Source organism: Flavobacterium muglaense (assembly GCF_014305155.1).
Lineage (GTDB): Bacteria > Bacteroidota > Bacteroidia > Flavobacteriales > Flavobacteriaceae > Flavobacterium > Flavobacterium muglaense.
This window is the reverse complement of sequence record NZ_JACRUK010000018.1, coordinates 1-57671: the sequence shown is the minus strand read 5'-3', so window position 1 is coordinate 57671 and position 57671 is coordinate 1. Positions and strand designations below refer to the sequence as shown.

Below are 57671 nucleotides of genomic sequence, written 5' to 3'. Positions count from 1 at the left end.
AAGCCGTTCTTCCTTTTTCGTCGGTATAATTGACATCAACTTCTTTATTTTGAATAAGAATTTCTGCAATTTTTCTTTTTCCGCTTTCACACGCAATAATAAATGACATGGACATAGTTATGCTGGTTTTGAATTTAGTAATAAAGTTACAATTTTATCTTTTAGATTATCTGTTAATGCAAGTTGTAAGGCTGTTTTATCGTCGTTGTTGGTTGCGTCGCTATCCAAGGAGGTAATTAATAAAAACTTAACTTTCTTGTACAGTTCTTTCGCCTTGTTTTGATCATGGTTTAAATTATAATTGCAAACAGTATGCAAAAGTGTGTTTCCCTCATTATCAGTTTGGTGCAGATCAATTTTGTCTGTTTGTATCGCCTTTTCAAAAAACGAAAAAGGAATTTGAGGCAACAAACTTATGGGAGTTCTCATTTCATAATAAAAACTAGCTTGGTAAAAATCGGCTGATTGTTCGAGTAGTAAGTCGAACAGATTTGTTTCATTTTCAGTACAATTCTTCAAGAAATTAAATAAAATAGTTTCATTGGAATTGGTTGTTTTTTCAAAATCTATTGATTCATATTCCGTTAGTTTTTTAGCTATATCATAACTTCTTTTATTGACAATACATTCGTAGTAAATACTTTGCCCGTCTTTATCTTGATGGTTTATTTGAGCACCATTATCTAATAAAGTAGTTAAACAGTTTACCTTATTGTTAGAAACGGCGATAAAAAGTGGTGTTTTTTTAAGAATGTTCTCAGCATTTACATCTACACCTTCATCAATAAAAAGTGAAATATATTCATTTAACAGTGTGGTATCTAGGCCGTGTTTAGCAAGGAATAAATGCAGGTAGCTATTCTCTGAATTGTCTTTGTAATTGGGATTACAACCCGCCGAAATCAATTTTTGTATAAAAAGGGGTTTTGCATTTTGTCCAACAGCAAGTTGGATTAAAGTTTCGTTTTTAACTACTTCATCAATATTCGCTATTTTAGACAATAAATTCTCCAAAAAGAAGAGCCCCTCTGGATCATCTTTTAGATCTTTGAATAAAACGGAAAAAAGCGAATTGGAATAAGTGTCATATTCATATAAATCAGTTGGAATTAATTGCTTATCGATCAAGATATCTAGTATTGAAAATTGACCGTTTTTAAGCAAAGAACTGTAAATGGGAGCTCTACTATATTGATTGATCGATTCAAACTCGGATGGATTTGAACTTAGTATATTTTTTACCTCTTCAAAATTTGAATTTCTAAAAGCCTGTTGTAAAATCGCACTCATTAATTTTGTATTTTAAAATAGTTTTGTAACTCTAAAAATAGTTAAAATATTGATATATAATTACTTTAGGTTCGGATTGAAATAAACATACCTACAGACTACCTCAGTTTTAATCAATTAACATAGAAAATGTCTAGTGAATTGCAAGTGATAAAAGGTGTGCTTACAATAAAAAGATTAAATGTAGGCATCATAATTCTCTGTTCATTCAATTCAAACTGAGGTAATGTTACTATTGTTTTATTCTGGTGTTTCTTCAGGGCTATCTAATTCTTCCTTTTTTTTGTTTTTGGAGAAGAGGTTTTTAAGTTTGTTTTTGAATGCACCGAAAAAACCTAAAATGGCCAGGAAGATGACTTTACCAAATTTAGCAATAATTGCAAAAACACCTACTTTAGTTAGAATCTTACCGGCAACTAAGCCTCCAATGGTCCAAGCTGCAACATTGTCAATTGAACTGTCAAATTCTTCATACTTATAACCCTTATTGAATTGGACTATATCAAGCACTTTGCTAATATCACGTTGCACTAGAGGCAGTTCAGACTCGGTTGCTATTGCGTTTAATACAATAACACCTTTTCTTCCTAGGATTCTTACATTGTAATTTAATGTATTGAGAGCATCTGTTCCAAATTTTATTTCTTTTGCCCAATGTAGAATTTTTCGGTCTTCGTCGTAAAAAGGCTTAGCAGCCCAGCCTACAATACTTATGGCTTGAAAGCCTTCTTTCTCACGACTAATGTTTTCTTCGTCGCTATCTTTTCGCATTTGAGTCAAGAGTTCATCATAATCAATGTCATCTGCATCATCATCTTTGACATACCCTATTTCGTCATATTGAATGTTAAAAACATAGCCTTTTTGATCTAAAACGCCTTGTTTTTCTGGAAGTAAAAGGCCTAAAGTCAGATTGTCAGATTTTGGGTTCCCCCATAATTCAACTAAAACTCTTTCTGCTTGTACTGGATCTAAGTATTTGAAACCATTGGGAACATTTATACTTCCAACTCCATTTGATAACGTAATAGTTCCGTGTTTGTATGTAAAGGTTTTTTCTATAGAATCTATTTGTTTTACATTTTCATTTTGAGCAAATAGCAATATTGAGAATAAACTTAGTAATACAGATAATTTGGTTTTGGTAAATTGTTGTTTCATTTTTGTCTTTTAGAGGTTTGTTGATTTTGACTTTAATTGGTTGTTGTAATTAGGATGGCACCAGATGTTTCTTTGGCTCCATATAGTACTGAACTGGTACTTTTGTCTACGAAGTTGATATCTTGAATTGTTTCTTTTTTTAGTGGTAATCTAATTGTATTCTCTTTTTTATCGTACGAATAAGGAACACCATCGATAACAATTATGGGTGAATTTACTATAGCACCACTATCGTAAGCCGCATTTACTTTATCAGTTAAATAGTATTGATCGTCATCATTATTATCTAATAGTATTGTTTTGTACCCAGTAGTTGTAATGATTAATACTCCCGCCTCTCCATAATTACTATAAATAGCAATTGCTTTTTGTTTATCAATTGCATTTATTTTTGCAATCGCCGGTTTACTAAGGTGCAGTTTTTGTTTTTCAAGATCTTGATAGCGAAACGGAATTCCATTTATGACAACAATTGGTTGATTTGTAATTTGACCAGTTTGAGCCAGTTTTACAATTGAATCTGCTAGAAAGAATTTATTTTTCCCGTGATCTAGCAGGTTGTATCGACTTTGTGCGTTTGCTAAATAAGACAAGAACAGCAATATAATAAGTGATTTTAGTTTCATATTGGAGCTATTATTTCAGTTAGATGTGTACGTTTATCTTATAATGTAGTAAGTGAAAACGGCTTCCAAATATATAATAATAATCTTATTAATGCATACTAGTAAAAATAATATACATAAACAGTTGCTTTTAATAAGTTCTAATTTTTCAGTTGTATATAATGTCTTTCAATGGTACCAATTATGAATCGTATTGTAGTTTGCGAGAAGGATGGCAGTGGAAATCCTTTTATTGAGGTCAGCATTTAATTTCATACCTTCAAAGTTTCGAAAAATATAGAAAAAATGAAAATTTTTAAAGGTCAAAATCTCATAGAGTTTTCTAAACGATTCAAAACCGACCAAGATTGTAGAGAATATCTTTCAGAAATCAAATGGTCAGAGCGATATGTTTGTAGAAAGTGCAGCCATACTAAGAGTCAAATACGTAAAGATTTTGCAAGAACTTGTAATATTTGTAGCGATACTGAATCAGCAATGGCGAATACTTTGTTCCATAAAGTAAAATTTGGTTTGAAAAAGGCGTTTTTTATTTGTTTTGAAATGTCAACCAGCACAAAAAGTCTTTCGGCTTCTCAAACAGCAGTTCGTTTTGGTGTTCACGAAAGAACCGCAAGGTTATTTATGCATAAAGTGCGTGAGGCGATGAAATCAAGTGGAGATTTTCCTATGACTGGAGTTGTTAATGTTGATGAATACGTTGTGGGTGGTTATGAAGAAGGCAAACCTGGAAGGAGTTATGATAGTACAAAGAAAAAAGCCGTATGTGCTGTAGAACTTACAGATGATGGGAAAGTGAAACGTTTTTATACCTTTCAAATTCCAGATTACTCTTCCAAATCTTTAAGAAAGATGTTTGAAAAGCATATAGGTAAAGATGCGAGAATCACGACTGACAAATGGAAAGGATACAATCCGATTGCTAAGGATTTTGATCTGACACAAATATTAAGTGACAAAGGCTCTAAATTTAAAGCATTACATATTATGATTCATCAGGTGAAGTCGTGGATAAGAACAACTTATTCTTGGGTTAGTGAGAGTAATATTAACAGGTATTTCGATGAGTTTTGTTACCGAATTAATCGTTCCCAAACTAAAGAAACCATTTTTAATAATTTAATCAAGAGGATGGTAAAATCAGATAATATTACTCATCAAAAAATAATATGTGCTTAAATGCTTACCTCAATCCTTTTATTTAAGCTGTCCCGAAGGGTAATGCTTAAATAAAAGATTGCAGTATAGGTACTATCTTAAAATCCTAATGATTTTCTTTTAATTTTTATATATTTGTTAAACTATAGAAAGCGTTTCATTTTCAATAATGATTTGTTTATCTGGTATAGCCTCGACTTGATTGGGGCTATTTTTTTTGTTTTTCTCGTCATTTATAAGATATGTTATATTTTCTTGCTGTTGATTGATTTTCTCTAAATAATTTGGATCATATTCCTCATTTTTTTCCAAATATGGTATATTAGGACCAATAGTTTTTTTTGTACAGCAACATAACTTTTCATTTTGATCCCATGTTTTTCAATGGTTCGATTGTATAAATCTATTGCTGGTTTTTCATTATGTTTAACAGCTACAAAGGCTGGCATAAATAATGCTCTTCTAATATGACTGTTGCCTTTTTTTGATATTTTTGTTTTTCCGGTACTGGTGCCAGACTCTCGTTCAACAACATCAAAACCTGCATAAGAGACTAATTGCTTATAATTTTTAAACAATTCAAAGCCATTTGTTTCTGCTAAAATTGTTGCTGCCGTAAGCATTCCAATTCCTTTTATTCTACAAATATTAGATACCTTTTGTTTTATTATTTCATCTGAATATATCAGATTCTTTATTAATTTCTCAAGTTCTTTGAGTTGCTTATCAAAGAGTTTAATGGTGTCTTGTTGTTGTTTTATCATCTTTTTACTTTTAAACATTGCATGTTCTAGAGCATGAAGCTGATTATTAAAAACTGTTTTTTGTTCTTGTAAATTTTGATACTGTCTTGTGTATTGTCGTAGTTCATAGAAAAACTTACCCATTGGTTGCCATAATTCCAAACATTGTTCGGCTCCCATTTTTGATAATCCTTTGGCATCAATACTATCATTTTTTGATTTTAATCCCAATGAAATTAAATAATGCTTTGCTTTATTTGGCAAAATAATGGAAGTGTTATATTTTCTTTCAGAAAAATACAAAGCACAATTTTCATGATAAACTCCAGTGGCTTCCATACATAGAACCAACGGAACTTCTTTCTCTTTATGGTTTTTCACAACCCATTCGTCCATGTCTTTAAATCCATTTAAAGTGTTTAAAAACGACTTGCTTGAAACAACAATTACTCTCTGATTACTATCAATTACTGACATACAAATGTCAATTTTTTTACTAGCAATGTCCAATCCTACTGAATACTTCAAATTCATAATTTTTTTGTTTTTACGATAACAAAATATTGCACATGCCTTTGCTCATTTTTTATACAACATCTAAATATTAATCTAGTGCTTAAGTACTTATTGAGGCTTATATGTAATAAAAACAAAGTTGATCTTCCTATACGTCAATATCATTAAAATGTATCTAGCCCGACAACGATTATGCAACTTTGTTTTGTTATCAAATAATATTTCAAAGTTAAGTATTTCATATATCTGTATTCAAAGCAAAGATATGAGCCTGACGCTACCGTAACGGAGTGGAGGTAGGGGCTCGCCCAAATAATTAAGAGTAATTAATATGTGAAAAACTAGCGTGCTTTTCAGGCGCTCATCCAATTAGAGGGAAATTTGTATTATATTTTCTAATCCCATTCTTTGGAGCTTCCGTTGTACGTTTTTTTTTTAAGGGTAGATACAAACCTGAAATAGTCTTAAAAAACAAAATCCGCCTTGTGGCGGATTAAGATTATTCTAATTCTTTCTTCAAGAATTTTGCGGTATAGCTTTTTTTGTTTTTTATGATTTCTTCGGGAGTACCTTTGGCGACTAATTGTCCACCGCCTTTACCACCTTCGGGACCAATATCTATAATATAATCGGCTAGTTTGATCACGTCCATATTGTGTTCAATAATTAAAATTGTATTTCCTTTATCTACTAGTTTATTAATTACGGTCATTAGTACTCTAATATCTTCAAAATGCAAACCTGTAGTGGGTTCGTCCAAGATGTAAAAAGTATTTCCAGTATCTTTTTTAGACAGTTCTCCAGCTAGTTTGATGCGTTGTGCCTCACCACCTGATAGCGTTGTGCTTTGCTGTCCTAGTGTAATGTATCCTAAACCTACATCCTGAATTGTTTTAACTTTTCTGTAGATTTTTGGAATCATTTCAAAAAATGGAACCGCTTCATCAACCGTCATATTCAAGACATCCGAGATCGATTTTCCTTTAAAACGAATTTCTAATGTTTCTCTATTAAAACGTTTTCCCTGGCAGGTTTCGCACTCCACATACACATCCGGTAAAAAGTTCATTTCGATCGTTCGCACACCAGACCCTTGACAAGTTTCGCAGCGTCCTCCTTTTACATTGAAGCTAAAACGACCGGCTTTGTAACCGCGAATCATACTTTCGGATGTTTTAGTGAATAAGGCTCTTATTTCGGTAAAAACCTCGGTATAAGTTGCGGGATTGGAACGTGGTGTTCTCCCAATCGGACTCTGGTCAATGTCTATTACTTTATCGATGTGTTCTAGTCCTTCAATTTTTTTATAGGGCTGCGGTTTTTTGACACCATTAAAATAATAAGCATTCAAAATAGGGTAGAGGGTCTCGTTGATTAAAGTAGATTTACCACTTCCTGAAACTCCTGTAACGCAAATCATTTTACCAAGAGGCAACTCAATAGAAACGTTTTTTAAGTTATTTCCGGTTGCGCCTGTTAGTTTTAAAAACTTTCCATTTCCTTCACGACGTTTTTTCGGAATCTCAAATTTCATTTTTCCGTTCAAATATTGTGCAGTAATGGTATCTGACTTCAAGGTTTCAGCTGGTGTACCAATACTGATGATCTCTCCTCCAAATTTTCCTGCTTTCGGGCCAATATCGATCACATAATCGGCTTGCTCAATCATGTCTTTATCGTGTTCTACCACAATAACTGAGTTTCCTATGTCGCGCAATTGCTCTAGTGAATGAATCAACTTTTCGTTGTCTCTTTGGTGTAAACCAATGCTTGGCTCATCTAAAATATAGAGTACGCCCACCAATTGCGATCCAATTTGAGTAGCAAGACGAATACGTTGCGCCTCTCCACCAGATAGGGATTTTGAACTTCGGCTTAAAGCCAAATAATCCAACCCTACATTCATTAAAAAATGCAGTCTATCTTTGATTTCCTTTACTACTTCAGTAGCAATTCGTTTTTGTTTATCCGATAAGTGATTGTGTAAATCATTAAACCAAATGGTCAAATCTGAAATGTCCATATCACACAATTCCGATATGTTTTTTTCATTGATTTTAAAGAATTGTGCCTCTTTTTTTAATCTAGAACCCTCACAAACGGGACAGTTAATCTCGTCCATGAATTCTTTGGCCCAACGTTTTATTGTTGTAGAACCACTCTCGTCGTATTGGTTTTTAATAAATTGAGAAATTCCCTCAAAGTCTATTTTGTAATCTCTCGCAACACCTAGGTTGGGGGAGTTGATTGTGAATTTTTCTTTTCCGCCATTCAAAATCATTTCCATTGCTTCCTCAGGAATTTTTTCGATTGGATCGGTGATTTTAAAGTCAAATTTCTCACCTATGATTTCCAATTGCTTGAAAATCCAAGACGATTTGTATTCGCCCAAAGGCGCAAAACCTCCTGCTTTTATAGACAGCTTAGGATTTGGAATTATCTTTTTTACGTTAATTTCGTTTACCGTACCCAGACCATTACAATGATCACAGGCTCCTTTTGGAGAGTTAAACGAAAATAAATTGGGTTCTGGATTTTGATAGGATATCCCTGAACTCGGGCACATTAAATTACGACTAAAATACCGTACTTCATTCGAATCCTGATCTAAAACCATCAAGACGTTTTCCCCATGATGCATGGCGGTATTGATACTTTCGGATAAGCGTTTTTGATTGTCGGTTGTTTCTTCAACTAGCATTCGGTCTACCACAATCTCAATATCATGAGTTTTATATCGATCCAATTTCATGCCCGATGTGATTTCGCGAACTTCACCATTTACCCTAACTTTCAAGAAACCTTGCTTCGCAATTTGCTGAAACAACTCACCATAATGTCCCTTTCTAGCCCTAATAACAGGAGCCAAAATATTGATGCGCTTATTTAGAAAGTCTTGCGTAATTAATTCCTTAATTTGCTCATCAGAGTAGCTCACCATTTTCTCCCCCGTATTGTAACTGTAAGCATCGGCACCACGAGCATAAAGCAAACGCAAGAAATCGTAAATCTCCGTAATTGTTCCCACAGTAGATCTTGGACTCTTACTTGTCGTTTTTTGTTCAATGGCAATTACCGGCGAAAGTCCGTCAATTTTGTCCACATCGGGACGTTCTAAGCCACCAAGAAACTGTCTGGCATAAGCCGAAAAAGTTTCTACATAACGCCGCTGCCCCTCGGCATAAATAGTGTCGAAAGCTAAGGATGATTTCCCAGAGCCCGAAAGCCCAGTGATAACAACCAGTTTCTCTCTAGGAATCGAAATATCTATATTTTTAAGGTTGTGAACACGTGCACCTTGAACTTCAATCGTATTGTCTTTGTCTAACATAATTTTGCAAAAAAGCAAAGTTACTCTTTTGGTTGATTCTTTCCATAGAACACTTTAGAAGTTTATGTTAAAATCAAGGATTTATAAATCATTTCAGCCTATTTCTAGAAGCAGAAACCAAACGTGTATCAATACAATTCCCTCCCGCTTTCCGTTTCAATCTTATAAGGCAAAACAATTGCCTTATAAGGATTTTTACTGCAATCGGGGCTGTTTATAACGATTTGTGCTTTTAATTATATTTGGCTGTTGCACATAAAAAAAACGCTAATTTGTAGATAGCGTCTTTTGTATAATTTGATATTTGTTCTGTAAAACTTTTGTTCAATGCTATATAAGGAATCTTTTTGTAAACAGGACTTGATAGTGTAACTAGTTGGGTTTTTTATGAGTAATGATTAAATATAGTATTAAGGATAAAACTACAAATGGTATTATGCGCATAATAGTTTCCATTTTTTGTGTATTTAAAGGTTTTGTTATCAAGTTGAAAAACAAATTTAAATACATAAAATATAATAAAAAATAGCGCAAAAGTAATTCGAGCATTCTAGGCTACAAAATGACTATTCTAGGTTGTAATTGGTTTTTCAGTTTGGATAATTAGTTTGATTTTGACTGTGGTTCCAGTTTCTGAGAAAATTATAACGATTGGATTTTCATTCGTAGGCTGCATAATTTGCAAGCGTTCTTTGGCAATAGACAATCCTTTTGAAACATGATTTTTAGTAGTTTCTTTTTTCCCGTTTCCATTGTCTGAAATAAGAATTTGTAAGCGCATGTTTGCTACTCTTGTGAATTCAATTGTAAATGCTGGTTGCACGGAATCTTCAGTAAATGCGTGTTTGAAAATATTTTCTACAAAAGGCTGCAACAACATAGTTGGGATCTCTGTAATCTCTTGAAGGATCGATTGATCAACAATAATTTGAGACTGTATTCGACCATCAAATCGCTTGTTTTCTATCGAAATATAAGTTTGTAAATACCGAATTTCATCTGCGATTGTTATGGTTTGATTCGAAGAGTTATCTAAGGTTTGGCGCATTAAACTAGCTACTTCGCTAATATAAATACTAGAATCAAGAACGTCTTTATTAAATACAAAACTCTGTATGCTGGTTAACGCATTAAATGTAAAATGAGGGTTCATCTGGCTCAATAAAGCTTCTAGTTTAGCTTTGGCAAGTTTGCGTTCGGTTGCGGCTTTTTGCTTCGCTTGTTTTTTTATTCTTGAAACGATAAGTAAAAAACATAGAACAAGACAAAGTCCTATTGCTGCATAAAACCAAGCCGTTTCCCAAAATGGTTTTTTAATAGTAATAGTTAGGATAGTGTAACAAGTCGTTTTACCCGAATGTAAGTCATATACTTCTATTTCTAATTGGTACGTATTGGCCGGTAAGTAAGACAAATAAACATAAGGTTTGTCAGTATATGGACTCCATCGGTCATCACTTTTTAAACGGTACCTGAATTTTAACTTGTTGGGGAAAGTATGTCCTTTAGGTACAAAATCAACAGCAATAGTATTCTGATTGTATTCACAATTTAATTCCTTTGAAGTATAGGTAAACCAATGGTAATTAGTGGACTTAATAGGTACGGAATTGATCGTAATATTTGTGATAGCAATGCTTGAAACCGTTTTTTTATTTGCAGTTAGTTTATCCAGATTGATGGAGAAATACCCTTTTTGGGTACCTAACCATAGTTGATTTTCAAAAATAGCCGAACTACTTATTGCAGCATCACTAAGGCCTTGCTCTTTGTCAAAGAATTGAAATTGCCCATTGCGATAAATAGTAATTCCCTGTTCAGTCCCAATAAAAATATAATCTTTGTACGATTCAAGAAAGGTAAGGGTGTTGCCTATTATTTGATCTTTATTAATGTTTTTTAGTACTTTAAAAGATTTTGAATCATCAATTATTGTAACGGCACCAAATTCTGAAGCAATTATGAGATTGCCTTTGTTGTTTTTAGTGATGAATTTTAGTTTTTCTTGACTCCAAATGTTATTATTCAAAAGGGATTGGAAGGTATTATTTTGATGTTTAAATAAACCTTGAAAAACGGACACTAAATAGGTTTTGTTTTGATTGTTTAAAATACCAACAACATTCAAAGGTGTACTTTTATCAAATTCCGAAAAGTGTTTGGCTTGTAAATGATAGACATTATCATAAATTCGAACACCTGCATAAGGAATGGTTTCTATAAATTGACCATCAGCAGTGAAACCAATCTTGTAGCTATGAATAGGAAGATAATTGATGATTGATCCGTTAAAATTCATTTCATAAACGCCTATATTACTTGTAATCCATAATGATTTTTCGTGTTTTACGATTTCATAAAATTCAATTTTAGAGGCGGGAGTACTATACTCTAGTTCAAAATAGCCATCGCTATGTGTTGGCAGTTTGTTTTTGGTAGTATTGATGTAGGCAAGTTCAGCTTTTTTAAAATCAGTATTCGTAATTGTTTTTACAACAAAATTGGAGCCATCCAAAATCGAAATTCCATCTTGATGCAAAATCACTTTTTGATGATTTAAAGTTTCAAAATCAACAATTTTTTTATTGTCAAATGGATTGTAAACGATGGTTTGATCTAATTGAACTTCATAAATTCCTTTGTCTTTTGAGCCTACATATAGGCAGTCTTTTTCAGGATTATAAGCCACATTCAAAATGCTTTGGGAATCAATCCCATACTCTCTTGAGACGTTAGTTATTTCATTGTTAGCAATAGTAAAAAGTCCGCCACTTAAGTCAAAAACGCCCCAGGCAGCAGCATGTTTTTTATTGTACTTATCTATTGCATAGTCCCAAACAGTGGTGCTCCCGAATGATTTTGTTGTGTTTTTATTTTCTATTAGGTCATTGATATCTAATTGCTCCATAGTAGCTTTGCCACCCACTAAAAGGGTGTTGTCAAACAATCCTAGACTAAAAGCATGATCTAGTTTTAATACTCTCTCTATTCGAGGAAGACTATTTTTGTAGACGATTTTAAAAACACCTTCATTGGAAGTCGAAAAATAAACTTCGTTTTTAGACATAACGAAATCAGTTACGATAAAAACCCCAAAATGAGGTAAGATTCCTTTTGGGACACTAATTTTATTGGTTTTTATATCGATGATAGCTACACCTAGATCGGTACCAACATACATTTTGTTTTTGTAGGCTAACAGTTTTCGTGCTTTAGTATTTGGTAGTCCATTAGAAGCATTGAAAACCGTATATCGTTTGCCATCATATTTGTAAATTCCGCCACCGTAACTGGCAAACCACATATTTCCTTCGCTGTCCTGACTTATATCCCAACAGCTGTTGTTGGTGATTTTTTTTGGTAATTCTAGAGTGGAAAATGTACCGTTTTCAAATTTACAGATTCCGTTTTCGGTACCAATCCAGACATCATAATTCTGATCTAAAAATAAGGATCGCACGGCATTATTAGGTAGCCCGTTAGCAGTTGTATAATTTTTTGCAGGTTTATATTGAGCAGTTATAATCAGGCTGCTCATTAGGAGTAGAGGAAGGAGAAATTTACTGATTAATTGCATCCATCAGTGTTGATTTATTGTACTCGGTAACAGTTATTAAGTAGCCATTAGAGAGTGTTATTTTTTTGTTTTTTGTGTGAAATGATTTGATGAATTTTTTGTTTACGATAGCGCTACTACTTACTTTTAGAAATAAACGATCTGTTAACAATTGATGCATTTCTTTTAATGATTTAGAAACAACAATAGTTTCATTAATGGTCTCAATTTTACATTTCCCATCACCATTTCCCGTCTCGCAGTAAATGATGTCTGTTGTTGTTATTACTTTAAAGCCGTCATTGCTAGATAGTATAATAGACGTATTGGAATTATTTAAGTTGTTTTTTAAAACCTCAAACCGTTCTTGACTATTGGCTAGCGCAATCTTATTTTCAAAACGATCTATAATCGATTTTATATTTAAGGGATTTATAGGTTTCATTAAATAATCTAAAGCACTACACTGAAGCGCATCAATATATTTATTAGCATGTCCAGTGACAAACACAATTTCAAATGGAACTTTGGTATAATGCTCGACTAATTCAAAACCATTTCGTTGAGGCATCTCAATATCCAAGAAAACTAAATCAGGCTTGTTTTTTTCGATAGAAATAATTGCTGCGTCTACAGAGTTGCACAAATCTGCGATGATGATTTTTTTATCACCATAAATTTTGCAAAAGCTGTGAATGAGCTCTCTTGATTTGGCGTCGTCATCAACGATAATTGCTTTTATAATCATAGGTTAAATAGGGGCTAAAAATGGCAAATAGAATGATGGGGTCAATCAATTTACTGTAAATGGTATTTTAAGTATTTAACAAAAATACAATTTTAATTATACCTTCCCGAATTAAAAAGACGCTATTACGTAAAAAAAACGCTAATTAGTTGATTAGCGTTTTCTTTTTCTACTGGCCATATAGTTTGCAACGGCTTCTTTTGTTGTTAGCCAGTTTCGGCCTTCTTTGTAAGCATCAATTTTACCTTGCCTAGCAAGTAAGCTGATGTATTCTTGCCCATAAGGCATATCTGGCTCTTGAACTAAATTAGAAATAGCAATATATTCAGCCTCGTTTCCTGGAAGTGCAGTTAAGTATATATTTAATGTACGCTCAATTGCTTGACACATCAACAAAGTAAGTTTTTGATAATTCCCACCATTAGCTTGATTTAATGCTTCGTAGTATTTTTTACGGTCATTTTTTAAGATAATCGCTGGCGGAAAACCAGCACGCATCAATAATAAATTCATAGCCAGTCTTACTGTACGTCCATTTCCATCAAAGAATGGGTGAATCCAGACGAGTTTATGGTGAAAAACAGTTGCAAGCTCGATATCATTAAGGTTTAGTGGATTGGTATTGATAAAGTCAATTAACTCATCTAATAAAATTGAAATTTTAGTAGCATTTGGTGGAACAAAATTAGCTCCTGAAATACGAACTCCTCCGTTACGTAAACGTCCTGCAAAATCCTCTTCAATAGAACGTAAAACCAATCCGTGCAAAGATAAAATATCGATACTACGCAGGACATATTCATCATTTATTATGGAGAATAGGTAGTCAATTGCTTTATCGTGATTGTGCGTTTCAAAATGTTCTCGCAATGATTTACCTTTGATCGTTATTCCTTCTTGAAGTACCATTTGCGTTTCTCTTAAACTCATTGTATTTCCTTCAATACTATTAGAATTATAGGTCCATTCTATTGATAAACTTTCTTTAATTTTATTCAAAGCTATTGCGGGCAAAGGTCTGCTGGTTTGCAGTTCTTGCTTTTTTTGGTACAATCGATCAAATGTTGTTTGAAACTCTTCTCTATAATTTACATCTATCTTCCACATAACCACAAAGATAGTATAAATATCGGATCATTCAATAAAACACCCTATCCGATAGTAATAAAAAATAATATCGAAGATGATTACTCGATCGTCATTGATTTTAATTTTGTTCGATACGCTTCTAGCGCTATAGATTTAGAAATAAAACCATGGTATTTTTCGTCTTTTATGACGGGTAAAAAAGCCATTTTTGAACGTTCAAATTTGTTCATTACAGTTTCCATACTATTAAAAGGGTAAATTACTTCGGCTGGAGTGGTCATGATGTCTTTTACTAAAGTATATTTCACTCGGTACGAATTAAATATTATTTCTCTAATATTATTAAAATGTACAATACCGAGTAAGTGTTTATCTTCATCTACTACCGCAAAAATTACTTGGTTCGAATGTGATATTAAATCGACTAGTTTTTCTAAATTTTCTTCAGGGGAGATAGTCAAATAATCGGTTTGAATAATGGAAGTCGTTTCTAGGGTTGACAGGACATTAGTATCTTTATTGCTTGTAAAAGCATGCCCTTTTTGTACTAAACTTTTTACATCCATTGAGTGTTTTTCAAATCGTTTAGAAATAGCAAAACTGATCGAAGCCACAATCATTAATGGAAGCATTAAACTGTAACCACCAGTAATCTCGGCTATCAAGAAAATGGCTGTCAATGGAGCATGGAACAAACCGCTTAAGATCCCTGCCATTCCTACAAGTGTAAAATTACTCACGGGCAAGCGCGTCAGTCCTGTTAGATTTATAAATTTCGAAAAGAAAAAGCCAATATAGGATCCTAAAAATAGTGCTGGCGCGAAGTTTCCTCCATTTCCTCCTGATCCCAATGTTATTCCCGTTGCAAAAACTTTTAACATCATAGTACAACCTACAAAAGCAAGTAGTATCCATGGGTTGTCTCTAAAACTTCTAAAAAGGGTATTTTCTAGTAATTTTCCGGGATCATTTTCGGATAATACTTTTATACTCTCATATCCTTCTCCAAATAAAGTAGGAAAAACAAAAATTAAAACGGCCAATATAGAAGCGCCAAACAAAGCTTTCTTGTACGGGTTTAGTTTTAGTTTGTGAAAAAAATGTTCTGTTCTTTGAAAATTTCGAGTGTAATAAATGGAAACAAAACCAGTGAAAATACCTAAGAGAATGTAAAAAGGGATCTTGTGATAATCAAAAACTTGTTGTTGTTTAAAATTCAATAAAATGGTCTCATCTAATACAATTTCGGATACTAAGGCTCCAGTGGCAGCGGCAATCATAATAGGCGTAAAAGCAGATATACTTACGTCTACCAATAAAAATTCGATTGCAAATAAAACTCCTGCGATAGGTGCGTTAAAGGCAGCTGCAATTCCAGCTGCTACTCCGCAACCAATAAGTAAGGTTCTGTCTTTGTAACTAAGTTTATATTTTTGGGCATAATTAGATCCAAATGCTGCACCTGTTACCACAATAGGACTCTCAAGTCCCGCCGAACCTCCTAAACCTACAGTTAAGGAACTCGTGAAGATCTGTGCATACATTTGCTTTTTGGGAATAATACTAGCTTTCTTGGCTACTCCGTATAAAATTTGAGATGTTCCTTTTTCAATAGAACCTCCCAATACTTTTTTGACAACAAAAACAGTTAATAATAGACCAGCAACAGGCAAGATACTATTAATAAAACTCAATTTTAAAATTACATTAATGTAGGTTGCAAATGAAAAAACCCAGTGGGCGAATGTCTTTAAAACAATTACTGCAAAGGCTGAAGTGATACCAACTAATACACTAGATAAGAAGATGAATTGCTTTTCTGTCAGTATAGATTGTGACCACGCAATTATGCTTTCTAATTTAGATTTAATTTTTTTGAACATTTATTTTTATTTGAAAACGCTAAATTACTATTATTTTAAGCATTAGTTAAATTTTTCAAAGCTTCTTTTTTACTCAATGTTTTTAAGTCTGAATGACTAACATATTCAATTACTGCCGCAACATTAGTTTTACCGTATTCTCTTAAAGACCAAAAAATAGCTTTTTTAATCATGAATTGGATGCTATCTTGATGTTCCACACATTTTTTCTGTTAGTTTAAATCAGTTTTTAATTTAGAAGAGGGTAGAAACTGAATAAGTCTTCTGGTGAGCTACATATTCAGGAATTAAAACCAAGTCTTTTTATGTGTAATTTCATTTAAAATCCAATTGCGGTATCATCGCCTCTAAAGTCGGCACCACCTTCTAGTTTTCCATTTGGTAGTACTAACACAGCGTCTACTTTTCCTATTACTGGTGTATTTTTTTCATTAATCAAATAGCCTTTTACTTTTAAGGTTTCTAATGTTTTAACATCAAATGCATTAGGTTCAAATGTGATTAAGTCAGGCAGCCATTGATGATGAAAACGAGCGGCATTTACTGCTTCTTGCATGCTTAAATCATATTCGTAAACATTTAAAATCGTTTGTAATACTGAAGTGATAATCGTTGATCCACCTGGCGATCCAACTGTCATGAATAATTTGCCGTTTTTTTCGACTATTGTTGGAGTCATAGAACTCAACATGCGTTTGCCTGGAGCAATACTGTTGGCTTCATTTCCTACTAACCCAAACATATTGGGGCTACCTGGTTTTGCGCTAAAGTCATCCATTTCATTATTTAACATAAAGCCCAATTCATCACAATAATATTTTGATCCAAAACCTGCATTTAAGGTAGTTGTAGCCGAAACTGAATTACCAAATTGATCTACAATAGAGTAGTGGGTAGTTTCCATACTTTCATTATAAGTCACCGCACCCTCTTTAACATCCGAGGATAAGGTGGCTTTGTCAATGTTAAAAGTACTCATTCTTCCTTTTAGGTAATTATCGTCCATTAGTGCTTTGAGCGGGATTTTTACAAAATCAGGATCTCCTAAAAAATAACTTCTGTCAGCGTAAGCTCTTCTTTCGGCTTCAACAATAATTTGGATTCCTTCGGCCGAGTTGTGACCCATTTTTTTCAAATCATACGGAGCTATCATTTTCATTATTTGCGCTAAGCAAATTCCTCCACTACTTGGCGGAGCCATAGAAATAATTTTTAAATCTTTGTATTTAAAGGTGATTGGGTTTCTCCATTTGGCTTCGTATTTAGCCAAATCTTCCATTGTGATAATTCCACCTTTACTTTGTAAATAAGCAACTAGCTTTGAAGCTGTTTCGCCTTTGTAAAATTCATCTTTTCCGTTTTTTGCAATTCTACGTAATGTATTGGCTAAAGTAGGATATTTAATCGTATCCTTTTCTTTATAAACCTTTGATAAAACCGAATTTACACCGTTAATTTTGATTAGTTCGGCGCGGTAATCGTTTAAACGTTCCTCTTGTTTATGGGTTACAATAACCCCTCTTTCGGCTAATTCGATTACGGGTTTTAAAATTTCCGACATTGGCAAAGAGCCTAGTTTTTTATGCACGGCAAATACACCTGCAATAGTTCCGGGAATCCCAATTGCCAAAGGCGTTTTGGTGCTTTTGCCAGGGATTACATTGCCGTTACTATCTAGAAACATGTCTTTTGTGGCTGCTAAAGGAGCTTTTTCACGATAATCCAAAGTTCCTGTTTCACCATTGGCTTTGCGATAAACCATAAAACCACCGCCACCAATATTTCCTGCATAGGGATAAGCCACAGCAAGTGCTAACTCAGTAGCAACCATCGCGTCAAAAGCATTGCCCCCCTTTTTCATTATATCTGATCCAATTTTTGAAGCTTCAGCTCTTGCTGATACAACCATCGCTTTATTGGCAATAAGTCCTGTAGGTTGAACAGTACTAGTTTGGGCTTTGCATCCACAACAAGCGACTATTAACAGTAGAATTAGTTTTTTCATTTCTGAGGTATTTATAATATTGATTTAATTGTAATTTTAGAAACCTGTAGCTTTATTATCTTCTCTTTTGTCAGCGCCTCCTTCTAGTTTTCCATCTGGCAAAATTAAAATAGCATCCACTTCGCCAATGATCTCTTTGTTGGTTTCGTTGACTTTATAGCCTTTAAGGATCAGTTTTTCTAGGAGTTTTTTATCAAAAGACTTAGGTTCGAAAGTGATTTCATCCGGTAACCATTGATGATGAAAGCGGGCTGCGTTTACAGCTTCCTGCATACTCATATTGTATTCGTAAACATTCAAAATGGTTTGTAAGACCGAAGTAATAATAGTAGAACCTCCAGGTGTTCCAACCACCATAAATAATTTACCGTTTTTTTCGACTATAGTGGGTGTCATCGAACTCAACATTCTTTTTCCAGGTGCAATACTATTGGCTTCTGTACCTGTAAGGCCATACAGGTTAGGTACGCCTGGCTTAGCACTAAAGTCGTCCATTTGATTGTTAAGAAAAAATCCTAATTCGTCACAATAGATTTTAGAACCGTAATTATCGTTTAATGTTGTGGTGGCAGATACGGCGTTACCATCGGCGTCTACAATAGAATAATGAGTAGTTTGCTTGCTTTCGTATCCTGCAATATTTCCCTTTGAAATACTAGAAGATTTAGATGCTTTATCAAATGAAAAATCACTCATTCTTTGATGGATGTAAGTAGCATCAAGTAATTCTTTTACAGGTAGTTTTACAAAATCTGGATCGCCTAGAAAAGAGTTTCTGTCAGCGTATGCTCTTCGTTCGGCTTCAGTAATTAGTTGGATCGCTTTTACACTATTGTGGCCCATCTCTGCTATGTTATATGGTTCGATCATTTTCATGATTTGATTCAAACAAATACCGCCGCTGCTGGGCGGTGACATAGAGGTGATTTTTAAATCTTTGTATTCAAAAGTTATGGGTGAACGCCATTTGGCTTCGTACGTATTTAAGTCTTGTATAGCCATATTACCTCCTTTGTTATTCAAAAAACGGACTAACTTCTGGGCTGTTTCTCCTTTATAGAATTCGTCTCGACCATTGGTTGCAATACGATGCAAAGTTGCAGCTAGTGCTGGATATTTTATAGTGTCTCCCACTTTGTATGCTTTCGAAAATAAACTACTGGGACCATTTGTTTTTATAAAAGTTTCCCTGTATTTTGATAAACTTTCCGCTTGATGTTCAGTTACAACGACTCCTTTTTTTGCTAAAGCGATTACAGGTGCTAGAATTGTAGCAATTGGTAAAACACCATATTTTTTATGTACTTCAAATAAACCTGCAACAGTAGCTGGAACCCCAGATGCAAATGCCGAAGCTGTACTTTTACCTTCAATAACATTCCCGCCATTGTCTAGAAACATATCCTTAGTCGATGCCAGTGGAGCTTTTTCTCTATAATCTAATGCGCCAGTTTCTCCGTTTGCTTTTCGAAAAACCATAAAACCACCACCTCCAAGGTTACCAGCTTGCGGGTAAGAAACGGCTAAAGCTAACTCTGTGGCTACCATAGCGTCAAATGCATTTCCGCCTTTTTTCATGATCTCAACTCCTATGATTGAAGCTTCTTCACGTGCTGAAACTACCATTGCTTTGTCCGTAACTAAGCCGGTAGCGTTAATTGCTGATTCATTGGTCTTGCAGCCAATTAGAATAAGGAATAGAAACGGAATTATTTTCTTCATAATTTCTTTTTAAATGGTGAACTGCTTTGGTTCGAAAGTGGCAAAACAGAGTAAATTCTATTGGATCAGTTTTGCTTTATAAGTATTCCAATATTTCCGATTGTTCCAATACATGTTGCTTTAAATCTTCAAAAAAAGTGGTAAATTCATTTTCAAATTCATCGTAAAACTGTTCCAGTTCCTCCGTTGCAAATTGCATTTTGGATTTGAATTTTGTGAGGCTATCCATCTGCGTCAATATGGTATGAATTCCTGATACTGTTTGATAAGTTGATAACCAATTTTGTTTGATCATATAAGGCAAGTAATGAATCGTTCTATCGGTTAAATGACCACGATTGTCTTCAAGTGATTGATAAAAAGCTAAAATGTATTCTTCTAGATTTTCATTCGAATATTTCGTCCAGTTCTTAGCCAAAAAATGATCGTAGAATACATCTACAATTACTCCTGCATAGTGATGGTATCTAGCGTGTAGTTTTTTGGTACTTTGTCTAAATATAGGATGCGCATCTGTAAAGGTGTCAATAGCTCTATGAAGGATAATTCCTTTTTGGATATCCGTAGGGTACTGGTCAAAATGTTTCCCCCGAATTCCATCGGCCATAAAATTCCCTATTTTGATGTGATCGTTATCTCCTGAAAGATAAATGTGTGCTAAAAAGTTCATTCGCCTAAATTATGAATTCTAAATGACTTTTTTAAACGCTCAATTATTATATTTGTCGAAATTATCGAGATAAATCAAACTTTAAAATTAATAAGAATGACTTTAATAAAATCAATATCTGGAATTCGTGGAACTATAGGTGGCAAAGTAGGGGACAACCTTACGCCAGTTGATGCCGTAAAATTTGCTTCGGCTTATGGTACTTGGTTGAAAAACAGCAGCCAACCTAAAACGGATAAGGAAAAACTAAAAGTAGTTGTAGGTCGTGATGCACGTATCTCTGGTCCTATGATTCATAATTTAGTAGTGAATACTTTGATAGGTCTTGGAATTGATGTTATTGATTTAGGTCTTTCGACTACACCAACAGTTGAGATTGCTGTTCCTCTTGAAAAAGCTGATGGTGGTATTATTCTTACCGCTTCTCACAATCCAAAACAATGGAATGCCTTGAAGTTATTGAATGGAAAAGGGGAATTTTTAAACGGAATTGAAGGTGAAAAAATTCTTGTCATTGCAGAAGCTGAAGCGTTTGATTTTTCGGATGTGGATAGTTTAGGTGAAGTTACAGAGAATGATGCTTATATGGATATTCACATCGACGAAGTTTTGAACTTAGCTTTGGTTGACGTTGAAGCTGTAAAAGCGGCCAAATTTAAAGTGGTTGTTGATGGTGTGAACTCATCGGGTGGAATTATTATTCCTAAATTGCTGGAGCAAATGGGGGTTGAAGTAATCAAATTATACTGTGAACCAAATGGTCACTTTCCGCATAATCCAGAACCTTTAAAGGAGCATTTAACAGATATATCAGAATTAGTAGTGAAAGAAGGTGCTCATTTAGGAGTAGTCGTTGATCCTGATGTAGATCGTTTGGCATTTATTTGCGAAGACGGTGAAATGTTTGGTGAAGAGTATACACTTGTGGCTTGCGCCGATTACGTTTTGAGTAAAACTCCAGGAAACACGGTGTCTAATATGTCTTCTTCTCGTGCATTACGTGATGTAACCAATAAACATAACGGAACTTACGAAGCTTCGGCAGTTGGGGAAGTGAATGTAGTTGATCTAATGAAGAAAAATAACGCCATTATAGGTGGTGAAGGTAATGGTGGAATCATATATCCAGAATCACATTATGGACGTGATAGTTTGGTAGGTGTGGCTTTATTTTTAACGCATTTAGCAAACAAGAAAATGTCAGTTTCTGCTTTGCGTGCATCGTATCCTGAATATTATATGAGTAAAAACAAAATTGAATTAACGCCACAAATTGATGTTGATGCAATTCTTGTTGCAATGACCGAAAAATATAAAAACGAAGACATAACTACAATCGATGGTGTGAAAATTGATTTTGCTACAGAATGGGTGCATTTGAGAAAATCAAATACAGAACCTATAATTCGTATTTATACCGAAGCACCTTCACAAGAGAAAGCGGATACGCTAGCTTTGAGAATTATTGACGAAATTAAAGCAGTAGCTGGAATCTAAAATTTCCAATTGCCTTTAGAATAGAAAACCCTTTCAAATAGATTTTTGAAAGGGTTTTTATTTGGATAGATTTGTTAATTATCAGATGGAAGGCAATCAAATGTTTTTCTTTTATTTTCATACCAAGCATTCATACCTTGTGGGAAATGCATTAATTCTTGCATTTCTCTCATTGCTTTGCCATGAGCATCATCTGCTTTTTGAATCATTTCTAACGCATGGTTTTTACTTTGTTCGGCCATTTCTTCAAAAGTATTTGCGTGAAATTGGGCTTCACAAGCTCCACCAAGTTGTTTACAAGTCATTGTTTTCATAATATAGTTTTTTAATAAAAGACTAAATACGTAGCATTGATAGGTAATTCATAGCGAAATTAATTACGTATTTTAGTCATTATATAGTGTTGTATTGCTAATATAGTGTAAAATAATGAGAATTTAAAGTGTTTATGGTTGAAATTAATGTAATTTGATAATTACTATGTTTTTGTTTGTAGTGAAATGTAGTTGGATTTTGTAGCTTGTCCTTCCCAAATGGGAAATTTAGTAACTCATACATGAGTTAAAAAGGATTACCACCAAACAATAAAAAGTTCGGTATAATAATTACCTTGTTTTTGCCAACATAAAGGACTTTGTTTTTCGAGTCTGTTTAATTTTAATACGTTTTCAATAGTGTTTAATTCCTGCCAAGTTTCATTTGTTGCCGGATGTATTCCCCAATCTTTTTTTGTGGGTAAATAGTATAAATTGTCAGGATTGTGAAGTTCTATAAAAGTTTTTAAGTTTATGTAAAATCCTTTGATCGCTGGTAAGTATTTAGGATCTAGTTCTGTCTTTAAATTATAAGGTATAAACAGAGAAACAAGTAAACATAATTTTTGAGTAATTGTGCTAACATCAATATTTTCTAGTTGAGATACAGCGCATGGGTGAAATAATAAAGGAAATTGTTTTGTCTTTAGTTTATAGAGTTTCTCATTCAAGGAATCGTTTCTATTGGGACCGATCCAATTAAGGATTGGCTCGGAAGAAATTGACGGATCAAACAAGTAAAATTTGTATGCTAGCTCTAAATGAATTTGTTGTTTCGATGCTGTGTTTTCAATAATAAAATCAATTTCACCTATCGTCTTTTGATTTTCAATAATTTGAACATTTTCATAAATAATTCTGAAATTGATGGATTCTTGAATTAGTTTCGAAACAACTTTCTCAACCAAATGTCCCAGCCGAATGTTAGTAGGTAATTCAAAATCTGATATTTTTTGAATATCAAGAGATCGTAAATCAAAATTTAAAAAGCCTGTGAGCGTACTGTCTAAGCTGCCTGATTGTAAAATTGACTTAATCCTAGATGTTGAATTCATGCAGATTTTTTTTTTTGTATAAATATAGGAAGACTGTTCTAAAATACTTCTCTTATTCGTTTTGAATAAAGAGCGAATTTGGTCAATAATTGCACAATGATATAAAAAAAACAGGATAAAGGATCTTAAAGTTAACAATAGACTTAATCTTGCCATTCAGACTACGGCCGAATCCCCGTAAGCATCTCGACAATATTGTTTATGTTTAAATTCAAGTTACATTATTACGCGAAGACACACAAAGAGAGCACAGAGGTACACAAAGTTTAAAATATCTCCAAAATTGATATGCTCACTAAGGAGGAATCCCTGAGAGTTGCTCGGAAAAATAAGTGTTTTATGTTTGTCTTGCAGAAGTAGTTTAGAGTGATAGCTTCGTTCCTCAAAATGATTTTTAGTGCACAAAAACTCCTAGCCCCGGTAGAAGTGAAAGCGATTGCAGGGAGAAAACCGCTTTTTTCTGGTTGGGGCAGAGCGACTGCAAGAAGCTCCTGAAACAGCCTAGAAAAAGGGTTTTGTACCAAAATGGCTGTAGCGGATGACGGGAATTGCTCCTCAAAAAAAGTATTGATTTAAAGCAATTCTTCGACGTGGCGCTTGATGTTTTCGGCGATTTTTTTAGTGGGTAAATCGTTGTCGTCGTTCCCAAAAGGGTCTTCGATTTCTTCGGCAATTAGCTCTAAACTGGCCAAGACGTAAAAGGTGAATATCACAACAGGAATGACGTAGTACCCTAAATTAAACACGTATCCAAAAGGCAATGTCATCACGTAAAAGAAAATAAATTTCTTGATAAATGCACTGTAAGAATAGGGGATAGGCGTGTTTTTTATGCGTTCGCATGCACCACAAATATCGGTTAAGGATTGGATTTCATGGTTTATGATGATGAGTTGGTCTCCAGTTATTTTTTTTGAATTATAGAGGTCGTTTATTTTATGAAATAAGATTTTGGCCACTTGGTTGGGTCTGTGTTTGTGGTGTTCTATAATAACATCTTCAAAAAGTTGCTTGCTGGTTTCTTCGTCTTTTAAATGTTTGTTTAAGATAGAGGCGTAGCTTGGGATTATTTTTCTAAAAAAAGCACGATCTGACTCTTCAGTTAAAATTGCCGATAGTTTCAGGGCTAGATTTCGAGAATTGTTGACTAAACTTCCCCAGATTTTGCGGCCTTCCCACCAGCGATCGTAAGCGGTATTGGTACGGAAAACCAGTAATAACGAAATCACAAATCCAAGCATTCCGTGCATGATGGAGATGTTCTTGACATGGCTGTCCTCTGGTAAAACCCAATATTCTATTTCAAGATACGCTATCCCAGCCGAATACAAACCAATGAAAATCATCATGGGAATTAATTGGCGAAAAGTGTCGGCTTTATGAAAACGAAAAATGAAGGTAATCCAGTCTTTTGGGTTGTATGAAATCATGGTGGATGAATCGAAAGTTAAAAGTCTTGTTGTATAAAAATATATTGTTGCAGCTAGGCAACGCAAAGTAATGAAGTCTAAATATAAATGAGATATAAAATTAAGATAAAACTCATTAATGTCCTAAATAAAATATTTAACCAGATAGAAACATAGAAAAAAAAGTAAATGATAGAACAATTATTGTTTTCACAAAAGGAGACTATGCTTCAAGCAAAAGCGCTCTGTACCTCTTTTTTATAGCTAATTATGGTTATGTCTCTAGCTGGTAAAAAAGATATCATGAATAAAAAAAAATAATCTAAAATATTTAACCACATAGAAACATAGAAAAAAACTAAATGATAGAACAATTATTGTTTTCACAAAGGGAGACTATGCTTCAAGCAAAAGCGCGCTGTACCTCTTTTTTATAGTTTATAATGGCTATGTCTCTAGCTGGTAAAAAAGTTATCATGAAAAAAAAAATCTAAAATATTTAACCAGATAGAAACATAGAAAAAAAAGTAAATGATAGAACAATTATTGTTTTCACAAAAGGAGACTATGCTTCAAGCAAAAGCGCTCTGTACCTCTTTTTTATAGTTTATAATGGCTATGTTTCTATGCGGTAAAAAAGATAAGATGAATTAAAGTTATTTAATATTTAACCACATAGAAACATAGAAAAAAAGTAAATGATAGAACAATTATTGTTTTCACAAAGGGAGACTATTCTTCAAGCAAAAGCGCTCTGTACCTCTTTTTTATAGTTAATAATGGCTATGTCTCTAGCTGGTAAAAAAGATATCATGAATAAAAAAAAATAATCTAAAACATTTAACCACATAGAAACATAGAAAAAAAGTAAAAAATAGAACAATTATTGTTTTCACAAAGAGAGACTATGCTTAAAGAAAAAGCGCTCTGTACCTCTTTTTTATAGTTAATAATGGCTATGTCCCTATGTGGTAAAAAAGATATCATGAATAAAAAAAAATAATAATCTAAAATATTTAATCACATAGAAACATAGAAAAAAGTAAATGATAGACCAATTATTGTTTTCACAAAGGGAGACTATGCTTAAAGCAAAAGCGCTCTGTACCTCTTTTTTTATAGTTAATAATGGCTATGTCTCTATGTGGTAAAAAAGATATCATGAATAAAAAATATTAATAATCTAAAATATTTAACCACATAGAAACATAGAAAAAAGTAAAAGATAGAACAATTATTGTTTTCACAAGCTAGACTATGTGGAAAGCAAAATCGTTCTGTAACTCCTTTTTTTAGATAATATTGGCTATGTTTCTATGTGGTAAAAAAAAAAACATAAACTACTTGATCATTTAAAAATTGATAGTTCCTGTCAATTCTTTTAAGGCAATTTCGGATAGTTTTGCTTGAAACTGTGCATCGCTATAACGCACTTTAGCATTAACATAATTCAATTGTGCAGTTCTAAACTCAATGGTTGTTATGGTCCCAATGCGGAACTTATCTAACGTAATATCAAGATTTTGCTTGGCGATAGCCTCATTGGTTTCCTCGAGTGTGATGAGTTCTAAGTTGGTCAAATACGTTTGATACGCCATAGCGAGTTGGCTGTTTAAGGCCAAATTTTGTTGATCAATTTGGATGTTTGTATTCTCAATTTGTAAACCAGCAATTTTTTCATTTCGGCGTTGCGCAAAACCATCAAATATGTTTAACGAAGCGCTAAAACCATAATTCAAACCACGAGCAGATGATTGGGTTGTAAATCCCAAACTTGATTCGTTTTTGGCAAACTTGTAACCGGTATTTACAGCCACAGTAGGGTAGCGGCCTGATTTTACTTGCTTCAGTTCAAGTTCGGCTACTTTTTTAGCAATGATTAAGGACTCGATTTGTGGGTTTTGCTTTTCCGCTCGTGCTTTTAATTCGGCATAATCTAGTTTGTTTTCCATTTCAAAATGGTCCATCACTTTAAAATCGATTTGGGTGTCTCTTGCTAACAATTGGTTCAAAGTAACTTTTGAATTTTTATACAATTCTTGCTGTCTCAACAGCGCTACTTTATCTGTATTGATATCCACTTGCGCATTTAGCACTTCTAATTTTGAGGCTTTTCCAATTGTAAAACGATTTTTGGCTAGATTGACACGTTGATTCGAAATCACAATGGTAGTATCTAAAGCGGCTAGTTGTTGCTGCTGTTGAACTAAGTTATAATAAGCCGCTTGCACATCACTAATTTTTGTGATGATTGTTAGTTTTAACTGTGTTTCACCTAGCTTTTGTAATTGCTCTAGTTGTTCCTTTTTGGCAAACATTTTGAATCCATCAAAAATAGTCCAATCCAATCCGAGACCGTAATTCAAACTATTGCTTTTAGCATTATCTAGGCTAGTAGTAGTACCGTCTGATCGGGTTTGTGATAAGTTTTGCAAGTTGTTGTTTTGCGTTACTGAGGCAGTCGCGGTAGGCAACATACCTGCATTACCCGCGCTTACATTAGTCTGACTTATTTTTAAGTCGTTCTTAGCAATCTTGATTTCGTAATTGTTTTCAAGAGCAATTTTTACCGCTTCTTCCAGCGATAATACTTCCTGAGCATTTCCTTTTATGAAGCAAAAGAAAAGCAGTAGTACCGTTTTGATAATTATTTTGTGGTTCATCTTATTTACTTTCGTTTTCATATTCTTCAATGTGATCAAATTCTGGGTAATGTTTGCGGGCTTTAGACCACATTAAATACAAGGCAGGAATAACAAATAAGGTTAATACCAAAGAGAAAATGGTTCCTCCTACGATGACAACTCCCATCCCAATTCTACTCGTTGAAGCTGCTCCAAGTGACATCGCAATTGGTAATGCCCCTAATGAAATGGCCAAACTGGTCATTAAAATAGGACGCAAACGTGCCTCCGAAGCTTCAAGAATGGCTTCGAGTTTTGGTTTACCTTGTTCTCGCAGCTGATTAGCAAATTCTACAATTAAAATCCCGTTTTTAGTCACCAAACCAATCAACATTACGGTTCCAATCTGGCTAAAGATATTCCAAGTTTGGTCAAACAACCACAACGAGAATAAAGCTCCAGCAACGGCCATAGGCACTGTTAGAATAATTATAAATGGATCTACAAAACTTTCGAATTGTGCAGCAAGTATTAAGAAGATTAATAACAAAGCCAGTCCAAAAGCAAAAGAAGTATTCGAACTACTCTCTACAAAATCTCTGGATTCACCACCTAAATCAGTAGTGAAAGTATCGTCTAGTACTTTGGCTCTAATTCTTTCCATGGCTTCAATACCATCGCTGATACTTTTGCCTGGAGCGAGAGCTGCTGATACGGTAGCCGACATGAATCGATTATTATGATACAACTGTGGGGGCTTACTTTGTTCCTCTGTACTCACAATATTGTCCATCTGGATTAGTTCTCCTTTGTTGTTTTTGACATACATTGAAGTTAAATCCAATGGTTTTGATCGGTCTTTTTGATCAAATTGTCCAATAACTTGGTATTGTTTTCCTTTTTTCATGAAATACCCAAAGCGTTGTCCGCTTAAGGATAACTGCAAAGTTTGCGCAATATCAATTACGGATATCCCTAAACTCTCCGCTTTTTCACGATCAATAGTTACATTGATTTCAGGTTTGTTGAATTTTAAATTCACATCAGTCATGGCAAAAGTAGGATCTTTATCTGCTTCTTCCATAAACTCCGGAATCTTCTCTTCTAATTTGGCAAAACTCTGCGTTTGAATAATGTATTGAATAGGCAAACCACCACGTCTACTTACTGCAATGGTAGGTTGTTGTGTTACTGATGTTTTTGCATCAGGATATTGTTTGGTCCACTTGGTTAGTTTTTCGGCAATTTGATCTTGTGATAGTTTTCTGTCTGTTTTCTCTTTTAATGAAAGTCGAACAAAACCGCTATTTACAGATGAGGATCCAAAACCTGGCGAAGTCACCACTAAACTCACTTGTTTCTCCGGAATAGAGTCATCTACTAATTGTGATATTTCTTGCATGAAACGATCGGTGTATTCATAACTGGAACCTTCAGGTGCAGTCATTCTCAGGATTAGCGAACTTCTATCGTCATAAGGTGCTGTTTCTTTTTGCAACAAATTATAAAATACAAAGATCAAGGCAAAACAAGCAAATAAAATAGGGAAGCTCCACCATTTTTTGGCCATGAATTTGCTTAGTGCATTGGCGTACTTGCTGTTTAGTTTTTGAAAGTACGGTTCGGTTGCAACATAAAATTTTGATTTTTTCTGTTCGCCGCCTTTCATTAAATACGCGTTTAACATTGGCGTAAGCGTTAAAGAAACAAAAGCCGAAATCAAAACTGCCGCACCAATCACGACACCAAACTCTCGGAAGAGTCGGCCCACAAAACCTTCTAAAAAGATTACTGGTAAAAAAACCGCTGCTAGGGTTATGGATATCGAAATAACCGCAAAAAAGATTTCGTTAGATCCTTTTATAGCTGCCTCGATAGGCGTCATACCTTCTTCTACTTTTTTGAAAATATTTTCGGTGACTACAATTCCGTCATCCACTACCAATCCAGTGGCTAAAACAATCGCTAACAATGTCAGTACATTAATTGAAAACCCAAACAACCACATGATAAAGAATGTAGCAATTAAAGAAACTGGAATATCAATTAAAGGACGGAATGCGATGGCCCAATCCCGAAAGAATAAGTAGATGATCAAGATTACTAAAAAGATCGAAATCCCTAATGTTTCGGCTACTTCTAGCACTGATTTCTTTACAAATATGGTATTATCCAGCGCAATGTTTAGTTTGATATCTTTAGGTAAATCCTTTTTTAAAGCTTCAAATTGTTCGTAAAAAGCTTTGGATATGTCTAAATAATTAGCCCCTGGTCGCGGTACAATGGCAAGTCCTACTAACGGCAAGCCAGATTGGCTTAATTTAGTTTCGATATTTTCTGGACCTAATTCAGCTCTTCCCACATCGCTCAATCGCACGACTTTTTCACCTTCTGTTCGAATGATGATGTTATTAAATTCTTCGGCTGTAGCCAAATTACCAACAGTTTTCACCGTCAATTCAGTATTATCACCAGTAAGTTTTCCTGAAGGTAATTCTACATTTTGTTTGTTTAAAGCAGTACGCACTTCGGCAACTGTTAATCCATACGATGCTAATTTTACAGGATCAATCCACAAGCGCATAGCATATCGTTTTTGACCCCAAATTTGAACACCACTCACACCAGGAATGGTTTCTAATCGTTGCGAAATCACATTCTCGGCATAATCACTCAATTCAAGTGGCGAACGAGAATCACTTTGTACGGTCATTGAAATAATCGCATCACTATTGGCATCAGCCTTAGAAACCACTGGCGCAGCATCAATATCTTGTGGCAAACTACGAATGGCTTGTGAAACCTTATCACGTACATCATTAGCCGCTTCTTCAAGATCTTTGTCTAAGTTGAATTCAACGGTAATCGAACTACTTCCTTGCGAACTTGAAGAGGTAATATTCCTAATTCCGTCAATAGAGTTGATTGCTTTTTCAAGTGGTTCCGTAATTTGCGATTCAATAATATCACTATTGGCACCCGTGTAATTTGTTCGAATAGAAACCTGAGCAGGATCAATTGAGGGAAATTCACGAACACCTAAATAGGTATACCCAATAATCCCGAACAACACAATTGTCAAATTCATAACAATGGTCATGACAGGCCTTTTTATACTTAATGTAGATAAACTCATTTAGCTTTATATTTATTTTGATAGTTAGGCTTTCGCCAAAAATCTATTTTTTGATACTAATTTTTACAGGCGCATCATTTTTCAGGGCCATTACTCCAGTGGTAATAACAGTATCGCCAGCTTTTAAACCAGATAAGATTAAAAGAGAGGCATCTGTTCTTGTAGCTGTTTCCACCATAATTTCTTTGGCTTTCCCCATATCCGAAATGAATACTTTTTTTCCGTTTTGAACCGGAATCACCGCTTGACTTGGAACAACAATAGCGTCTTTAATTACATCTAGCGGCAATTCTACATTTGCAAAAGTACCGGGTAGTAATTTACCATCTTTATTATCGGTGATGGCGCGCACTTGTAAGGTACGTGTACTAGTTTCTACTGATGGTTCAATGGCATACACTTTGGCAGTATAGGTATCGGTAGAACCTGAAACTTTAAATTTTAATTCGGTATTATTTTTAACTTGATTGGCATATTTTTCAGGAATCGAAAATGTGATTTTTAGTTTTCCAATGTTTACCAGATTTGCTACAAGAACAGTAGGAGAGATGTAGGTTCCCTTAGAAATAGAACGCAAACCAATGCGTCCTGAAAATGGCGCACGAACAGCTGTTTTAGCAATTTGTGCTTTAATCAATTGGCTTTGGGCTCTGGTCGAAGCATGTTCAGCTCTAGCCACATCGTATTCTTCTTGGCTGATGGCTTCTTTTTGCAAAAGCAATTTAGCTCTTCGCTCGTTTTCTGAAGCTAGACTTTCTTTAGTATTTGCTTGACTTAATTGTGCTCTTAACTCGGTGTCGTTAACTTTAAAAAGCAGTTGCCCTTTGGTAACATTGCTTCCTTCTTGAAAATTAATACTTTCGACAATTCCAGATACTTCGGAGCGAATTTCTACTTGTTCATTGGCTTCAATAGAGCCTGATAAAGACAAATTATTATCAAAACTTTGTGGTTGTACCACAATTCCTGACAAACGCATCGCCTTAGATTTTCCAGATTTATCATTTCCAGCATTGTCATTGCTTTTGTTTTCCATTACTCGGTAAGCGATAAAGCCTCCAAAACCAACAACTAGTGCGGTGTATATTATGTATTTTATTTTCATAGGAAGTGCGTATAGTAGGTTTAAGTATTGATAATAATATGTTAAAAAACAAATTTAGGCTTTACATTTCGGAATCGGCAATTTGTTAATTTTTATTTAACGTTTGTGTATACAAACATTTGATTAACGGCATAAATACTGATTTATCTTCAATATTTAAGATGTTTCCGCTTAATCAAAAAATAAAATAGTACGATTTTGAGATCCCAAAAACAAAATAGGACGTTAAAAAAAGGGAAAGGTTTAATGTAGAATTGAAAAAAAATGAAATTACTATGGAATGAAAGTCCATAGATTTGGTTATCAGTCTAAAAGTCTGCTATGTAAAAGCTTTACTACTTATTTTTTTTGCCATTGATTACACTGATTTTTACAAATTAAAGAGTTAGGCTTAGTAAAGGGTATTATTGGTCCATAAAAAAGCCGCATGAAAGTTCGTGCGGCTGAGGAAAAAATATAATGATCCTAGTCGAGATGCATATCTTATGGATTTAATTTTAGTATTTCCGTTTGAAACGTTTGTAACCCTTTTCCAATTTCAAAAGCGTGTCCTAGCTGCGCTAAAGTTCGTTCCAGAGCTCCTAAAACAGCCATAAGATCATTGGCAGAGACTGAACCCATATGACCAATTCTGAAATAGGTTGCTTTAATATCAGGCAATAAACCACCAGCAATAATAATATCGTTGTCATTCATTTTAGCATTAAATGCTGCGCCATCAATTCCTTCAGGATAATAGATTGCAGTTAAGGTATTAGCAGCTAAGGCTGTAGTAGGTAATGTTTTTAAGTTCAACGCTGTGATTGCTGCTCTAAAAGCTTTGGCTAAATCGAGATGTCTTTTTACTCTTTTATCCATGCCTTCTTTACAGATGATTTTCAAGCTTGTCTCTAAGGCTACGACCAAGTTTACCGCTGGTGTCCCAAAATAGGAAGGTCTACGATCTTCATACGCTTGCATAACTGGCAACCAATTACTCCAGTCAGCATAGTAATTTGGAACAGCTGTTTTTCGGTTTTTCCAAACATTCATTGCTTTTTCGGATACCATTAATAAAGCTAATCCTGGTGGTACTCCAACCGCTTTTTGAGAAGCTGTTAAAACAACGTCAAGTCCCCATTCGTCTTGATTTAATTCCTCTGCAGCTACTGAACATACGCCATCTACAATAGTTAATACATCATATTTTTTTGCCAATTCAGCAATGGGTTTTGGATCGATTAATATTCCTGTCGAAGTATCTACCTGTGTAAGAGTTAGTGCTTTGTATGATTTTGTTTTTAGTGCTGCTTCAATAGTTTCAAGAGGTGTGTTTTCGCCTAAAGGTGCTTCTAAAAGTGTTGTGTTAGCACCAGAACGATCTAAAATATCTTTATAACGTTGCCCAAAATAACCCGAAGAAATAACCAACACATTATCTCCTTGCTCGATGAGATTGGCTGCAGCCATATCCATTGCTAATGTACCTGTACCGGCAATGATGAACGGTTGCCCTTTTGGTGCTTTCCAAACTGTTCTCATCAATTCGAGGCTATTGCCAAAAGTTTCAATAAAATTAGGTGCGACGTGACTCGTTGTTGGTATTGCCATCGCTTGTAAAATAGCTGGTTCAAATTCGATTGGACCAGGAATCATTAATAATTTTCTCGCTTTCATAGTTCTTTATTTTAATAAATTAAGTTGGCTTACCAGAATTCCGTCCGCGTCAGCATAGATGTAATGATCTGGAATAAAAGTGGTGCTTCCAAATTGTACTGAAACGCCTGTTTGCCCCTGATTGCGCTTGATGCTTTTCACGGGAGTAGTGTTTAAAGCCTTAATCCCTATATTCATTGTGTTTATGATGCTACTATCCCGGATAGATCCATTTACAATTATGCCTTCCCAATTGTTTTGTATGGCTAAAGTAGCTAATTGATCACCAATTAAGGCACAACGGAGCGAGCCACCGCCATCAATTAAGAGTACTTTTCCAGTTCCGTCGCTTTCTAATTGTTTGCGAACTAAGGAATTGTCTTCAAATAATTGTAACGTAATTATCTGTCCCGAAAATGTTTTTTTGGTACCAAAATGGTTAAAAATGGGATCCGCGCAAGTCAAATGTGTTTCGTGTTCATCCCAAAGATCTGCGGTTGTAAACATAATTATATTTTTAAAGGACTTGGTTTAATAGATCGAATTAGAAAAGGCAACATGATTCCATGTTGCCTTTATTTTCAATAAAAGTGTCAATTAATTTTGTAGTACTAATTCAGGTTTTGCTACCGTTTTTTTGCTTTCGAACTGATCGCTGGTGTTTTTTGCACCATCGGCTTTTAAAGCTTTATCTCCAGCAAAGAACGTTTTGTGATCATCACCTAGGTTTGATCCCGCCATTCTTTGGTGTTTTACACAAGCTACTCCTTTACGAATTTCCTGTCTTTGAACGCCTTTTACGTAAGCCAACATTCCTTGCTCTCCGTAGTATCCCTGCGTTAAATCATTCATGTGAAGCGCAGTTGTATGGTAAGTAGGCAACGTAATTAAGTGGTGGAAAATACCTGCTTCTCTTGAACTATCCAGTTGGAAAGTACTGATTTTTGCATCTGCACGACGACATAAATCCGAATCGTCATATTTAACATCCATTAACGAGCTTCTGTCATAATTAGTCATGTCTTCACCATTTGCAAGCATTTCATCATACGCTTGATTACGGAAATTTAATGTCCAGTTAAAAGAAGGAGAGTTGTTGTACACCAATTTGGCTGTAGGTACTACTTCTCTAATTCTATTTACCATGTGTGCAATTTGTTTCACATTTGGCGTAGGTGTTTCAATCCATAAAAGATCGGCTCCGTTTTGCAAACTCGTGATACAGTCTAAAACAACTCGGTCAATATTTGTTCCTTCTTTAAATTGGTACAAGCCATTTGGCAAACGTACCGGACGTACTAACTTACCATCTCTTTTTAGTAATACATCATCTTCAAGAGCATCTTGAATATCAATTTCTTCGGCATCAACAAATGCTAGGTATTGCGATGCTAAATCGCCTGGTTCTGTGCTTACGGGTAACTTTTGAGTCAAACTAGCGCCTTCTGAATCGGTTCTAGCAACGATGATTCCGTCTTCGATTCCTAGCTCTAAAAAAGCATAACGTATGGCATTAATTTTCGAAAGGAAATCTTCGTGCGGTACTGTTACTTTTCCGTCTTGGTGACCGCATTGTTTTGCATCCGAAACTTGGTTTTCAATTTGAATTGCGCAAGCTCCTGCTTCAATCATTTTTTTAGTTAGCAAATAAGTTGCTTCTTCGTTTCCGAAACCGGCGTCAATATCAGCAATAATTGGAACGATGTGTGTTTCAAAATTATCGATTTGATCTTGTACGTCTTCTCCTTTTTCTAGTCTTCTGAATAAATCATTCAATTCAATCGCATCAGCTTGGCGTAAAAAATCGTAAATTTCTTTTATCAAAGCAGGAACAGTTGTTTTTTCGTGCATTGATTGATCTGGCAAAGGTCCAAATTCTGAACGCAAAGCAGCAACCATCCATCCTGATAAGTAGATGTATCTTTTGTTGGTTGTTTTATGGTGTTTCTTTACGGCAATAATGTTTTGTTGGGCAACAAAACCATGCCAAGAACCTAGTGATTGTGTGTAGTTTGAGGCATTGGCATCATATTCAGCCATGTCTTTTCGCATGATAGCTGCAGTATATTTTGCAATATCAAGGCCTGTTTTAAAACGATTTTGAGTAACCATTCTTGCGGCGCTTTCAGGATTAATAGCGTTCCAAGTAGCTCCGTATTTCGCTTTTAAATCTTTTACAGTTTGCAAAGCAGAACTATAATTACTTTGTTCTAAATTTTTCATAATTTTGTGTTAGTTATTGTTTGTTAATAATTAGATCCTGTTGATTGTGACCGCAATCGCAGGATTGTTTTTTTTATATGTATTTGTAAGCGGGTAGTGTTAGAAATTCTTCGAAATTTTCTGCAATGACCAATTCATCAAAAAGTGAAATAGCCAATTTTAATTTGCTTTTCGTACTGTTTTCTGCTCCAATTTCAGCAGTAATTTTAGCCACTTCATCAGATAGTAATTCTTTGTATAATTTCAGGTCGAATGTGCGCCCGTCTTCCAGTTTTACTTCGTTTTTCAACCATTGCCAGACTTGTGTTCTTGAAATTTCGGCAGTAGCGGCATCTTCCATTAAATTATAGAGCGCTACAGCTCCATGGCCTCTCAACCAAGCTTCGGTGTACAAAATACCTACGTTGATATTTTTTCTAATTCCGGCTTCGCTCACAGTTCCTTCAGGAATAGCGACCAAATCTTGCTCAGTAATATGAACGTCGTCACGTGTAATGTGCAATTGGTTTGGTGTTGGCATGTGTTTGTTGAATTCAGCCATAGCAACCGCAACTAGTGCAGGGTGTGCCACCCAAGTTCCATCGTGCCCGTTTTTAACTTCGCGCTCTTTGTCTTTTCGAACTTTTTCTAAAGCGGCAGCATTTGATGCTTCGTCATTTTTAATCGGAATTTGAGCAGCCATGCCGCCTATCGCAAGAATGCCTCTTTTGTGGCAACGCTGAATAACCAATTTAGAATACGCATCCATAAAGGGTGTAGTCATGGTTACTTGATCGCGGTTAGGAACTACAAAATTGGGGTGGTTTCTAAATTTCTTGATATATGAAAATATGTAATCCCAACGGCCACAATTCAAACCGACAATATGATCTTTCAATTCATAAATAATTTCGTCTAACTGAAAACTAGCAGTAATTGTTTCGACTAAAACCGTTGCTTTAAAAGTTCCTTTTGGCACTTCTAGATATTCTTGAGCAAATTCAAATACTTGGTTCCACCAGCGCGCTTCTAGGTAATGCTCTAATTTGGGTAAATAAAAATAAGGAGCAGTGCCGCTTTTTAACATGATTTGTGTGTTGTGAAAAACATACAATCCAAAGTCAACTAAACTTCCCGAAGCTATTTCATTGTTAATTAAAAGGTGTCTTTCGTCTAAATGTAATCCTCTAGGTCTAACTAATAAAACGGCTGTTTCTTGATTTAAGGTATATGATTTATTGCGTTGTGTATCAATTAACGAAATGGTTTTTTTATTGGCATCAATTAAGTTTTGTTGACCACTTATGGCGTTTTTCCAAGAAGGAGCTGTGCTGTCTTCTAAATCGGCCATGAATGTTTTAGCGCCTGAATTTAATGCATTGATAATCATTTTTCGGTCTACAGGGCCTGTGATTTCTACACGTCTGTCTTGTAAATCATGCGGAATTGTTCCTGCAGTCCAATCAGAATTTCTTATATCAGTAGTTTCTTTAGGAAACTCAGGGAACTTTCCGCTATCAAAAATGACTTGCTGCGCAACTCTTGCTTTTAATAGTTCTAGTCTTTGGCTGTTGAATTTTTCATGCAATGCGGTTATAAATGCTAATGCATCATCAGTTAGAATTTCTGGATAATAATTAGTAACCTCATTTGAAAAGTTAATTTTCGATTGTTTTAAAAATGTGTCTTTCATCGTGCTTATAGATTTATAGTACAATGCTAAAGAATATATATTTACAAAACAAGCGAACGTTCGTTAAATATTCGTTTTTTATTAAAAAAGTATATTCGCAATAATGTAGATTTTAAGCTATTTGTAAGTAGTTGTAAATAAAGATTTTGTTTTGTTTTTGTCATGTTTTTCGGCGCTTGGCGTTGCTTTTTAAACTTAATTATAAGAAGTTATTAAATGCAAAAGGAATATTTTTTCAAAGTAAAATACCAACTGAAATAAAATTAAAAAAAATGGCACTTTTAAAATAATTAAGATTAATCTTATGTTGTTTGTAAAGCAAGAAAGAGGTGAGAAGAGAAGAATTCGATAAAAAGGAAGCTAATAACTTAGAGGATAGAGTTATGAGTGTTATTCTAAATTAGAGTAATTATTAAAAATAAACGAAGTAAATAAGAGTGAAGATAAATGGTAAATTACAGTTTGTCTTATAACAGATTACTTATACCAATACTATTTATAAAACAGTTGAATCGGTAGTTCGAGCATAGTTTAGAACCACGATTGCATCTCGACTGCGCTCGATTTGACAAAAATCAGATTTTAAAAAAAGGGAAGGAAAAATGGATTGGAATGATCTAAAACTAACTAATGTAATTCCAGATGTTTTTCTTTTTGGTAAGTTCGATATAAACTGCTCTAAGGCTTGCGTGTTCTGGTTTTTCGAGCGGTGCATCTTCTTTTAATATTTTCATGGCATAGTTTCTGGCTAGCGCCAAAATGTCTCGATCCTTCACAATATCAGCAATTTGAAGGTTGAGCACACCACTTTGTTGGGTTCCCATTAAGTTTCCAGGACCACGAAGTTTTAGATCCACTTCGGCAATTTCAAAACCATCGTTAGTACTCACCATTGTTTCCATACGGGTTTTACTGTCTGAACTTAATTTATGGCTGGTCATCAGTATGCAATAACTTTGATCGGCACCACGACCCACGCGACCGCGCAATTGGTGCAGTTGTGAGAGTCCAAAACGTTCGGCACTTTCGATAATCATCACCGAAGCATTAGGAACATTGACACCAACTTCAATTACGGTTGTTGCTACCATAATATTGGTTTTACCTTCGCTAAAGCGTTTCATTTCAGCATCTTTATCTGCAGGTTTCATTTTTCCGTGCAAAATAGAAATGGCATATTGAGGTAACGGAAAATCACGCGAAATACTCTCGTAACCGTCCATTAAATCTTTAAAATCCATTTTCTCCGATTCCTGAATTAACGGATATACAATGTAGATTTGGCGTCCTATGGCGATCTGATCACGAATGAATTTCCAAACCTTTAAACGGTTACTGTCATAGCGATGTACCGTTTGAATGGGCTTACGACCAGGAGGCAGTTCATCAATTACGGAAATATCCAGATCACCGTACAAACTCATCGCTAAAGTTCTAGGAATAGGAGTAGCAGTCATCACTAAAACGTGTGGCGGAATGGTGTTTTTTTTCCATAATTTAGAGCGTTGTTCCACTCCAAAACGATGTTGCTCATCAATAACAGCCAATCCTAGATTTTTAAATTTTACTTTGTCCTCTAGTAAAGCGTGAGTCCCAATTAATATTTGCAGACTTCCATCTTCAAGTTCTTCATGAATTTTTCTACGGGCAACGGTTTTACTCGAGCCCGTTAATAATTTTATGTTGATATTTAACGGAGCAGCAAGTTCAGTTAGTCCTATAAAATGCTGGTTAGCCAAAATTTCTGTAGGTGCCATCAAACAAGCTTGAAAACCGTTGTCTAGTGCTAATAACATGGTCATAAAAGCTACGATTGTTTTACCAGATCCTACATCACCTTGTAACAATCGGTTCATTTGGGCATTGGTACCCATATCGGTTCTTATTTCCTTAATCACTCTTTTTTGTGCTCCCGTGAGAGAAAACGGCAAGTGATTTTGATAAAAATTATTAAAAAATTCGCCCACAACTGTAAAAGGATGTCCTTTTATCTTGTGTTTCTGAATCAGGTTTTTAGTAATTAATTGCAACTGAATAAAGAACAATTCTTCAAACTTTAATCGGAATTGGGCTTTCGCCAAAGCGTCACTGCTTTTAGGGAAATGGATGTTGATTAAGGCGTCTCTTTTAGAGATTAGCTTTAATTCAGCAATCAAATAATCAGGTAATGTTTCGGTAAACAACGTATGCGTTTCTATAAATAGCTGTTGCATTATTTTGTTAATCGTACGGTTTGAAATCCCACGATTAGTTAGCTTTTCTGTCGAAGGATACACAGGCTGCATCGCTGATCGCAAGCTTTTTTCATGTTCGCTAAGCAATTCGATCTCAGGATGTGCCATATTGTACATGCCGTTAAACGACGTGCATTTTCCAAAAATTACGCAAACTTCATTGATTTTTAGTAATTCGCGAACCCACTTATGTCCTTGAAACCATACGAGTTCTAATTGTCCTGTATCATCCACAAAAGTGGCTACAAGGCGTTTTCTTCCTTTGCCAAATTCAACCGTTTTTACATTGATAATTTTACCAATGATTTGTACCTCGGCCACATTGTTTTGCAACTCGTTGATTTTGTAATAACGGGTGCGATCAATATAGCGGTTGGGGTAAAAATTAATTAAATCCAGATACTTATGAATTCCCAATTCCTTACGAAGTAGCTCGCCCCGATTGGGACCAACGCCTTTTAAGTATTCAATGGGAGTAAGTAGGAGGTTGTTCATTTATTTGGTTTGGACGCGAATCAAACGGATTGACTTCTCTCGACTGCGCTCGAGATGACAAAAAAACGCGGATTAAAACGGATTTTTAATTTGATGAAGCGAAGATAGTTTTTTGTTTGGAAATTTGGAAATAGGATCGATTGAATCTAAGGTACGGGAATGGCTGGTTTTATTCAAAATCATAATTTTAGGGTTGAAATCTATAGATTATCGAAAAGTAAAAATGTATTGCTTTTGTTTTTAAACAAAATTTCAAAAAACAGCTAAAATAAAAACCGTTCATATGTCTAACAAAACGATAATTTTTCACATTTTTGCAAAAGCAATATATTAGACACAACCATTAAAGATATAAAATGATACTAGATAAAATAGAAAATTACAAGCTATATGCGGGTATTACGGAAAGACTAACCAAAGGATTTGAATTTATAAAAAATACAGATTTGGTTGCCATTGCTTCTGGAATTTATGATATTGAAGACAAAGCTGTTTTTGCCATTGTTCAAGAATATGATACTAAGGAAGAAAAAGATTGTGTATTAGAAGGCCATACAAAGTATATTGACATTCAGTACATTGTTGAAGGAACTGAATTAATGGGTGTTACTACAAAGAACAATCAAAAAGTTGTTACTAGTGATTTAGATAAAGATTATACTTTTTATGAAGGAGAAACGGCTTATATAAAATTAGTTAGCGGAATGTTTACCGTGTTTTTTCCAGATGATTTGCATCGACCTTCTGTTCAAGACGGACAATCGTCTAGAGTGAAAAAAGTTGTGGTGAAAGTGCAAATCTAGATTGTATTAAAATATATTCATTAATCCAGAAGTCGTTATTGCTTCTGGATTTTTTTTGCTGAAAAGCGAAAGAATTGGATCTAATCTAATAAAATTGTGAATTCTACTTCAAACGCAATATCTTTGGAACAATAACGAAAAACAAAAAATAAAATGACAACGCATCTCGCTCTTTTACGTGGTATCAATGTTTCTGGACATAACATGATGAAAATGGATCTATTGAAAACTACTTTGGAAAAAATAGGCTTCACAAATGTAGAAACCTATATACAATCTGGAAATGTATTTGTAGATAGTGAAGAAGAGAGCGCAGCAAAGATTGGTTTTATAATCAAGCAAGAGATTTTTAAAGCGTTTGGTCATGATGTTCCAACAATTGTAATCAGAATTGAAGATTTACAAAAATGCTTTTCGAATAATCCTTTTTTGAAGGAGAAAGAACTAGATATTAAAAAAATATATGTCGCTTTTGTCTCTAAGGAATTGCGTTCTGAAAATATCAATGATTTAAAAATAAGTCAGTTTAAACCTGATGAGGCCTCAATTGATGGCAACCGTATTTTTATTAAATACGCAGTTGGCGCAGGGAAAACACGATTAGATCAAAAATACATTGAGAAAAAACTGAGTCTTACTGCAACCATTAGAAATTGGAATACAGTGACGCAGTTGTTGAAAATGTATGAGGAGCGATAAAAGTAGAGACGCACTGCAGTGCGTCTCCTATAGAAATTTATTTTTCTAATAAATCACAATACCAAAATCCAAAATCAAAAGCATCTGGAGCGCTAGTATCACAAGCAGTATCTGAGGATTCTTCTTTTTCAGGTTTCTCGTATTTGCGGTAAACGATTTCTCCAATTTCAAAATCAATAGGTTTTGAAAATATTGGACCGTCGAAAGTAAAAGTGTGGAATTCGCCGTTTTCGCCACAAACATCAACGTTGTCTGGTAAATCGTTAATGAAATCTTGGTCAATTATCCGACCAACAAAACTCTTATCCAAATAGCGTTCGTTTACACAAACCACGATAGTTTTAAAACCTAAAAAAATGAATTCTTGTATCAAGTCGTGTGTTGGGATTTTCCATAACGGGAAAACACCTTGAAAACCAATCGTTTCTAATTTATCTTCGCGGTATTTACGCAAATCTTCTAGAAATATATCTCCAAAAATAGAATGGGTCACACCTTGGTTTTTTAATTTCCCCAATGTTTCCTGCATAACTGCTTCGTACACTTCCATGGTTGGCATTTCGGGAATTTGCATGATTTCTAATGGCAATCCTATGCTTTCTGCTTGTTGATGTAATAGTGCTACTCTTACACCATGCATCGATATGCGCTGAAATTGTTGATTCACACTAGTGAGCAAACAATTAATTTCAAATTCTGGATTCTGTGAAATTTTGTATAAGGCTAGAGCAGAATCTTTTCCGCTGCTCCAGTTAAAAAGGGCTTTGTTTTTCAATGGGATTGTATTATTTATCAAGTAGTAAACTTACAAAATTAGTTCGATTTGTTCAGCAAACCTTTGTAACTTTGACAATCAGATCATTTTTATGGCTTTATATAAAGATAAATACCAAACGGAGTCAAATCGATTGAAAAACTGGGATTACTCCAGTGAAGCTATCTATTTTATTACTTTGGTAACAGATGATAGAGCGTGTATGTTTGGAACTATCGAAAATGACTGTATGATTTTAAACGAGAATGGGAAAATTATTGCTATCGAAATATTAAAATCGATTGCTATTAGAGAAAAATGGTTTTTTCATGGTTGGGTTATTATGCCAAATCACATTCATTTGTTGATAGAAATTGTGGAAACGCACGACGTAGAGACGCACTGCAGTGCGTCTCTACAATCGGAATTGGAATCGGAATTAAAACCACAAAATTTATCACGTAAACCTAATTCGATTTCGTCATTTGTTGCCATTTTTAAATCGGTTACAACCAAACAGATTAATCTGCTGGACGGGTCGAAACAAAATAAAATTTGGCAATCCAATTACCATGATCATATTGTACGGAATTACAATTCGTTTGATAAAATTTATTATTATATAAAAAACAATCCAAAAAATTGGAATCAGGACTCCATAAATCCATATTAAAATGAAATACCTTTTATTGTTTATATCTTCTTTTGCAGTAGCGCAACAATCTCAATTTGTCGATTTTAAAACCGTACATGCAGCTCTTAGCGTTAACCTCGAGGAGAAATCGATTTCTGGTTTGGTGGACTATTCGTTTGCCATCTTGCAGGATGTAGATACTATTAAAATTGATGCTCAAAACATGGAGTTTTCGGAGGTGCTATTCAATCAAAAGGAGGTACTATTTATCAACACAAAAAAGCAACTTTTATTAGTTTCGAACTTTAAGAAAGGAAACAATACCATTCATTTTAAGTATTTGGCTAAGCCAAAACAAGCGCTGTATTTTGTAGGTTTAGAAGAGAAAGGTAACCTACAAATTTGGACCCAAGGTCAAGGAAGATATACCAGTAATTGGTTTCCAAGTTTTGATGATGTCAATGAAAAAGTTGTTTTCAATATGCAAATTGAAGTAGATACCAATTATCAAGTAGTTTCAAATGGTATTTTGAAATCAAAAGTAAATAAGGACGATCAAACTATTTGGCAGTTTAGTATGGATAAGCCTATGAGTTCGTATTTATTAATGCTAACGGTAGGTCAATTTGAAAAGGAAATTGTAATGGCTAAATCGGGTGTTCCTTTAGAGTTGTATTATGAATCAAAGGATAAGGCTAATTTTGAACCCAGCTATCGTTACTCAAAAGAAATGTTTGATTTTCTAGAAAAGGAAATAGGAGTGAAGTACCCTTGGAAAATTTACAGGCAAATTCCGGTTCGGGATTTCCTATATGCAGGGATGGAAAATACGACAGCCACTTTATTTTCCAGTAGGTATGTAGTAGATTCAATAGGTTTTGAAGATCGTTCGTATGTTAATGTCAATGCGCATGAATTAGCACATCAGTGGTTTGGTGATTTGATTACGGCCGAGAGTGGAAAGCATCATTGGTTACAAGAAGGTTTTGCGACTTATTATGCCTTATTAGCCGAGAGAAAAATCTATGGAGACGATTATTTTTATTCTAAATTATATGAATCTGCACAACAAATAAAGTATGCTTCTAGAACCGATTCTATTCCGGTTTTGAATGCTAAAGCAAGTTCGTTGAGTTTTTATCAAAAAGGAGCTTGGGCACTTTTTGTACTGCATGAATCCATTGGCGACAAAGCATTCAAAAAAGCGGTTTGTAGCTATTTGAACAAGTATGCTTACCAAACGGTGATCACGCAAGATTTCTTTGATGAAGTGAATAAAGTATCCCGTTTTGATACTCAGGAATTTAGTAAAGTATGGCTAGAATCAACAGCTTTTAATACGCAGCAAGCTAATGATTTATTATTCAAAAATAAAACAGCTTCTTTGCTTATAGAAATCGAAAAATTAAAGAAAATTCCCTTGGTCGATAAAATGATTTTCTTTGCTAAAACACTACAATCAGATGCGTATCACACCGTCAAAGAAGCGATAATTAATCAGTTAAAAAGCGAAACTTTTACAGGTAAAAAAGAACTGCTACAGGTCGCTATGGCTACAAATAATATTCAAGTTCGTCAAGCAGTTGCGGCATCATTATCTAAAATACCAGAAGAATTTAGAATCAATTATGAAAGCTTACTAGATGATAAATCCTATCAAACCCAGGAAATTGCTTTGTATTATTTGTGGAATAATTTTCCTGAGAATAGAGCAGAGTATTTGCAAAAATCTAAAAATTGGATTGGTTTTAATGATTACAATTTAAAAACATTGTGGTTATCGTTAGCACTTTCTACAGATAGCTATGCGGCAGATAAAACTGTATTAATTGCTCAATTAATAGGTTATTCGTCTACTAGCTATGAGGCCACAACAAGGCAAAATGCTTTAGAGAAATTAATAACTTTCAAACTTGTAAATGATGAAGTATTGAAAAACTTGGTCAATGCAACTACACATCATATGTGGCAATTTTCTAAATTTGGTCGTGACACTATTCGAAAAATGCTCAAAAACTCAGAGAACAGGTTAGCATTCGAAAAAATACTTCCTACTTTAAATGATAGTGAGTATTTTCAATTGAACCGCCTGTTAAAAGAATAAAAATTTACCAAAGTTGTCCTACTTCGTCTCTAATAAAAGCCAAGGCAGCGCTGCTTGGAGAAGATTTTTGTAATAAGTCTGAAATGATCAATTCCCTCAAACTATCAGCATCAGTAACTTTTTCGTTTTCGGTAGCCAGCCGAATCATTTGATTGGTAGCATTCTTAGCAGTGACAACAATCGACCAACATTCATTGGAAATATAAATTTGCTGTGCTAAATTATGTTCAAATTCTTGTTCGACTTGTGCGATTACTAAGTTTCGGTATTCATATTTGTCATTAGAAAGTGGGGCAATACGCACCATCAATTGCGATGGATTGATACGTTCCATAAATAAAGTCATGCGTTCATAGGCCTGCAAACGAAGCGGCAAAGTCGCCGACTGATTGTCTTTTTGTAACAACCAACGTCTTGTATTTTTTTGATCTTTAAAATGAGCATCAAATAGATAATATGCTACCGCTCCTGTAATAAGAGATGGAAGTGTAAAAGCAAGTACTTGGGTGATTGTAGTCGAATCCATTAGTCGTTTTTTAGGTTACGCAAAAATATACTTTTTGTCGGAAATACATCAAATTTATAATGTTATTTCAACTAGGCTATCGTACTTTTGTTCAATAGATTTTTTCAGCACTACTTAGTCAACAAGCATATTTTCATGGAGAATTACATTATTATTTTATTGTGCGTAGCAGCTTTTGCAGCTGGTTTTATAGATGCCATTGTTGGTGGTGGTGGTTTGATTCAAACACCTGCAGGATTGATTTTATTACCTAGTTTACCTGTATCAACGGTAATAGGAACTTTAAAAATCCCTGCTTTTAGTGGTACTTCATTTGCAGCTTATCAATATTTGAAAAAGGTAACTATGAATTGGAAAATTTTATTGATAATGATGGCCTTGGCATTACCTTCGGCATTTTTAGGATCAACTATATTGACCTATATGAGTAATGATTTCATGAAGCCGTTATTGCTTTTTATACTTTCTTTATTAGCTATTTATACCTACGCTAAGAAAAATTTCGGTCAAAAAGTAGAACGTGATATTTCAAACAGGAAGCTACTTTTAAATTCGGTTTTAATTAGTGTTATTGTTGGTTTTTACGATGGTTTTATAGGTCCAGGAACAGGCAGTTTTTTGGTGGTTGCTTTCATTGCATTGATGGGATTTGATTTTTTGCATGCTTCCGCAAATGCTAAGATGGTGAATTTAGCGACCAATTTTGGTTCTATTTGTTTGTTTGCACTCAAAGGGAAGATCATCTGGGCAATAGCAATACCTATGGCTGCATGCAATGCAATTGGCGGCTGGTTAGGGGCTAAGCTCGCTATTAATAAAGGGAATGGTTTTATTCGAATTTTCTTTTTGGTGGTTGTCGTGGGAACTTTAATTAGGTTTGCCTATGATGTTTTTTGGAAAAAATAGCATGTTGTAAGTCAAATAGAGTTATTTCTCACCTTTTACGGATCACGGATATAAGTATCGATTTGCACTTCAGTGTTTCACTTTATTTTTTGAGAGTTTCAGCCACAGATTTAAGATGTTATAAGGATTAATTTTTTTTACTGTTTCCAAGTTTTTAAAACTTTGAAAATCAATGTTATCTTTGGAAAGATAATAGTCAGTAAAGCTGTCGTTAAAGTTTTTACACAACAAAATTTCATTATCTCAACCAAATCTATGGACTTTCATTCGATAGGGCTTTAGTAATGCTTTTTAAAATTGTATCAGTTGCAACTTTATTAAATCTTAAATTCTTATTTTTGCATAAATAGAAAATTTTCATGCAACAATACATTTCTCAACTTAACGAAGCGCAACGCGAACCTGTTTTACAAAAAGAAGGCCCTATGATCATTATTGCAGGTGCTGGATCAGGTAAAACACGTGTGTTAACCATTAGAATTGCATATTTAATGAGTCAAGGAGTTGATTCTTTCAATATTTTATCGCTCACTTTTACCAATAAGGCAGCGCGTGAAATGAAAAAACGAATCTCAGATATTGTAGGTTCTGGAGAAGCTAAAAACCTTTGGATGGGAACTTTTCACTCTGTTTTTGCTCGTATCTTACGTTCTGAGGCAGACAAACTGGGTTATCCTTCTAATTTTACTATTTATGACTCGCAGGATTCACTGCGTTGTATTTCAGGAATTATCAAAGAAATGCAACTGGATCGTGATGTTTATAAACCCAAACAAGTTTTAGGGAGGATTTCTAATTTTAAAAATAGTTTAGTTACTGTTAAGGCTTACTTTAATGACCCTGATTTGCAAGAAGCAGATGCGATGTCTAAGAAACCTAGAATGGGGGAGTTGTATCAAAAATACGTAGAGAAATGCTTTAAGTCTGGAGCAATGGATTTTGATGACTTGTTGTTAAAAACCAATGAGTTACTAACTCGTTTTCCAGATGTTTTAGCAAAATATCAAAACCGTTTTCGTTATATCATGGTGGATGAGTACCAAGATACTAATCATTCCCAATATTTGATTGTTAGGGCTTTATCGGATAAATTTCAAAATATATGTGTTGTGGGTGATGATGCGCAAAGTATCTATGCGTTTCGTGGTGCCAATATCAATAATATCCTGAATTTCCAAAAAGATTACGAAGGAGTAAAAACATTTAAGCTTGAGCAAAATTATCGTTCTTCAAAAAATATTGTTGAAGCAGCCAATACGATCATTGACAATAATAAAACCAAACTAGATAAAATTGTATGGACAGCCAATGATTTTGGTCCAAAGATAAAAGTGCATCGTTCTATGACAGATGCCGAAGAAGGTCGTTTTGTGGCCAGTACCATTTTTGAAGAAAAGATGCAAAACCAAATGACTAATGGGCAGTTTGCTATTTTGTACCGTACCAATGCGCAGTCGCGAGCCATGGAGGATGCTTTGCGTAAGCGTGATATTCCGTATCGTATTTATGGTGGTTTGTCTTTTTATCAAAGAAAAGAAATAAAAGATGTTTTGTGTTATTTACGTTTGGTGATTAATCCAAAGGACGAAGAAGCATTGATGCGTGTGATCAATTATCCAGCTAGAGGAATTGGTGATACTACAGTCGAAAAATTGACTGTGGCGGCCAATCACTACAAGCGTTCGATATTTGAAGTCATGCAAAATATTGATAAAATTGATTTGAAATTAAACTCGGGAACAAAACAAAGATTGCGTGATTTTGTCACGATGATTCAAAGTTTTCAGGTGATCAATGAAAATCAAGATGCTTTTTATATTACAGAACATGTTTCTAAAAAAACAGGATTAGTTCAAGAATTGAAAAAAGATGCTACTCCAGAAGGAATGGCTAAAATCCAAAATATAGAAGAGCTTTTAAACGGTATAAAAGACTTTACCGAAGGGCAACGTGAGATTGATGGTGCAAGAGGAGCTTTGTCTGAGTTTATGGAAGATGTGGCCTTGGCTACAGATCTAGATAAAGATACTAGCGATGAAGACCGTGTGGCGTTGATGACCATTCACTTGGCTAAAGGACTAGAATTTCCTCATGTATTTGTGGTGGGAATGGAAGAAGATTTGTTTCCAAGTGCCATGAGTATGAGTACGAGAAGTGAGCTAGAAGAAGAACGCCGTTTGTTTTATGTGGCTTTAACAAGAGCGGAACATCAGGCGTACCTTACTTATGCGCAATCTCGTTACCGCTGGGGTAAATTGACTGATAGTGAGCCCTCTCGTTTTATTGAGGAAATTAATTCACAATATTTAGAGTATCTTACACCGGCAGAGACTAATTATCGTTATAAATCGATGATTGATAAAGATATTTTTGGCGATGTAGATAAATCAAAAATGCGTTTAGCAAAACCGTCTAATGGAACACCACCACCTAATTATTCGAATGGTTCTGCTGCTAAACCAGAAGTAAATGTTCGTAAATTAAAACCTGTGGGGACTAATGCTCCATCAGGTGGGGCTAATTTATTCGATAATCAATTAGTTGCTGGAAATTTAGTGATGCATGAACGTTTTGGAAGAGGACAAGTCGTGAGTATTGAAGGAGTAGGAGCTGATAAAAAAGCAGAAATTAAGTTTGAAGTAGGCGGAATTAAGAAATTATTATTGCGTTTTGCAAAGTTGGATATTATTGGATAAAAATTTATTTAATGTTTAAAGTGATTTTCTAATGGCTTATAACGAACAATTATCAATTAGAATTCACAACATACTCACAGAATTGAACGTTAGCTTTGTAGAAAAGAAAATGTTTGGTGGAAATGCTTTCATGATCAATGATAAAATGTGTATCGGAATCATGAAAGAGGAGTTAATGCTTCGGGTAATGGATGAGTTTTATGAATCATTATTAGAAGAAAATTATGTTAATCCGATGAATTTTACGGGAAAAATAATGAAAGGATTTGTGTTTATTGAACCAGAGGTGCTTTTGACAGAAAATCAATTGAAAAGATGGATTAATTACGGACTTGATTTTGCTGAACGTGGAGTTTTAAAAAGTAAAAAGAAAAAATAACTGCTAACAGTTAGAAATTTAAAACAAAAAAAATGGCTCAATTTATAAAAATATATACCGATAAACCAAACGAAGCAGCAATTGCCAAAGTAGTTAAGGTTTTAAAAGAGGGTGGTTTGGTGATATATCCAACAGACACGGTTTACGGTTTGGGATGTGATATTACTAACACAAAAGCATTAGAACGTATTGCAAAAATTAAAGGAATAAAGCTGGATAAAGCTAATTTCTCTTTTATTTGTCACGATTTAAGTAACATATCCGATTACGTAAAGCAAATCGATACGTCGACATTTAAACTTTTAAAAAGAGCATTGCCTGGCCCATATACTTTTATTTTACCAGGTAATAATAATTTACCCAAGGAGTTTAAGAAAAAAACAACGGTAGGTATTCGTGTTCCTGATAATGCGATTGCGCTAGAAATTGTACGCCAGTTAGGAAATCCTATTGTATCGACTTCTATTCATGATGAAGATGACGTGATTGAATACACTACTGATCCAGAACTTATTTTTGAAAAATGGCAAAACCTAGTTGATATGGTAATCGATGGTGGATATGGAGATAATATAGGTTCTACAATTGTAGATTTATCTGGTGATGAACCTGTTATAATAAGAGCGGGTAAAGGAAGTATCGATATTATTTAAGATAATTGGAAAATTGGCAAACTATTTGCTGGTATTGTATTAATTTATATATTAGCATAGTAGTAAGAAGCATAAACATACAAAGACGTTATTCTTAATTATATTTAATTGGTTATTAGAAAAGGTTAAGGATACAATGAAGCAGGTCTCAGGACCTGCTTTTTCTTTTATAGTAAATCATAATTGATAGTGTTGCAAAAAAAAAAGCGTCTCGATATCGAGACGCTTTCTGTTGTATAAAACTAAAGAATTATTTAGTTTGTTTTTTCATTTCTTTTTCAATCATTTCGTAGAATTGATCAATTTTAGGTAAAACAACAATACGAGTTCTTCTATTTCTAGCTCTATTTTCGGCTGTATCATTACCTACTAATGGTACATAAGAACTTCTTCCTGCTGCGATTAATTGCTCTGGTTTAACACCAAGTTGAGTCGTTAACACACGGATGATAGAAGTAGAACGTTTCACACTTAAATCCCAGTTGTCAAGTAAAATTCCGTTTCCTATGTATGGAACACTATCAGTATGACCTTCAACCATACATTCAAAGTCTGGTTTGTCATTTACAACTTTAGCAACCTTAGCCAGTACACCTTTCGCTTTATCAGTAACTTCGTAGCTTCCAGATTTGAATAATAATTTATCTGCAATAGAGATGAATACAACCCCTTTTTCTACGTTAATTTCGATATCTGGATCAGAAATCCCAACAGCGCTTTTTAAGCTAGTAACTACAGCAAGTGTAACACTGTCTTTTTTAGTCAATGCATCTTGCATTCTGCTAATTTTTAAATCTTTCTCTTTGATAGATTCTAAAGCTTTTTCAATGTTTTCAGCTCCTTTTGTAGTCAAAACCGTCATGTCTTTAGACGTGTTGATCAATGTTTGGTTGTGATCCTTCAATCCAGCAACTGTAGCTGTAAGACCCGCTTTTTCTTCTAAACAAGAATTTAATTTTACAGTAGCTGTATTTAGTAAATCTTGTGTCTCTTTATTCTTTGCTTCTAATTCCGTGTATTTCTTTTTTGAAACACATGACGATAAAAGTGCCAATACAGATAAGGCGATTACGATTTTTTTCATAAATTTTTAATTTAGGTTCAGCTACAAAGTTAGTTTTTAAAGATTAGATAATGGTTAAAATTTGTTCTTAAAATTAATCTTCAAATATCTTGCCACTTTTTATGTAGTACCTATAGACGATACTATCTGTTTTGTAGTATGTTTTGGATTGGTAGGATGCTCTTTTTTTATAAGTGATTGAAAATAAACTATAAAACGAGAAATGTGCTTTTAAAATGGCTGCAAAATGCGAAAATTTTCCTTTGAAAATAAATTGAACTCCTGCAACACCATCAAGTAACATTCGAATAAAAAGGATAAAGTATAACTTTTCCTTTGGTAAATTTTTAGTTAACATTAATAAAGAATTTCTGAAATTGAGATATGTTTTCTTAGGATTACCTAATTGTAGCGTTGCACCGCCCACGTGATAAACGGTACTTTTATAATTGTACTTAATTTTGTACCCCTTATTTAAGGCACGCCAACATAAGTCAATCTCTTCTTGATGTGCAAAAAAGTCAGCATCAAATCCCTCTAGCTCGTGATAAACAGCACTTCTTATAAAAAAGCATGCCCCTGTTGCCCAAAAAATTTCTCGTTCATCATTGTATTGTCCATTGTCTTTTTCTACCGTATCAAAAATACGTCCACGGCAATAAGGGTAACCGTATTTATCGATATAACCGCCTGCTGCTCCTGCGTATTCAAAAAACGCTTTATTTTTAAAATCTAATATTTTAGGTTGAATTATAGCTGTTTTTGGTTCTTTTTCGAAAGTTGCAATGATCGGCTGCAGCCAGTTTTCGGTTACTTGAATATCCGAATTCACCAAGGCATAGACAGACGCATCAATTTTTTTTAAAGCTTCATTGTAACCGCCTGCAAAACCTAGATTTACATCGTTAGTAACAATTTGCACGGTTGGAAAATGAGTTTTAACATACGAAACCGAAGCATCTGTTGATGCATTATCAGCGAGGTAAATAGTGGCTTCGGGTGAGTATTGTATAAAGGAAGGTAAAAATTGTTCCAAAAGCGCAACACCGTTCCAATTAAGGATGACAACTGCTATGTTCATTTTGATAATTTAAATTGTATAATCAGGAAGTTCAGGCAGAAATTGGTATCTCTCATTCTCATAATCCATTTGGCAAAAGTAATGATTCAATCCGTTGGTTACCATTAAATATTGCGCTTTCATAGTCATATTGTAGCGTGCTATTTGGTCAAATGTAGCTTGTGATATTTTAATTTCAGGTGCTTTGCATTCAACTAATATAAAAATAGTACCATCAGGATTGTACACTACTGCATCATATCGCTTTCTTAAGCCATTGACTTTGAGGACTTTTTCGACGTTTATTAACGACTTTGGATAGTTTTTCTCTGCCAATAAAAAGGAGACAACATGTTGACGAACCCATTCTTCGGGTGTGAGAATGATAAACTTTTTCCTGATTTCATCAAAAATAGCTATTTTATTTTCGCTATTTTTGAAGCGGAAATCATAAGATGGAAAATTTAGTTTTTGCATAAAGCAAAAATAGTTATTTAGTTGAAATTTCAAGGTTTTAAGTTGTAGACGGTGCAACAAACTTTAAACTTTAGCCTTCAAACAAAAAAAAGTATGGACGAGGTTATTAAAATTGTTAATGATATTAAGGCAGGAAATATCAAACCCATTTATTTCTTGATGGGCGAGGAGTCTTATTATATTGACAAATTATCCGATTATATAGAGAAGAATGTTTTATCCGAAGAGGAAAAAGGATTCAATCAAACGGTATTATATGGTAGAGATGTGTCTATTGAGGATATTGTTGCTACAGCAAAACGTTATCCTATGATGGCGGATCGCCAAGTGGTTATTGTAAAGGAAGCGCAAGAACTAAGTAGAACGATCGATAAACTAGAAAGTTATGCAGATAATCCAATGCCATCAACGGTCTTAGTCATTTGTTACAAATACAAAACTCTTGATAAACGAAAAAAAGTAACCAAAACACTTGCCAAAGCTGGAATCGTTTACGAAAGTAAAAAGCTATATGAAAACCAAGTAGGCGACTGGATTAAAAGAGTGTTGTCAGGTAAAAAATATGCAATTGAACCGAAAGCGTCAGCAATGCTGGTGGAGTTTTTAGGAACGAATTTAAGTAAAATCAATAACGAACTGGAAAAGCTGCAAATCATTTTGCCCAAAGGCAGCACCATAACACCAAAAGATATTGAGGAAAACATAGGTTTTAGTAAGGATTTTAACGTGTTTGAATTGCGAAAAGCAATAGGCGAACGCAATCAACTAAAGGCTTACACGATTGCAGAGAATTTTGCCAACAACCCAAAGGAAAATCCAATGGTCGTGACAACTAGTTTAGTATTTGGTTTTTTTATTCAGTTGTTAAAATACCATGGTTTAAAAGATAGAAACCCAAAAAATGTGGCGGCAGTAATAGGTGTAAATCCGTTTTTTCTAAAAGAATACGATGTAGCGCTAAAAAACTACCCTATGAGAAAAGTAAGTCAAATTGTAGCTTCATTGCGTGAAATTGACGTTAAAAGTAAAGGAGTTGGGGCAAATGCGATGACAAATTCAGATTTGTTAAAAGAAATGCTTTATAATATCTTTAATTAGCGGCTAAAATTCACGATATTTGCCTTTCAAAAAGATACCACAATTATGGGAATGAATAAAAATACCATCTTAGGATGGGCTACTTTAATAATGATAGTGATGGGTTTGCTTTTAATAGGTATGGGTGCGTTTAGATACCGTGACGTTTCTGGCTGGGGATTTGCTGCAGTTGGAGTTGGTTTTTTAGCAAATGCATGGGTTTTTAGTTCACTAAAAGGGAGATTGTAAATTATTTTAAAATTAAAATTATAAAAAATGTCAGACGATAAAAAAGTAATTTTCTCAATGTCAAAATTGAGTAAAACTTATCAAGGAGCAGATAAAGCTGTTCTAAAGAATATTTACTTAAGCTTTTTCTACGGAGCTAAAATTGGTATTTTAGGTCTTAATGGATCTGGAAAATCTTCACTTTTAAAAATTATTGCTGGAGTAGATAAAAACTACCAAGGGGATGTTGTTTTTCAACCAGGGTACACCGTTGGTTATTTAGAACAAGAGCCTATATTAGATGATACTAAAACTGTTTTAGAAATCGTTCAGGAAGGAGCTGCCGAAACAATGGCTGTACTTGCTGAATACAATAATATCAACGATTTGTTTGGTCTAGAAGAAAATTATTCTGATCCAGACAAAATGGACAAGTTAATGGATCGTCAAGCAGCTTTGCAAGACAAAATTGATGCATTAGGTGCTTGGGAAATCGATACTAAGCTCGAAATTGCAATGGATGCCTTACGTACGCCAGACGGAGATACGCCAATCAAAAATCTTTCTGGAGGAGAGCGTCGTCGCGTGGCTTTATGCCGTTTATTGTTGCAACAGCCAGATGTATTATTACTTGATGAGCCTACCAATCACTTGGATGCCGAGTCTGTTTTATGGTTAGAGCAACATTTAGCACAATATGCAGGAACTGTAATCGCTGTAACGCACGATAGGTATTTCCTTGATAATGTTGCCGGATGGATTTTAGAGTTAGATAGAGGAGAAGGTATTCCTTGGAAAGGGAATTACTCTTCATGGTTAGATCAAAAATCAAGTCGTATGGCCTTAGAAGAAAAAGTAGCTTCTAAACGTCGTAAAAATTTAGAACGCGAGTTGGACTGGGTTCGTCAAGGAGCTAAAGGTCGTCAAACGAAGCAAAAAGCACGTTTACAGAACTACGATAAGTTATTAAACGAAGACCAGAAACAACTAGATGAAAATCTAGAAATTTACATCCCTAACGGACCACGTTTAGGTACTAATGTTATCGAAGCAAAAAATGTTGCCAAAGCTTTTGGAGATAAATTATTGTACGATAACCTAAATTTCACATTGCCTCAAGCTGGAATTGTTGGAATTATCGGACCCAATGGTGCTGGTAAGTCTACTATTTTCAGAATGATTATGGGAGAACAAGAAACGGACAGCGGTGAATTCTCTGTAGGTGAAACGGTTAAGATTGCCTATGTAGATCAATCACACTCTAATATAGACCCGAATAAGTCAATCTGGGAAAACTTTGCTGATGGTCAGGAATTAATCATGATGGGTGGTAAGCAAGTGAATTCTAGAGCTTATTTGTCTCGTTTCAACTTTGGTGGTGGTGAGCAAAACAAAAAAGTTTCGGCACTTTCAGGAGGAGAACGTAACCGTTTGCACCTTGCAATGACTTTAAAAGAAGAAGGAAACGTCTTGTTACTGGATGAGCCTACGAATGATTTAGATGTAAATACATTGCGTGCTTTAGAGGAAGGTTTAGAAAACTTCGCAGGTTGCGCAGTAGTGATTTCGCACGATAGATGGTTCTTAGATAGAATTTGTACCCATATATTAGCATTCGAAGGTGATTCAGAAGTGTACTACTTTGAAGGTGGTTTCTCTGAATACGAAGAAAATAAGAAAAAACGCCTTGGTGGAGATTTAACACCTAAGCGATTGAAATACAGAAAATTAATTAGATAATTTATTCTCTAATCAAATAAAAAAGGATGTCTGCTTTATAGCAAGACATCCTTTTTTTATTTCTTCTTTTTATCGTTGTTCATCATTAAAACTACAGCAGTTACAAGTCCAATAATCACTAAAGCAAAAACAAAAACAATTATTATCGAACCGTTATCCCAGTTTATAAGTATTCCTTTTTTCATAATTTATCCATTTAGATCACAAAAATAACAATCACAACCAAGACAAAATATGATAAAAGTCAGTTCTAGACATTCAACTACCAATTGTTTTACTAGGCTGCCTTAACCTGCTTTCCGCTTTAGCCCTCTATTATAAAGTTTTTTTTACTAGGTCATCACAGGAGCTTCCTTTGGTCGCTCTGTTATTCCCGTAAAAAATAACTTTATTCCCTCGGGGCTACCGCTACAATCAGGGGCAGAAAATAAAGAAGTACCCCAATCTAATCTATAAATTTCGATTTCAGTTCCAGAGTTGGAATCATACAGCTTTTACAATAAATAAGTTAGATTTTATAACAGTAGAGTAGTTATTTTAGTTTTTTTTTTAAATAAAATTTCTTACATTTGGATCAGTTGATAAACAAAATATAATGAATGATTATAAGTTAATTCCAGAGTTAATTGAAAATTTCATTGATTTTCCTAAACCTAATCATACAATGGAAATGTTCATTGGTGATTTTGAGTTAAGAAATCATGAATGTTCTATAGGGGTTAATGGAAAGATATATTTTAGTTGGTTTCCAGAATATGGAAATTATTTTACTGGTACATTTTTATTTGGAGATTTTGATAAATATATTTCAAATCCCGTAGATTATTTTGATATTTACATTGATGAAAAAAAAATATCAACTGCACTAATTATAAAATGTATTACTTCGTTACCTTCAACAAATTTATTTTTGAAAGGAGTCTTAACTGATAAAATATTTTTTGGCGATAAGGATCTAAAAATAGAAGTTATTAACTTTTCTATACCAAATTTAAGAAGTATCAATGGTAATGTTGTACGAGATAAAAAGAAATCTATAAAAGCTAGAATACTGCTCGAAAATGATTTATGGAGAATTGAAATTGACAAAAAAAGTAATTATCACGAATTAAGAGATCAACTTTTAATTGTAGGAGGATATGATTTGCTTTATTCAGGGAAAATTACACGCTTAGATGGTACTCATTTTGATACTGGAATGGTAGAAGATATTTTTATGAATTTAGATTTATTCTTGAGTTTTATCAATGGAAGGAATACATCAAGTTTATTTCTAAATGGTATAAAGCAAAACGAAATTGTTTGGTCAGACTATACGTCTAAAACTGTTGATGTTTTTGAGGATAATTTTTATCCAATATTTGAACGAAATGTAGATGGAATAAATTTGATGTGGAAAGAATTTTCAAAAATTTGCCAAAGCAAAAAAGGTCAAATTTTTATAAAAAACATTTTACATTGGTATATTCAGTCAAAAAAGCAAGCAGGTTTACTTGATGGTTCAATAATAATGGCACAAACAGGACTAGAAATTTTATATCATTATATAACTGACAACAAAGAAGATTTGAATAAAACTCCAAGTAAATTAAGAAAATTATTGATTTATTTAGAGGTTAACGATAAAGAAATACCACTTAAATCAAAAGAAATGATCAATTTTTCAACTAATTTTCTAGATAAGAAATATCAGGGAATTATAGGGACAATAACAACGGTTCGTAATGACCTAATTCATTCGAAAGAAAAATTTATTGACATAATATCTTTTCAACTAAAATTTGAGGTCTATAATATTAACCTTTGGCTAATTGAAATATCTTTATTAAAAATTTAGAGGTGTAAAGATAAATTCTTATCTTTCGTGAAAGAATTTTATTATGGAATCATTCAAAGGAGAAAGTATTATCGATTTTTTTGACACTTTCAAAACAGATTTAACTTGTTTAGAATATTTAGCTTCAATAAAATGGAA

The 57671-nt window shown here is 34.3% G+C and carries 45 protein-coding genes and 1 pseudogene (1 of these 46 running past the window's edge); 15 read left to right on the top strand and 31 right to left on the bottom strand.

What is annotated here, in order from left to right:
• From H8R24_RS09285 to H8R24_RS09270, 4 genes are all read right to left on the bottom strand, one after another.
• Nucleotides 1-109, bottom strand: the beginning of a protein-coding gene (locus H8R24_RS09285; protein WP_225876792.1) for an ankyrin repeat domain-containing protein. Its footprint begins 1232 nt before the window's first position; 109 of the gene's 1341 nt are visible here — the first part of the coding sequence; its start codon is at nt 107-109; its stop codon lies beyond the left edge, outside the window.
• Between the two features lie 8 nt (nt 110-117).
• Nucleotides 118-1290, bottom strand: coding sequence for an ankyrin repeat domain-containing protein (locus tag H8R24_RS09280; RefSeq protein WP_187018264.1), 1173 nt, complete (start codon nt 1288-1290; stop codon nt 118-120).
• Nucleotides 1291-1530: 240 nt separating this feature from the next.
• On the bottom strand, nt 1531-2451 hold the full coding sequence (locus H8R24_RS09275; protein ID WP_187018265.1) for a DUF2167 domain-containing protein: 921 nt from the start codon (nt 2449-2451) through the stop codon (nt 1531-1533).
• A 32-nt stretch (nt 2452-2483) separates the two neighbouring features.
• The gene (locus H8R24_RS09270) at nt 2484-3077 is read right to left on the bottom strand and encodes a hypothetical protein (protein ID WP_187018266.1); all 594 of its coding nucleotides are present in this window, start codon (nt 3075-3077) and stop codon (nt 2484-2486) included.
• Nucleotides 3078-3362: 285 nt separating this feature from the next.
• On the opposite strand from H8R24_RS09270, the gene H8R24_RS09265 reads away from it, so the two are divergent.
• Nucleotides 3363-4256, top strand: coding sequence for an IS1595 family transposase (locus tag H8R24_RS09265; RefSeq protein ID WP_187018267.1), 894 nt, complete (start codon nt 3363-3365; stop codon nt 4254-4256).
• Nucleotides 4257-4510: 254 nt separating this feature from the next.
• Here H8R24_RS09265 and H8R24_RS09260 read toward each other — a convergent pair whose 3' ends face one another.
• The 10 genes from H8R24_RS09260 to H8R24_RS09215 form a co-directional block, all read right to left on the bottom strand.
• The gene (locus H8R24_RS09260) at nt 4511-5512 is read right to left on the bottom strand and encodes a transposase (RefSeq protein ID WP_225876793.1); all 1002 of its coding nucleotides are present in this window, start codon (nt 5510-5512) and stop codon (nt 4511-4513) included.
• A 481-nt stretch (nt 5513-5993) separates the two neighbouring features.
• The gene (gene uvrA / locus H8R24_RS09255; RefSeq protein WP_187018268.1) at nt 5994-8825 is read right to left on the bottom strand and encodes an excinuclease ABC subunit UvrA; all 2832 of its coding nucleotides are present in this window, start codon (nt 8823-8825) and stop codon (nt 5994-5996) included.
• A gap of 571 nt (nt 8826-9396) precedes the next feature.
• The gene (locus tag H8R24_RS09250) at nt 9397-12363 is read right to left on the bottom strand and encodes a sensor histidine kinase (protein WP_187018269.1); all 2967 of its coding nucleotides are present in this window, start codon (nt 12361-12363) and stop codon (nt 9397-9399) included.
• A gap of 22 nt (nt 12364-12385) precedes the next feature.
• Nucleotides 12386-13129 (bottom strand): LytR/AlgR family response regulator transcription factor, encoded by a 744-nt coding sequence (locus H8R24_RS09245; RefSeq protein WP_187018270.1) that lies wholly within the window; start codon nt 13127-13129, stop codon nt 12386-12388.
• A gap of 153 nt (nt 13130-13282) precedes the next feature.
• Nucleotides 13283-14236 (bottom strand): Fic family protein, encoded by a 954-nt coding sequence (locus H8R24_RS09240; RefSeq protein WP_187018271.1) that lies wholly within the window; start codon nt 14234-14236, stop codon nt 13283-13285.
• Nucleotides 14237-14316: 80 nt separating this feature from the next.
• Nucleotides 14317-16101 (bottom strand): chloride channel protein, encoded by a 1785-nt coding sequence (locus H8R24_RS09235; RefSeq protein WP_187018272.1) that lies wholly within the window; start codon nt 16099-16101, stop codon nt 14317-14319.
• A 35-nt stretch (nt 16102-16136) separates the two neighbouring features.
• Complete coding sequence (locus tag H8R24_RS09230) at nt 16137-16301, bottom strand: DNA alkylation repair protein (RefSeq protein ID WP_317172575.1); 165 nt, start codon at nt 16299-16301, stop codon at nt 16137-16139.
• A gap of 119 nt (nt 16302-16420) precedes the next feature.
• The gene (ggt, locus tag H8R24_RS09225; RefSeq protein WP_187018273.1) at nt 16421-18106 is read right to left on the bottom strand and encodes a gamma-glutamyltransferase; all 1686 of its coding nucleotides are present in this window, start codon (nt 18104-18106) and stop codon (nt 16421-16423) included.
• Nucleotides 18107-18142: 36 nt separating this feature from the next.
• Nucleotides 18143-19828, bottom strand: coding sequence for a gamma-glutamyltransferase (gene ggt / locus H8R24_RS09220; RefSeq protein ID WP_187018274.1), 1686 nt, complete (start codon nt 19826-19828; stop codon nt 18143-18145).
• Between the two features lie 76 nt (nt 19829-19904).
• Entirely contained in the window at nt 19905-20498 is a 594-nt protein-coding gene (locus H8R24_RS09215) for an acyl carrier protein phosphodiesterase (protein WP_187018275.1), read from the bottom strand.
• A gap of 96 nt (nt 20499-20594) precedes the next feature.
• Between H8R24_RS09215 and glmM the strand changes: the two genes are divergently transcribed.
• Nucleotides 20595-21995, top strand: coding sequence for a phosphoglucosamine mutase (gene glmM, locus H8R24_RS09210; RefSeq protein ID WP_187018276.1), 1401 nt, complete (start codon nt 20595-20597; stop codon nt 21993-21995).
• A 74-nt stretch (nt 21996-22069) separates the two neighbouring features.
• On the opposite strand, the gene H8R24_RS09205 is transcribed toward glmM, so the two are convergent.
• The 11 genes from H8R24_RS09205 to recG form a co-directional block, all read right to left on the bottom strand.
• The gene (locus tag H8R24_RS09205) at nt 22070-22309 is read right to left on the bottom strand and encodes a DUF1059 domain-containing protein (RefSeq protein WP_187018277.1); all 240 of its coding nucleotides are present in this window, start codon (nt 22307-22309) and stop codon (nt 22070-22072) included.
• Between the two features lie 257 nt (nt 22310-22566).
• Complete coding sequence (locus tag H8R24_RS09200; protein WP_187018278.1) at nt 22567-23364, bottom strand: DUF1853 family protein; 798 nt, start codon at nt 23362-23364, stop codon at nt 22567-22569.
• 572 nt (nt 23365-23936) lie between these two features.
• Entirely contained in the window at nt 23937-24794 is an 858-nt protein-coding gene (locus H8R24_RS09195) for a bestrophin family protein (RefSeq protein WP_187018279.1), read from the bottom strand.
• A gap of 1331 nt (nt 24795-26125) precedes the next feature.
• A complete protein-coding gene (locus tag H8R24_RS09190) occupies nt 26126-27436 on the bottom strand; it encodes a TolC family protein (protein ID WP_187018304.1) in 1311 nt (436 codons plus the stop codon).
• Nucleotide 27437: 1 nt separating this feature from the next.
• Entirely contained in the window at nt 27438-30533 is a 3096-nt protein-coding gene (locus H8R24_RS09185) for an efflux RND transporter permease subunit (RefSeq protein WP_187018280.1), read from the bottom strand.
• A 43-nt stretch (nt 30534-30576) separates the two neighbouring features.
• Entirely contained in the window at nt 30577-31638 is a 1062-nt protein-coding gene (locus H8R24_RS09180; RefSeq protein ID WP_187018281.1) for an efflux RND transporter periplasmic adaptor subunit, read from the bottom strand.
• 483 nt (nt 31639-32121) lie between these two features.
• Nucleotides 32122-33294: a pyridoxal-phosphate-dependent aminotransferase family protein gene (locus tag H8R24_RS09175; RefSeq protein ID WP_187018282.1), complete on the bottom strand. Its 1173-nt coding sequence runs from the start codon at nt 33292-33294 to the stop codon at nt 32122-32124.
• Nucleotides 33295-33300: 6 nt separating this feature from the next.
• Nucleotides 33301-33780 carry a ribonuclease E activity regulator RraA gene (gene rraA / locus H8R24_RS09170; RefSeq protein WP_222617385.1) on the bottom strand — a complete coding sequence of 160 codons (480 nt, stop codon included), beginning with the start codon at nt 33778-33780 and terminating at the stop codon, nt 33301-33303.
• Between the two features lie 90 nt (nt 33781-33870).
• Nucleotides 33871-35496 (bottom strand): isocitrate lyase, encoded by a 1626-nt coding sequence (locus H8R24_RS09165; protein ID WP_187018283.1) that lies wholly within the window; start codon nt 35494-35496, stop codon nt 33871-33873.
• A gap of 73 nt (nt 35497-35569) precedes the next feature.
• Nucleotides 35570-37168, bottom strand: a complete 1599-nt coding sequence (aceB, locus tag H8R24_RS09160) for a malate synthase A (RefSeq protein WP_187018284.1) — start codon at nt 37166-37168, stop codon at nt 35570-35572.
• 623 nt (nt 37169-37791) lie between these two features.
• Nucleotides 37792-39897 (bottom strand): ATP-dependent DNA helicase RecG, encoded by a 2106-nt coding sequence (gene recG / locus H8R24_RS09155; protein WP_187018285.1) that lies wholly within the window; start codon nt 39895-39897, stop codon nt 37792-37794.
• A gap of 356 nt (nt 39898-40253) precedes the next feature.
• On the opposite strand from recG, the gene H8R24_RS09150 reads away from it, so the two are divergent.
• Complete coding sequence (locus tag H8R24_RS09150; RefSeq protein ID WP_187018286.1) at nt 40254-40700, top strand: YhcH/YjgK/YiaL family protein; 447 nt, start codon at nt 40254-40256, stop codon at nt 40698-40700.
• A gap of 153 nt (nt 40701-40853) precedes the next feature.
• The gene (locus H8R24_RS09145; RefSeq protein ID WP_187018287.1) at nt 40854-41399 is read left to right on the top strand and encodes a DUF1697 domain-containing protein; all 546 of its coding nucleotides are present in this window, start codon (nt 40854-40856) and stop codon (nt 41397-41399) included.
• Nucleotides 41400-41436: 37 nt separating this feature from the next.
• Here the strand turns inward: H8R24_RS09145 and H8R24_RS09140 are convergent, their stop codons facing one another.
• Nucleotides 41437-42174 carry a Dph6-related ATP pyrophosphatase gene (locus H8R24_RS09140; RefSeq protein ID WP_187018288.1) on the bottom strand — a complete coding sequence of 246 codons (738 nt, stop codon included), beginning with the start codon at nt 42172-42174 and terminating at the stop codon, nt 41437-41439.
• A 91-nt stretch (nt 42175-42265) separates the two neighbouring features.
• Here H8R24_RS09140 and H8R24_RS09135 point away from each other — a divergent pair, with 91 nt between their 5' ends.
• Complete coding sequence (locus H8R24_RS09135; protein ID WP_187018289.1) at nt 42266-42826, top strand: transposase; 561 nt, start codon at nt 42266-42268, stop codon at nt 42824-42826.
• Nucleotide 42827: 1 nt separating this feature from the next.
• Nucleotides 42828-44891 (top strand): M1 family metallopeptidase, encoded by a 2064-nt coding sequence (locus tag H8R24_RS09130; RefSeq protein WP_187018290.1) that lies wholly within the window; start codon nt 42828-42830, stop codon nt 44889-44891.
• A gap of 4 nt (nt 44892-44895) precedes the next feature.
• Here the strand turns inward: H8R24_RS09130 and H8R24_RS09125 are convergent, their stop codons facing one another.
• The gene (locus H8R24_RS09125; RefSeq protein WP_187018291.1) at nt 44896-45417 is read right to left on the bottom strand and encodes a DUF7935 family protein; all 522 of its coding nucleotides are present in this window, start codon (nt 45415-45417) and stop codon (nt 44896-44898) included.
• Nucleotides 45418-45552: 135 nt separating this feature from the next.
• Here H8R24_RS09125 and H8R24_RS09120 point away from each other — a divergent pair, with 135 nt between their 5' ends.
• The 4 genes from H8R24_RS09120 (at nt 45553) to H8R24_RS09105 (ending at nt 50051) form a co-directional block, all read left to right on the top strand.
• Nucleotides 45553-46323: a sulfite exporter TauE/SafE family protein gene (locus H8R24_RS09120; protein ID WP_187018292.1), complete on the top strand. Its 771-nt coding sequence runs from the start codon at nt 45553-45555 to the stop codon at nt 46321-46323.
• A 359-nt stretch (nt 46324-46682) separates the two neighbouring features.
• Nucleotides 46683-49019, top strand: coding sequence for an ATP-dependent helicase (locus tag H8R24_RS09115; protein ID WP_187018293.1), 2337 nt, complete (start codon nt 46683-46685; stop codon nt 49017-49019).
• 31 nt (nt 49020-49050) lie between these two features.
• A complete protein-coding gene (locus H8R24_RS09110) occupies nt 49051-49398 on the top strand; it encodes a TfoX/Sxy family protein (RefSeq protein ID WP_187018294.1) in 348 nt (115 codons plus the stop codon).
• 32 nt (nt 49399-49430) lie between these two features.
• Nucleotides 49431-50051 carry an L-threonylcarbamoyladenylate synthase gene (locus H8R24_RS09105; protein WP_187018295.1) on the top strand — a complete coding sequence of 207 codons (621 nt, stop codon included), beginning with the start codon at nt 49431-49433 and terminating at the stop codon, nt 50049-50051.
• Between the two features lie 250 nt (nt 50052-50301).
• Here the strand turns inward: H8R24_RS09105 and H8R24_RS09100 are convergent, their stop codons facing one another.
• The 3 genes from H8R24_RS09100 to H8R24_RS09090 all read right to left on the bottom strand — a co-directional run bounded on the left by H8R24_RS09100 (nt 50302) and on the right by H8R24_RS09090 (nt 52651).
• Nucleotides 50302-51135, bottom strand: coding sequence for an OmpA/MotB family protein (locus tag H8R24_RS09100; protein WP_187018296.1), 834 nt, complete (start codon nt 51133-51135; stop codon nt 50302-50304).
• Between the two features lie 73 nt (nt 51136-51208).
• Nucleotides 51209-52195, bottom strand: coding sequence for a glycosyltransferase family 2 protein (locus H8R24_RS09095; protein WP_187018297.1), 987 nt, complete (start codon nt 52193-52195; stop codon nt 51209-51211).
• 9 nt (nt 52196-52204) lie between these two features.
• Complete coding sequence (locus H8R24_RS09090; protein ID WP_187018298.1) at nt 52205-52651, bottom strand: type I restriction enzyme HsdR N-terminal domain-containing protein; 447 nt, start codon at nt 52649-52651, stop codon at nt 52205-52207.
• A 93-nt stretch (nt 52652-52744) separates the two neighbouring features.
• Here H8R24_RS09090 and holA point away from each other — a divergent pair, with 93 nt between their 5' ends.
• From holA to ettA, 3 genes are read left to right on the top strand one after another with little or no spacing between them, the layout of a single operon-like run.
• Nucleotides 52745-53749 (top strand): DNA polymerase III subunit delta, encoded by a 1005-nt coding sequence (gene holA / locus H8R24_RS09085; RefSeq protein ID WP_187018299.1) that lies wholly within the window; start codon nt 52745-52747, stop codon nt 53747-53749.
• 45 nt (nt 53750-53794) lie between these two features.
• Nucleotides 53795-53977 (top strand): CAL67264 family membrane protein, encoded by a 183-nt coding sequence (locus H8R24_RS09080; protein ID WP_187018300.1) that lies wholly within the window; start codon nt 53795-53797, stop codon nt 53975-53977.
• 27 nt (nt 53978-54004) lie between these two features.
• Nucleotides 54005-55696 (top strand): energy-dependent translational throttle protein EttA, encoded by a 1692-nt coding sequence (ettA, locus tag H8R24_RS09075; protein ID WP_187018301.1) that lies wholly within the window; start codon nt 54005-54007, stop codon nt 55694-55696.
• A 56-nt stretch (nt 55697-55752) separates the two neighbouring features.
• Here ettA and H8R24_RS18290 read toward each other — a convergent pair whose 3' ends face one another.
• A complete protein-coding gene (locus H8R24_RS18290) occupies nt 55753-55881 on the bottom strand; it encodes a hypothetical protein (RefSeq protein WP_262891097.1) in 129 nt (42 codons plus the stop codon).
• Nucleotides 55882-56291: 410 nt separating this feature from the next.
• Between H8R24_RS18290 and H8R24_RS09070 the strand changes: the two genes are divergently transcribed.
• On the top strand, nt 56292-57533 hold the full coding sequence (locus H8R24_RS09070; protein ID WP_187018302.1) for a hypothetical protein: 1242 nt from the start codon (nt 56292-56294) through the stop codon (nt 57531-57533).
• A gap of 43 nt (nt 57534-57576) precedes the next feature.
• Nucleotides 57577-57671, top strand: a pseudogene (locus H8R24_RS09065) (IS1595 family transposase); the annotation flags it as partial.

Coding starts and splice junctions, on each gene's coding strand:
- H8R24_RS09115 (WP_187018293.1), top strand. CDS start 46,683: ATGCAACAATACATTTCTCAACTTAACGAAGCGCAACGCGAACCTGTT.
- H8R24_RS09250 (WP_187018269.1), bottom strand. CDS start 12,363: ATGAGCAGCCTGATTATAACTGCTCAATATAAACCTGCAAAAAATTAT.
- H8R24_RS09080 (WP_187018300.1), top strand. CDS start 53,795: ATGGGAATGAATAAAAATACCATCTTAGGATGGGCTACTTTAATAATG.
- H8R24_RS18290 (WP_262891097.1), bottom strand. CDS start 55,881: ATGAAAAAAGGAATACTTATAAACTGGGATAACGGTTCGATAATAATT.
- uvrA (WP_187018268.1), bottom strand. CDS start 8,825: ATGTTAGACAAAGACAATACGATTGAAGTTCAAGGTGCACGTGTTCAC.
- glmM (WP_187018276.1), top strand. CDS start 20,595: ATGACTTTAATAAAATCAATATCTGGAATTCGTGGAACTATAGGTGGC.
- H8R24_RS09200 (WP_187018278.1), bottom strand. CDS start 23,364: ATGAATTCAACATCTAGGATTAAGTCAATTTTACAATCAGGCAGCTTA.
- H8R24_RS09280 (WP_187018264.1), bottom strand. CDS start 1,290: ATGAGTGCGATTTTACAACAGGCTTTTAGAAATTCAAATTTTGAAGAG.
- H8R24_RS09070 (WP_187018302.1), top strand. CDS start 56,292: ATGAATGATTATAAGTTAATTCCAGAGTTAATTGAAAATTTCATTGAT.
- H8R24_RS09190 (WP_187018304.1), bottom strand. CDS start 27,436: ATGAACCACAAAATAATTATCAAAACGGTACTACTGCTTTTCTTTTGC.
- H8R24_RS09120 (WP_187018292.1), top strand. CDS start 45,553: ATGGAGAATTACATTATTATTTTATTGTGCGTAGCAGCTTTTGCAGCT.
- H8R24_RS09110 (WP_187018294.1), top strand. CDS start 49,051: ATGGCTTATAACGAACAATTATCAATTAGAATTCACAACATACTCACA.
- recG (WP_187018285.1), bottom strand. CDS start 39,897: ATGAACAACCTCCTACTTACTCCCATTGAATACTTAAAAGGCGTTGGT.
- ggt (WP_187018273.1), bottom strand. CDS start 18,106: ATGAAAAAACTAATTCTACTGTTAATAGTCGCTTGTTGTGGATGCAAA.
- H8R24_RS09260 (WP_225876793.1), bottom strand. CDS start 5,512: ATGAATTTGAAGTATTCAGTAGGATTGGACATTGCTAGTAAAAAAATT.
- aceB (WP_187018284.1), bottom strand. CDS start 37,168: ATGAAAGACACATTTTTAAAACAATCGAAAATTAACTTTTCAAATGAG.
- H8R24_RS09205 (WP_187018277.1), bottom strand. CDS start 22,309: ATGAAAACAATGACTTGTAAACAACTTGGTGGAGCTTGTGAAGCCCAA.
- H8R24_RS09195 (WP_187018279.1), bottom strand. CDS start 24,794: ATGATTTCATACAACCCAAAAGACTGGATTACCTTCATTTTTCGTTTT.
- H8R24_RS09240 (WP_187018271.1), bottom strand. CDS start 14,236: ATGTGGAAGATAGATGTAAATTATAGAGAAGAGTTTCAAACAACATTT.
- ggt (WP_187018274.1), bottom strand. CDS start 19,828: ATGAAGAAAATAATTCCGTTTCTATTCCTTATTCTAATTGGCTGCAAG.
- H8R24_RS09105 (WP_187018295.1), top strand. CDS start 49,431: ATGGCTCAATTTATAAAAATATATACCGATAAACCAAACGAAGCAGCA.
- H8R24_RS09135 (WP_187018289.1), top strand. CDS start 42,266: ATGGCTTTATATAAAGATAAATACCAAACGGAGTCAAATCGATTGAAA.
- H8R24_RS09270 (WP_187018266.1), bottom strand. CDS start 3,077: ATGAAACTAAAATCACTTATTATATTGCTGTTCTTGTCTTATTTAGCA.
- H8R24_RS09245 (WP_187018270.1), bottom strand. CDS start 13,129: ATGATTATAAAAGCAATTATCGTTGATGACGACGCCAAATCAAGAGAG.
- holA (WP_187018299.1), top strand. CDS start 52,745: ATGGACGAGGTTATTAAAATTGTTAATGATATTAAGGCAGGAAATATC.
- H8R24_RS09150 (WP_187018286.1), top strand. CDS start 40,254: ATGATACTAGATAAAATAGAAAATTACAAGCTATATGCGGGTATTACG.
- ettA (WP_187018301.1), top strand. CDS start 54,005: ATGTCAGACGATAAAAAAGTAATTTTCTCAATGTCAAAATTGAGTAAA.
- H8R24_RS09275 (WP_187018265.1), bottom strand. CDS start 2,451: ATGAAACAACAATTTACCAAAACCAAATTATCTGTATTACTAAGTTTA.
- H8R24_RS09100 (WP_187018296.1), bottom strand. CDS start 51,135: ATGAAAAAAATCGTAATCGCCTTATCTGTATTGGCACTTTTATCGTCA.
- H8R24_RS09180 (WP_187018281.1), bottom strand. CDS start 31,638: ATGAAAATAAAATACATAATATACACCGCACTAGTTGTTGGTTTTGGA.
- H8R24_RS09165 (WP_187018283.1), bottom strand. CDS start 35,496: ATGAAAAATTTAGAACAAAGTAATTATAGTTCTGCTTTGCAAACTGTA.
- H8R24_RS09175 (WP_187018282.1), bottom strand. CDS start 33,294: ATGAAAGCGAGAAAATTATTAATGATTCCTGGTCCAATCGAATTTGAA.
- H8R24_RS09145 (WP_187018287.1), top strand. CDS start 40,854: ATGACAACGCATCTCGCTCTTTTACGTGGTATCAATGTTTCTGGACAT.
- H8R24_RS09130 (WP_187018290.1), top strand. CDS start 42,828: ATGAAATACCTTTTATTGTTTATATCTTCTTTTGCAGTAGCGCAACAA.
- H8R24_RS09090 (WP_187018298.1), bottom strand. CDS start 52,651: ATGCAAAAACTAAATTTTCCATCTTATGATTTCCGCTTCAAAAATAGC.
- H8R24_RS09265 (WP_187018267.1), top strand. CDS start 3,363: ATGAAAATTTTTAAAGGTCAAAATCTCATAGAGTTTTCTAAACGATTC.
- H8R24_RS09235 (WP_187018272.1), bottom strand. CDS start 16,101: ATGTTCAAAAAAATTAAATCTAAATTAGAAAGCATAATTGCGTGGTCA.
- H8R24_RS09095 (WP_187018297.1), bottom strand. CDS start 52,195: ATGAACATAGCAGTTGTCATCCTTAATTGGAACGGTGTTGCGCTTTTG.
- rraA (WP_222617385.1), bottom strand. CDS start 33,780: ATGTTTACAACCGCAGATCTTTGGGATGAACACGAAACACATTTGACT.
- H8R24_RS09185 (WP_187018280.1), bottom strand. CDS start 30,533: ATGAGTTTATCTACATTAAGTATAAAAAGGCCTGTCATGACCATTGTT.
- H8R24_RS09215 (WP_187018275.1), bottom strand. CDS start 20,498: ATGAACTTTTTAGCACACATTTATCTTTCAGGAGATAACGATCACATC.
- H8R24_RS09125 (WP_187018291.1), bottom strand. CDS start 45,417: ATGGATTCGACTACAATCACCCAAGTACTTGCTTTTACACTTCCATCT.